Below are 57,671 nucleotides of genomic sequence, written 5' to 3' on the forward strand. Positions count from 1 at the left end.
TTTTGCGTAAACCCATTTTCTAATAAAAAAGCCATTCTAGTGTGACTCATCATGTTTTGATAGGCGGAGTTGGCTAAATGTCGGTTGGCATCGAGGTCACTCCAACGGACTTCAAATTCTTTTGTAAAACTCATACAAATACTCTAATTTTAAGTAGTAAAATTAATATTACTAATAATATTGAAAACATAAGCACACCTCTTGCTCTATATATTTTATCTCTTTTAAGGTACACAAAAAACGGTAAAAAATTAGCTGCAGCACCAATGGCGATTAAACCTCCAAGAAATTCATCTCGGTAAGCAAATTGAATTGCTGTTGGCAAATCGTAGTTTGTAAATAAAAATACATAAATGTACATGCCCGCTAGGGTACATACAAGCGCGATTGACATGCCAATGCCTATTTCCTTTTTAATGTTCAAAATTTAAATCTTTTAGGTCTTCAATTTGTTGATGTGCTGTGAGGTCAAATTGTACTGGCACAACAGAAACATAACCTTGTTTCAATGCCCACTCATCTGTATCTTCTCCTGCATCTTCATTAATAAATTCACCAGTAAGCCAGTAATAATCTCTGCCCTGTGGGTTTTGACGTTTATCGTAATTTTCCTCCCAACGTGCTTTAGCTTGACGACATACTTTTATACCTTTAATATCTTTGGAAGTGAGTTTTGGAAAATTCACATTAAGAACAGTGTCTTTGGCCAGTTCGTTATGGAGCATGTAGTCTACAATTTGCTTGACATATTTTGTCGTAGGTTCAAAATTGGCATCCATGGCATAATCTAATAGGGAAAAGCCCACTGCTGGAATACCAACGGTTCCAGCCTCTACAGCTGCACTCATAGTACCGGAATAAATTACATTGATAGAAGAATTTGAGCCGTGATTGATCCCACTCACACAAAGGTCTGGCTTGCGCTTTAAGATAGATTGCGTGGCAATTTTCACACAATCTACAGGAGTACCAGAGCAACTATATTCTAAGACATCACTACCAGTCGTTGAAATTTTATCACAATACAAATTATTTGAAACTGTTATTGCATGTCCCATACCACTCTGAGGACTATCAGGCGCAACGACAACAACTTCACCAAATTCTTTCATGATTTTAATTAAGTGCCTTATGCCTGGCGCAGTTACACCATCGTCATTTGTGACTAAAATAAGAGGCTTATTAGATTTCATTAATCATTGATTTGATGCGAAAATAACTTAATTTTTAAAGAAAACATCACATTATAATTGAATTCATTTAAGGAATAATGCTTAAATTTGAAGTTAAAATTTTTCATATGAACAGTATAGACGATATCAATTTTGAAGACAAGAAAGCTATTATCAGAGTAGACTTTAACGTTCCATTAAATGAAAATTTTGAAGTCACAGATAAAAGTCGAATAGAAGGAGCCAAACCCTCCATAGTTAAAGTACTTGAAGACGGCGGGTCTGCAATATTAATGTCTCATCTCGGAAGGCCTAATGGCGTAGAAGATAAGTTTTCTTTAAAACACATCGTGAATACTGTTTCTGAAGAAATTGGAGTTAAAGTAAAATTTGTTGAAGATTCTGTAGGTGAAGCTGTGCAAAAAGCAGCAGAAGAACTTCAAAATGGAGAAGTTTTATTGCTTGAAAATTTGAGATTCCACCCTGAAGAAAAAGCCGGTGATGAAACGTTTGCAAAGCAATTGGCAGATTTGGCTGATGTTTATGTTAACGATGCGTTCGGGACGGCACACCGTGCTCATGCTTCTACAACTGTTGTGGCAAAATTTGCCAAAGAAAAAGCGATGGGCTACCTTCTAAAGAAAGAAATTGACAGCTTAGATAAAGTTCTTAATTCCAAAGAAAAACCAGTTACTGCCATCATAGGCGGAGCCAAAGTTTCAAGTAAAATTACCGTTATAGAAAACATACTTGATGCCATTGACCATCTTATCATTGGCGGTGGAATGGCATTTACTTTTATTAAAGCCAAAGGCGGCAAAATTGGAGAATCGCTGGTTGAAGACGATAAACAAGATGTTGCCCTAAAAATTATGAAAATGGCTGAACAAAAAAACGTAAAAGTTCACCTGCCTATAGATTCTAAGACAACCAAAGAATTTAAAAACGATAGTGAAACCAAGATACAACCTATAGACAATATTGAAGAGGGCTGGATGGGACTAGATGCCGGCCCAAAATCACAGCTGGCTTTTGCTGAAGTGATAAAAACATCAAAAATTATTCTTTGGAATGGACCACTTGGGGTTTTTGAAATGCCAAACTTTGCTGAAGGGACCATCGCAGCAGGTAATGCTATCGCAGAAGCAACAGCCAATGGTGCTTTCTCTCTTGTAGGTGGTGGTGATAGTGTCTCGGCTGTGAAGCAAAATGGTTTTGAAGATAAAGTAAGCTACGTTTCAACTGGTGGCGGTGCAATGCTCGAAATGTTGGAAGGTAAAACATTGCCTGGCGTCGCGGCTCTCGATGATTAAAAATTCTTGCTAAGCCTTTTGCCTAATGCGATTTTTTAAATTAGACAAATAGACACCAAGAAGTATAATCCCTCCGGCCAACAGTTGCCAGAGGTTAAATTCTTCTCCGTCTAAAATTCCCCAAAATAAAGCTATAATAGGAATCAAATAGGTAACTGACGTAGAAAATACAGGATTGGACAATTGAATTAATCGATTAAAAATGATTTTAGCCGCAGCCGTACCAAGTAATGCTAGAAGCGCAACATATAATAAGGCTGTCTGAGTTTGGGGCTGTGAGATATAATTTAGATCAAAAAAACCTGTGAAAGCTAAAATTATTATGGCGGGAAAAAGCAAAATCAAAAATGAAGCCGATGCAATACCCAAGGCTGAAAGATGTTGTAAATAGGTTTTAATAATATTGGCATTAAAGGCATACATCAATGAGGCAAAAACTGGTAAAGTGGCAAACCAATAATTTTGGTTGGGATTGATATTAGCTCCGATTAAAATTAAAATTAAACTCCCTATGAGACCAATGACCACTCCTAAAAATTGAGCTTTTATAAATCTCGATTTAAAGAAAAACACACCAACCAATAAGGCTAGGAGAGGTACTGTAGAATTGAGAATAGAGGCCACAGCAGAGTCGATTTCGGTCTCGGCATAAGCAAATAAAATTGAAGGGAATAACGTACCTAGCAATCCCGAAACTGCTAACCATTTCCAAGCTGCTTTTGGGATGGTTTTAAGCCGCTTAAATCCTACTATAATGAGAATAACTGCAGTTACCAAAACCCGAAACGCTCCAACTTGAATTGGGGTTAAACCTTCTAAGCCTTTTTTAATCAGGATAAAGGAACTGCCCCACATGAGGGCAAGAGTGAAAAGGTATAACCACTTAAGTTGATGTGCAGACAAGGCAAAAATTTTTGCAAAAGTGAGATAAATCTACGGATACAACTTATAAAATGAGGTTAATCTTTCCACGTCAAAGTCTCCATAATTTTTCGCATGTCTTTTTTGAGGTATTCTGCAGCGGGCAAAATAGAATCGTAATTGGGCTGAGCTTTAAAATAAATGGAACCTGTGATAAAGTGATTTAAACTATCGGTCAAGTAAAATTGAGCTTGTGATGCTGCATTGCCTTCGACTTCGTAAAACAAACCGTAAGTGTCATGATTCTCATTGATATAAGTCGTTGATAAAATAGCATCGGCTTTAATCTCATGTTTTAATGGAAGCTTTTGAGCATCAATAATGAGCGCTTTTAAGTTATTTTCAACGGGATAGTAGCTGATGTAAATAGAACCCTTCATTTTTGGATAGTAAATGTCTAACCAACACGGGCGGTTTTGAATATTATTTTTTATTTCAGATAGTGAATTTATTTTAAAATCATAAGGGCAATTTACTTCAGTCTCAAAATATTGTGCTTTGGGATATTCTAAGGCCAAATAAGCTTTAGGTTTAGGCATAGAATTTTGGTCTTGACAGCCAAAGCCCAAAACAAGTACAATGGTTAATGCAACTACTCTTGTCAAATACATATTTTAAATGCAATATAAAGGATGTTCGTGCAAACGCTCATGGTTTAGGTTTATTATTATTAATTTTAATAAATTGCTTCAAGAGGCTTATATTCAAATTTAAGGCACAGATTAAATTCTATAAAATGAAATTATCACTTATGCTATCATCAACTTAATCTGTTTGATACGTTTATCATCTATCACTTCGGCGACAAAACGATAATTTTCAAATTTAATTTCCTGGTTTTTCTTTGGAAAACCTCTAGTAATTTCCAATAAAAAACCAGCAATTGTTTCAGCATCACCTCGTTTATCCTCAAAAATTTCAATGGTGTCGTTATCAAATTTTAAGATCTGGTAAAAATCTTTCATCGAGGTTTTGCCTTCAAAGACAAAGGTTTTACTATCAATTTTTGAATAGATAATATCTTCATCATCAAACTCATCACTGATATCACCCACAATTTCTTCGATGATATCTTCTAGAGTGATCAAGCCACTGGTACCTCCATATTCATCAACTACAATAGCCAAGTGATTTTTTTGTGATTTAAAGTCATTGAGCAAATCGTCTAGCTTTTTGTTTTCTGGGACAAAATAGGGCTCTCTTAACAAACTTTGCCATTTAAAAGCCGACTTGTCTAGATAAGGCAATAGGTCTTTGATGTATAGGATACCTACTATATTATCTATATCGTCTTTGTAAACAGGAATTCTCGAATACCCTTGAGCATTGATCAAAGCAATGATATCCTTAAAGCTTTCTTCATAGTTTAAGGCAAAAATATCTAAACGAGGTTTCATCACTTCTTTGGCATCTATATTGCCAAATGATACAATACCTTTCAAAATTCTTTTTTCTTCTGTTGAAGTTTCACTTTCACGAGTAAGTTCTAGGGCGTGAGATAACTGATCTACGCTCAAATTAGGTTTTTGTTTACCTAATTTTGATTGAATGAGATTACTAAAACTCCTTAACGGAAGACTGGCTGGCGATAAAATTTTGTCCAACACTAAAAGTGGATAGGCCATAAAATGTGAAAATTTCACGCTATTGCGATTGGCATAAACTTTAGGAAATATTTCTCCAAACAACAATAGAAGAAAAGTTACGATGATGATATCAATAAGAAAAGTAAGGCTGATACCAAAAACTTCAATGGGATTATCTGGTCTAAAAATATGGCTTAAACTACTGTATAACAAAACAATAGCGATATTTATAAAGTTATTAGCAATTAATATAGTAGCCAACAACTTTTTAGGCTTATCCAAAAGCTGAATGAGTATCTTCTCTTGACTACTCATTTTATTTTCGTCAGCTTCAAAGTCTGAAGGCTTTAGCGAAAACAGCGCCACTTCTGAGCCTGAGACCAATGCAGAAGATAGCAACAATAGTAAAATGACAATTAATCCTATGAGTTCTGGTAAGGCCAATTGTAATAAAAGTACTGAACTAAAGGGTTCGGATTCCAATAATTTGAGTTTAGGGTTTTAAAACGGCAAATCATCATCCTGATTTTCATCAGGTTCAGCAACCTGTTTTGAAGCTTTTGCTTGAGGTTTAGCTTCAGCAGGCGGTTGTGGGTTGCCTTGACCAGATTTGTCTTTAGGGGTTAAAAATGTGAATTCTGTACAATGGATTTCCGTAGAATATCTGTCGTTACCTTTATCGTCAGTCCATTTTCGGGTTTTAATACGTCCTTCTATATAGACTTTATCCCCTTTTCTGAGGTATTTTTCACAAATTTCCGCAGCTTTATTACGAACGACTACGTTATGCCACTCGGTATTGCTAACACGTTCATTAGTATTTTTGTTTACATATTCTTCATTGGTAGCTACGGGAAAGCGACCTAAACAATTATTGTCGTCAAAATAATGCATTTTTACCTCATCTCCGGTGTGTCCGATAAGCATAACTTTATTTAAAGTTCCTGTTGCCATAATTAGAATATTTTAAATAAGTAAAAGTAATAAAAGTTTTAGTCTTCTAGAATATGATTGTTGAGAAATTTATCAATCAAAATCGAAACTGCAAATTTACGGATAGATTTATAATTAACCACTTCGTAATCTTTTAGATTGAATTTTTTAAAATCTATAGAACATTCAATTAACCAAAAATCGGCATAAATGTCCTGATGTGTCAAAACATGCTTATTGGTTTTTGAATTTATTTTTGTGGGTTTAATTTGAGTAGGTAGATTTAATTTTTTAAATAACTCATGATCAAAAACTGTCCTTGGATTTGCCGGTTTTTGAGTTTCCAATAGAGGAAATTCATAGAGTTTTTGCCAAATATCTTTACCTAAACGTTGCTTTATAAGCATCTCTTTATCAGAAGATTGGAATATAATATAATTAAAAAACCGTTTTTTGCGTTTGAGCTTTTTTAGTTTTACGGGTAAGGACTTAGTTTTATTTTGCTGAAAAGCTACGCATGAGGGGTTTAAACTACAAAACATACAATCCGGCGACTTGGGCTTGCATAACAAAGCACCGTATTCCATCATCGCTTGGTTGTGTAGAGCAGGTTTATTCTCATCTAAAATTTCATAAGCTTTAGATTTAAAAATCTTGGCACCTTCGGTAGAATTTACAGGCGTATCAATACCAAAATATCGAGATAACACCCGGTACACATTACCATCTAAGACCGCAACAGGTTCATCATAGGCAAAAGATGCAATAGCCGCAGCTGTATATTCGCCAACACCTTTCAATTTTAATAATTCTTTATAAGTTTTAGGAAACTTTCCTTTACATTCTTTAGAGATATATTTTGCAGTAAAATGTAAGTTTCTAGCCCTTGAGTAATAACCCAATCCTTGCCACATTTTTAGGATTTCATCTTCTTCGGCATTTGCCAGTTTATGAACATCAGCGTAAGCCTTAAGAAATTTATTATAATACGGTAAGCCCTGCTTGACTTGGGTTTGCTGTAATATGATTTCACTCAACCAAATCTTATAAGGATTTTTTGTGTTTCGCCAAGGCAAATCACGCTTATTATTTTTATACCATATTTTAATTTCGTCTGAAAGTAGCTGACTTAAAGAAATAATAAGTGTTTTAAAAATTATTATGCAAACATAATAAACTAATCAGTTGAATTATTGAATATTAATTGATTATATTTGCACCCTCAATTTTTTAAACAAAACACCTGAGTTATGACAAAAGCAGATTTAGTAAATACCATATCCGAGCGATTAGGTTTAGAAAAAAATGAAGTACAATCTACTATAGAAGCCTTTATGACAGAAGTAAAAGGCTCTCTCGAAAGTGGAGAAAACGTTTATTTAAGAGGGTTCGGAAGCTTTATTATAAAGAAAAGAGCAGAAAAAACAGGAAGGAATATTTCAAAAAATACAAGTATCATCATTCCTGCACACAACATTCCAGCGTTTAAGCCTTCAAAAACATTTGTAAATAGCGTGAAGGAAAACGTAAAAGTCAAGTAAAACTAATTTAAACACATTTTTTATGCCAAGCGGAAAAAAAAGAAAGAGAGCAAAAGTTGCCAATCACAAAAGAAAGAAGCGCAGCCGAGCTAACAGACATAAGAAAAAGTAAATCTTATCAATCACAAGTTCTTTGACAACGATGCCATGTAAATGAAACATTGCGCATCTTTATCTCGTTATGACTTATTAAAATTAAGTCTAACACAAAGTTTAACAATTCTCAAACCATTTTGAGAGCTAAATCCAAATACGCATGAACAAAGAATTAATTATTCAATCCAGTTCTGATGCTGTAGATTTTGCTTTACTCAAAGATGGAAAACTTATAGAATTACACAAAGAAAACGAAGACACAAAATTTCTTGTTGGCGACATTTTTTTAGCTGATGTGAGAAAAGCCCTTGGCGGTCTTAATGCTGCATTTGTAAACGTTGGTTACGAAAAAGACGGGTTTTTACACTATCACGATTTAGGGCCGCAAATCAAAACGATGATACAATTTACCAAAAAACTAAAATCTGGTAAATTGCGCAATTACGACCTTAAAGATTTTCACAACGAAAAAAATATCGACAAAAACGGAAGTATTACCGATGTCATTCACCCTAATCAATCTGTTTTAGTGCAAGTCGCTAAAGAACCCATATCCACAAAAGGACCAAGATTGAGTAGTGAACTTTCACTTGCCGGGCGTTATATTGTTCTCGTCCCTTTTTCAGAACGCATTTCAATTTCTCAGAAAATAGAAAGTGCTGAAGAAAAAGACAGACTTAAACGATTGGTCAAAAGTATCAGGCCTAAAGGCTTTGGTATCATTGTTAGAACAGTAGCAGATGGTAAGAAAGTTGCCGATATCGATAATGATTTACAAAATTTGATGAATCGCTGGAGAGCCATGTGCAAGAAGGTGAGTAAAGTGCAAAAGCTTCCGTCTAAAGTTCTGGGTGAACTCAACAAAACCTCATCCCTTTTAAGAGACATTTTCAATGACTCCTTCACCTCAATTTGTATTGATGATGAAGCACTTTACACTCAGGTCAAAGATTATGTCGGTGAAGTTGCTCCAGACAAAGAATCTATCGTTAAGCTTTACAATTCTAAAGTCCCCATTTTTGAAAAGTATAATATTGAGCGTCAAATCAAGACCTCTTTTGGTAAAACGGTCACCATGACCAAAGGCGCCTATCTTGTCATAGAACATACAGAAGCTATGCATGTGATAGATGTCAACAGTGGTAACCGAAGTAATAAAGCCAAAAGTCAAGAAGATACAGCGCTACAGGTTAACCTCATCAGTGCAGTAGAAATTGCCAGACAACTTCGCCTTAGAGATATGGGTGGTATTATTGTTGTCGATTTTATAGATATGCATGATGGCGAAAACCGAAAAAAATTATACAATACATTGAGAGATGAGATGAGTGACGATAGAGCAAAACACAAAATTTTGCCACCGACCAAATTTGGTTTGGTACAAATTACTCGTCAACGTGTAAGACCCGAGTTGGATATCAAAACCCGTGAAAAAAATCCTAATGAAAACGGCGAAGTCGAAGCTCCTGTAGTGGTTATCAACAAACTACATGCTGACCTTCAAAAACTCATTAAGAAAGATCACAAAAACCTCACTTTAACGGCACATCCTTTTATCGCAGCTTATCTGACCAAAGGATTTCCATCGCCGCGAAGCAAATGGTTTTTTGACCACAAACGCTGGGTGAAGATTCAACCTCGAGACGCTTACACCTATCTGGAATACCATTTCCACGACAAGGATGGCAACATCATTAATGTTTAAAAATCTACTTAAAAACCCCGTTCATTTAGAGCGGGGTTTTTTTATGATTCATAGTCAAATCAATGACGACTTGATTAATCGAGCCGTCACATCAAATGTTTTATGATTTTTGACGATAGGAAAAAATCATAAATGTATCGAGATGGGGCTTCCGCTGCGCCAAAGTCGCATCGGCGGGCTTTCGGCAGTCGTCCCGCTCAATGCGGGGACTCCAACAATGCCTCAATCCCTAAGCCAAGGCAATATTCATAGGTTAGTTTGTAAATCTTAAGATAGTTAACTTGTCGAACCAAACGCTAGCGCTCGTTTGCAACGAGTGCTAAATCCCATCATAGCTAACGATAAATTACAACCAAAGCTAAACACCCGTCTGCTAGAGTAATGTAATTCATCAAACATATGATTAAAATTATCAATATTTTAATAAAGCTTAAAGCCTTAAAACCCACAAGATTGTATTTTTGCAATTTATAAAATAAATATCATGAGCTTATTTCATACACTCCAAGTAAAAGCCATAGAACGCCAAACCGATAAAGCCGTAAAAATTTCATTTGACATCCCTGAAAACCTCACTTCAGAATTTCAATATCAACCCGGTCAGTATATCACCCTGTCTAAAACAATCAACGGAGATGAGATAAGACGTTCTTACTCTATCTGTTCAACACCGGGTGAAGATTTAAGTATTGTTGTGAAAGCCATAGCCGATGGCGTGTTTTCTAATTATGCTAATCAAAAACTCAAAACAGGCGATAGTCTTGAAGTGATGCCGCCGGAAGGGCATTTTACACCCACTTTAGAGACTACATCAAATTTTTGCGCCTTTGCAGCAGGAAGTGGTATTACTCCTGTCATGTCAATTTTAAAATCTACTCTTCAATTTAATGACGACGCTAAGTTTGTATTAGTCTACGGCAACAAATCTCCTCAGGAAACCATTTTTTTTGAAGAATTATTAGCGTTAAAAAAGCATTATCCTGAGCGATTATTTGTTGAAAATATCTACAGTCAAACTCGTGAAGACAATGCACATTTTGGTCGAATAGAAAAACCGACTGTTAATTACGCCCTGAAAAATAAGTATAGTGGAATTGATTTTTCTGAATACTTCCTCTGTGGACCAGAACCGATGATTGAACACGTTCAAGAAGTTTTAAGAGACAATGGCATAGACGAGAGTAAAATCAAATACGAGTTATTTTACTCAGAAAAAGAAGCTGAAGATATTGCCAACACAGATGGCAAAACAAAACTTAAAATCATCGTCGATGATGAAGAACACGAATTGGTCATGGATCAAGACAAAGTCATTCTTGACGCCATTTTAGAACAAGATATTGATGTGCCTTACTCTTGCCAGGGTGGAATTTGCAGTTCGTGTTTGGCCAAAATAAAAACAGGAAAAGCCGAAATGCGTAAAAACCAAATCTTAACCGATGAAGAAGTCGAACAAGGTCTCGTGCTCACTTGTCAAGCCCAGCCACAAACACCAGAAGTAATTGTGGACTATGATGATATTTAAAATTTTATAGCTATTTTTACGTAAAAGAAAATATATGATTAGAAGTTTTTGGGATGAAAAGTGGAAGCCCATAATATTTGATAAAGGTATAGCCGACGGAGAATACTTCAAAATTTCTAATTACGGCAGAATTATCAATTGTAAAGGAGAAGAAGAATACTTAGTTAAAAAATCCTACATTAATGGCTATCAAAATTTAAGACTAAAAAACAGAAAAACCGGTAAACAGACCAGCCGTTATGTCCATAAACTCGTAGCTCAACATTTTTTAGAACAAGGCGATGGCATCTATGTCATACACCTGAATTACGATAAAACAGATAACCACGTTAGAAATCTCAAGTGGGCAACAAAACGTGAAAAAGAAATACATCAGTTCAGTAATCCAGAGTATAAAAATAGACCAAAATCACGTAAAAGACACTACTCAAAATTGACTGAAACGCAAGTTATCAGGCTCAAACGTAAAATACACGACCCAAACAGGAGAACCCGTATAAAAATGATTGCTAAGGAATTTGGTATTTCCGACATGCAATTGTATAGAATCAAAAACGGCGAAAATTGGGGCGACGTTGACTATTAAAAAGTGTCAATATTTAGCAGATAGTCTTAAATATCATTGATAATCTTTGCAGCTTCTTTTAAAGTTTCATCGGTCTTAGCAAAACAAAATCGAATTTGACCTTGCTGAAGCTTGTCGTGATTGAATACTGAAATAGGAATAGCAGCCAAACCGTGTGTTTTAATAAGCTCCAAACAAAATTCTGTATCGGGTAAATCTGAAATTTCAGAATAATCGGCCAATTGAAAATAGGTACCTTGGCTTGGGGTAAACTTAAATCTTGAACCTTCAACCAACTTTAGAAATTGATCACGCTTGTGTTGGTAAAACTCATCCAGTTTGAGGTAATGTTGAGGTTCATCCAGAATTTGACTCAAAGCATATTGCAAAGGGTGATTCACGCAAAACACATTGTACTGATGCACCTTTCGAAATTCGTTCATCAGTGCTTTTGGCGCCACGGCATAACCCAATTTCCATCCGGTGACGTGATAGGTCTTACCAAAGGAAAATGTAGCTATACTTCGTGATGCTAGTTCTGGATCTGAACAAATGCTGTGATGCATATGCTCATCAAACACCATGTGCTCGTAAACTTCATCACTCAAAACATAAGCAGAGGTATCTCTGATGATAGATTTCAAATTTTCAAAATCTTCTTTAGTCCATACATAACCTGTAGGATTGTGGGGCGTATTGATGATAATGAGTTTGGTTTTATCTCCTACCAAATCTTTAACCTTTTGCCAAGGAATATTGTAATCCGGAGCTTCCAGTTGTACAGGCTTTACAATACCTCCGTACAACTCCACTGCGGGTTCATAACAATCGTAAGCCGGCTTAAAGACCACGACTTCATCACCCGGATGTATTAACGTAGAAATGGCGGTAAAGATGGCCTGGGTTGCACCGGCGGTAATGGTAATTTCACTTTCCCAATCGTACTTATGGTTGTATAGTGTATCAAATTTATCTGATAATTTTTGGCGTAACTCCGGCAGTCCACCCAAAGGCGCATATTGATTTCTGTGCGAACTTATGGCTTCATTAGCCTGTTGAATGAGCTCTTCATTAGGCATAAAATTTGGGAAACCCTGAGACAAATTTATCGCGTGATGTTCCTGAGCCAGACGGCTCATTTTGGTAAATATAGTCGTGCCGATGTGGGGCAGCTTCGATTGTAATTGATGCATAAAATTGAGATTTTTTCTAAGTTAAGGTATTCTTAGCTTCTATCCAAAGCGACATAAATTTTGTACTCCGCTGATGATGGTGCTTAAGGAGTTGACCTACAATATTGCGATGCCGATAGCTTTCTAAATCCTGAAAACTGCCGGTAATTTTAGTTTTAAAATCATCCTTAAAACTTTTGATATCAAACTCTTTGTGAAGGATATCAAAACCCTTTTGTTGTTTTTCTTTCCACAAATCTTCATTGGCATAGAGTTCAATGCTTTTTTGAGTAAAATTCTCAGGCTGGTCTTCTACAAATCCCGGCCAATTTTGTGGTGAGGCAATTCCTTCTGCACCGATTTTTGTTGTCATCGATGGTGTTCCGGCCCGCATACTATCCATACACTTTCCTTTTAATCCAGCTCCAAATCGCAATGGCGCAAGCATGATTCTATAGTTTTCTAAAGCCGATAATACTTCGTCGGCTCGCCCTCTAACAATGACGCCTTTTTTAGAATTGTGAAATTGTTTTACAGACTCAGGACAATAGGCGCCATAAATATGCCATTCAGCTTTTGGAAGTCTTTGCCGGATTTTAGGCCAAATGTTTTTATAGGTATGTTTTACCATATCGAGATTTGGTTTGTGCTTAAAGTTACCTATACTTACAAAATGTGATCTTTCTTCGTATGGAGGTGTTTTATCATCTAAGAGGTCTTTAGTTTTATATACAAAAGGTAAGTAAAAGAGCACGTGTTTTGAAATACCATAAGTTTTAGTCAGAATCTCAATTTCAACTTTAGAAATCATTAAAGTCCAATCACAGCGATAAATGGCTGCTAATTCGCGTAAGGCGATATCGTTAAGGCGTTTAGGTAAATTGATGTGTCCATCTGAATTCACTTGCCTTTCTCGCCATTCTCTTAAAAAATGCAAGTCTTCGGTATCGAGAATTTTTAAGGCTTTTGGGCAGTGTTCATCAATGCGCCAACCAAATTGTTCTTCCGTCATAAAACGATCAAAAATCACAGCATCGGGCTTTAGCCTTTTGATAAATGTATCAAAATAACCGTCATTGATTTTAATCAAGCTTGTATCTAGACCATAAGAACTTAAGTCTACAGAATATTCAGATTTTGGCTGAGTTGAAGCAAAGTGAACCTCATATCTATAAGATTTTAAAAGCGAAATGATTTGTAGCATTCTTGAGCCCGCAGCAGTTGACTTTGGCTCCGGATATTGCATACTTATAATGAGTATTTGCTTGAGCTTCAAATTTTAAGATTATATTAAACGTATAATGGTTTAAAACTACTAATTTTAACCTTTAATTTTGTATCATGTCCGATAAAAAACTCAATCCGAGTACATGGGTAGACAAATATTCAAATTACTTGTTTAATTATGCGATTACTCGGGTGAATGATGAAGTCGTTGCTAAAGATTTAATTTCTGAGACTTATTTGGCAGGATTAAAATCTAAAGAAAATTTTAAAGGTAATTCAACAGAACGCACGTGGTTGGTGTTGATTTTGAAACATAAAATTATAGATCATTATCGAAAAATAAACTCTAAAAAAGGTAAAGCCGAAGTTAAAATAGATTACACCTCAGAAGACCAGGAAGGAGATTGGCTTGAAGAACGCGTTGCCGATCACTCAGACCAAAGCGCTGAGGATGATATTGAAAATACAGAATTAGGCTTAGCGATAGAAAATTGTCTTGAAAATATCAATGAGAAACAAGCCCAAATTTTTAGAATGAAAACCATACAAGAGTACGATACAGAAGCCATTTGTAATGTTTTTGATATTTCACCGTCTAATTTATGGATGATAATTCACAGAGCAAGAAAATCGCTAGCTGATTGTATGGATAGCAGTTGGTTAAAAAATTAATTTACAGAGATGAGTCAAAAATATACAGAGGAAAATATACCTAAATACTGTCAAAATATTGGACATTATAGTGATAAATTACAATACGGTGAAGCTACTTTTTGGGAAAGGCTAAAACTTAAAATGCATATTTTATATTGTGAAAGATGCAAAAAATACAATACCAAAAATAGTTTATTGACTGATATCTTTAAGAAAAAAGACTATAACGTATTAGATATTAAAGACATAGAAGAAATCAAAGAAAAAGTAAATACTGACCATTAAGCAGGTTCTAGATTAATTGTTAATTGATTAACTTTGCAAAACTTATAAAATAACTGCATGTACAAAATTTGCTTAGCCTTGTTATGTCCGTTTATAATGGTTTTCAGTTGTCAGGATAACAATTCAACAACAGAAAATTCTAAGGTTGAAAAAACTCAAGTTGCTAAAGCTCCTGTTGAAAAAATCATAAAAGCTTACGGATTTACACTAAATAATTATAACGTCATTAATGATACGGTTTCAAAAGGCGACTTTTTTGGCTCTATCATGGATAAACACGGTGTAACTCCAAGTGAGGTTTATGAAATTACGCAAAGCATTCCTGATACTGTTTTTGATTTTAAACGCATTAATGTCGGTAAACCTTACACTATTTTAAAAACCAAAGATGACAGTATAAATAAACCCTATGCCTTTATTTATGAACATAATAAAATAGATTATACTAAAGTATTTTTAGGCGATAGTATTTATGCAGAAAAAGCAAAAAAGCCAGTAACTGTTAAGAAGAAAACAGCTTCAGGCGTTATCAACTCTTCCTTATCTTTGACCATAGATGAAGCAGGTTTAGATTATATGCTTACCAATCGTTTGGCAGATATTTATCAATGGACCATTGACTTTTTTAGAATTAAACCCGGTGACAGATTTAAAGTCATTTTTAAAGAAAAATACATTAATGATACCATATATGCTGGAATCAAAAGCGTAGATGCTGTCCTTTTTGAACATGAAGGTGAGCCATATTATGCCTTTGAATACGAAGTGGATTCGCTAACGGGTAGAACAGAATACTTTGATGAAAAGGCTAAAACTTTAAGGCGATTTTTCCTAAAGGCACCAGTCCAATACTCACGTATTTCTTCACGCTATAGTCCAAGACGTTTTCATCCTGTACAAAAACGCTGGAAAGCTCACAAAGGCACAGACTATGCTGCAGGTCGCGGTACACCAATTTGGTCTACAGCTGATGGTGTTGTGATCAAATCCAGCTATACCAGAGGCAATGGAAACTATGTCAAAGTCAAACATACCAACAAGTATACCACCCAGTATTTGCATATGAGTAGAAGAGCTGTTAAAGTAGGACAACGCGTCAAGCAAGGTGAAATTATCGGTTACGTAGGCAGTACAGGTTTAGCCACTGGTCCACATGTGTGTTATAGATTTTGGGTAAATGGAAGACAAGTTGATCCTTATAAACAAGATTTACCTGATGCTGAACCTATGCCTGAAGCAATTAAACCTTCTTATTTTGAATTTATCACAGATCTGAAAGCAGAGTTGGATCAAAATTTTATTGAAGACAAGGCTCAAGTCGCCAATAGCAGTTTATAATATGAAGACCAAAGAAGCCTACAATCTTTGGGCTGCTGAATACGATTCTGATTTAAATAAAACCAGAGATTTAGATCAGAAGAAAACCCGAGAAATTCTTAGCCAACTCAATTTTAAACACGTATTAGAGATAGGATGTGGAAGTGGAAAGAATACGATGTATTTTGCTGAAAAAGCTCAAACAGAAATAGCAATTGATTTTTCAGAAGAAATGCTCAAATTAGCTCAAGAAAGAATTAATTTAAAGCATGTCATTTTTAAAAATGTTGATTTGCTAAAATCTTGGCCAATTGAAAACGATTTTGCAGATTTAATTAGTGCAAATTTAGTTTTGGAGCATATCAAAGATTTAAATCACATATTTCAACAAGCTTATAAAAAACTAAACTCTAAAGGCCTGTTTTATATTAGCGAACTGCACCCTTTTAAACAATATAAAGGAAGTAAAGCCAGGTTTGAAATTGATGGAAAAAGTCATGTTTTAGAAACGTTTACACATCATATTTCAGACTTTATCAATAAGGCAAAAATTAATAACTTTAGCCTAGTAGATCTCCAAGAGTCTTTTGATGAGGAAACAAAAGAAACACTTCCTCGTTTAATTCATTTTGTGTTTAAAAAATCCTAGAGGTTAAACTTAGTTTTTTAAAATTGTAATATCTCCACCGAAAGATGTTTTTTCATTCACATATTTAGGGTTACCATATATATCAATATCACCTCCAACAACAATTTTTGCCTCGCAATTTTCTGAGGCAAACACATCAGCATTCCCACCATAGGTGACTTTAACTTTGGTGTTTTTTGTTTCTAAATTTCGCCCTCTGTATTCACCACCGGTATTGACTAAAATATCTTGATTTTTACTTTTACCTCTTATGTCGATGATTGCACCTGAGAGTGCTTTTAGCTCAAGAGATTCTGTATTAAACTCTCCTGAAACCACTGCACCTTCGGTTGCTCGGATAAAAAAGCGATTGGTTTTAATCAAGTTTTGAATTTCTACTGTAGAGCCTTGCACCGCATTGAGGCGGTCAATATTTTTGGTAAAGACTTTCAGTTTTAAAGGGAAATCACCGTCAAATATTGTACCCAGTGATAAGCCTATTCTGAGTTCATAATCGTCAACTTTATAGTTTATAGCGTCTAACACACGCTCCTCAGCAACAATTTTGTTCTCATTGGCATTGGTTGTTAATTCTACCTGTATACCAGCAGAAACTTTGACAGCTTGAATGTTTTTGTTGACTTTAATTTCCTTTTGCCCAAAACTTAAGGCAGGTAACAATACGATTATGACTAGAATTAATTTTTTCATGAATGTTGATTAATGACATTAATAATATCCTCTTTTTGTAAAACACTGCTTTGTCTCCACATTTGCTGTCCACTTTTAAATAGCATCATGGTCGGGACACCACGAACTTGATATTGAGCGGCAAGATTTTGGTTTTTATCAACATCAATTTTAATGATTTTGATATTGTCTTTTAATTCACTTTTCACCTCTTTTAAAATGGGTGCTAACATTTTGCAGGGACCACACCAATCGGCGTGAAAATCAATTAATACAGGAGTTTCGCTTTTAATAATGCTGTTAAAATTTGAATTCATTTTCTTTGTTTTTACATGGCTTAGTCGTAAACTTTAATTTGAACTTAAAAAAACAATTACGAGTTTTGTTTTGATTGACGTTTAACAAATAATCCCACAATAGCTGAAATCATAACGCCAAAAGCCAAATAAAACATGATTGCTTGGCTAATATAGGTATTAAGGTTGAAAAGTTGTTTGGTCAATTCTTGGCTCACACCTCTTTCAGCACTGGCGTTTTGTGCAATTTCAAAAAATTCTGGTGAGACGTATTCTGCCATCACATATACGGGTCCGGGTGATAATCCTGCAACCAATAAGCTTAACAACGATCCTGACAAAAAAGCTTTTTGCCAGGTCATTTCACCTTTGTAGTAATCTTGACGTTTTTGACTTAAACTCATGAATATACATAAGCTCAATGGTAATAGCATAACTAGACTGACTATAGAATGGTAGTCGATATACTCGCTGTGTAAGCCCAAGTATTTTTCAATATAAATCCAAATGAGGTTGATTCCCGTAAAAATCGATGCCCATTTAAATTCAATTTTAAATTTTTCCATGATATTAAGAGGGCTTAATTTTGATCAACTAAAACCCATTGGCCTTGATTAATCATTGGAATAGCCTTTTTGTATTTTAAACTTTTATTCTCTCCTGTTTGAACATTTTTAATGGTCACCATATCGTTTCTGCCTATTTTAGGTTTGTCTCTCACAATAGTTTCGACAACTTGGCGGCCTTGAATGCTCGCGTTTTGTCCAGCTTGTCTCGCAGCGGCAGCACGTTCATCTAGATTTTGAATTTCATCTTTGCGGGTTTGCACTTTATCGGGTTGACGTCTTTTTCTTGCTTCCTGAATATTGGTGCTGTCTCTCTCAGGCAGTTCGCCTTTAAATAGGAATGATACGACATCTTTGTTGACTTCATCTAGCATGACCTTAAAGAGTTCAAAAGCCTCAAACTTATAGATCAACAACGGGTCTTTTTGTTCGTGAACTGCCAGCTGAACACTTTGTTTGAGTTCATCCATTTTACGTAAATGGTTTTTCCAAGCTTCATCAATAATGGCTAAGGTGATATTTTTTTCGAAATCGGTCACCAATTCTTTACCATTACTTTCATAGGCTTTTTTCAAATTGGTAGCCACTTGAAGTGTTTTTTGCCCATCGGTAAACGGGACGGCAATGCGTTCAAAGCGATCGCCTTGGTTTTCATATACTTGTTTTATGACGGGGAAAGCTTGCTCGGCACTTCTTTCCATTTTTTCTTCGTAGCGCTTATAGGCTTCTTCGTAGACTTTATCTATCAGCTTTTCTGTAGATATTTTTTTGAATTCAGTTTCGTCGACAGGCGATTCCATTGCAAAAAAGCGGATGAGTTCAAAATCAAAATTGGCGAAATCTTCAGCTTGTTTGTTGAGGTTGACGATACTTTCAGTGGTATCGTAAATCATATTGGCAATGTCTATTCGTAAGCGTTCTCCAAATAAAGCATGATAACGCCGCTTGTAAACCACTTCACGTTGAGCGTTCATGACGTCATCGTATTCTAAAAGACGTTTACGAATACCAAAATTATTTTCTTCTACTTTTTTCTGGGCACGCTCAATTGAATTTGAAATCATTTTATGTTGAATGACTTCGCCTTCTTTTAGTCCCATACGGTCCATCAATTTGGCAATACGTTCACTACCAAACAAACGCATGAGGTTATCTTCAAGCGACACGTAAAACTGCGAGCTTCCGGGATCACCTTGACGACCTGCACGACCTCTCAACTGTCGGTCTACGCGTCTGGAATCGTGACGTTCTGTACCGACGATTGCCAAACCACCGGCTTTTTTAACCTCATCAGTAAGCTTAATGTCAGTACCACGTCCAGCCATATTGGTGGCAATAGTTACCACGCCACTATCACCTGCTTCAGCCACAACATCGGCTTCGCGCTTGTGCAATTTGGCATTGAGAACGTTGTGTTTAATTTTTCTGATGTTAAGCATTTTACTGAGCAATTCAGAAATTTCAACAGAAGTTGTACCTATCAACACTGGTCTTCCCGCTTTGGACAAATTGACGACGTCGTCGATGATGGCGTTGTATTTTTCGCGTTTAGTTTTGTAGACCATATCTTCCTTATCGTCGCGAGCAATGGGTTTGTTGGTAGGAATCTCAATAACATCCAATTTGTATATTTCCCAAAATTCGCCTGCTTCTGTAATTGCTGTACCTGTCATCCCAGACAGTTTGCTATACATTCTAAAGTAGTTTTGCAACGTGACCGTCGCAAAAGTTTGTGTAGCGTCTTCAATTTTGACATTTTCTTTAGCTTCAATGGCTTGGTGCAAACCGTCTGAATAGCGACGGCCGTCCATAATACGTCCGGTTTGTTCATCGACAATTTTGACTTTATTGTCCATGACGACATATTCGGTGTCTTTTTCAAATAAGGTGTAAGCTTTTAACAACTGACGCATAGTGTGGATGCGTTCGCTTTTTACCCCAAAATCTCTGTAAAGTTCTTCTTTTTTAGCAATTTCTTCATCTTTCGGAAGATTTTCACTTTCAATTTTGGCAATTTCAGTGCCGAGTTCAGGCATGACAAAAAAGTCTGGATCGTCTTCACCTGATAAAAAATCGACACCCTTATCGGTTAAATCAATTTGATTGTTTTTTTCTTCAATCACAAAATACAAGTCTTTATCGACTGTAGGCATTTCGCGATTGTTGTCTTGCATATAAAAGTTTTCAGTCTTTTGCAAGAGTTGTTTGATGCCTTCTTCACTTAAATATTTTATAAGGGCTTTATTTTTAGGCAAACCGCGATACACGCGATACAATTTTAAACCACCTTCTTTAGTTTCTCCTTCGGCAATGAGTTTTTTAGCTTCAGCGAGTTCTTTGACCAAGAATTTTCTTTGAATTTCAACCAGCTCATTTATTTTGGGTTTCAATTCGTCGTATTCGTGCACATCGCCTTTTGGTACCGGACCAGAAATGATTAATGGGGTACGGGCTTCGTCGATTAAAACCGAATCGACTTCGTCAACAATTGCGTAATTGTGCTTACGCTGAACTAAGTCATCTGTGGAGTGGCTCATGTTGTCACGCAAATAATCAAAGCCAAATTCATTATTAGTTCCGTAAATAATATCACATTTATAAGCTTCTCGTCGTTCGGCAGAATTGGGTTTGTAATAATCTATACAGTCTACACTTAAACCGTGAAATTGAAAAATTGGAGCCATCCACGCACTATCACGTTTAGCGAGGTAGTCATTTACAGTCACCAGATGAACACCATTGCCTGTCAAGGCGTTGAGATACATGGGTAATGTCGCTACCAAAGTTTTTCCTTCACCCGTTTGCATTTCAGCAATTTTACCTTGGTGCATCACTATACCACCTATAAGCTGCACATCGTAGTGAATCATGTCCCAGGTGATAGGCTTACCAGCGGCATCCCAAGAATTGGACCAAATGGCATAATCATCATCGAGGTTGATATAGTCTTTTTGGGCAGAAAGCTCTCGGTCAAATTCTGTGGCTTTAACGCGGAGTTCAGTGTTGTGAAAGAAGCGTTTTGTGGTTTCTTTGACCACTGCAAATGCTTCGGGCATTATTTCATCTAAAACTTTTTCAGAGTTTTCATAGACCACATCTTCTAAGTCATCAATTTGTGAATAAATATTTTCCTTTTCGTCAATATTTTCACATTCATCTGCTTCTTTTTTAAGTGCTTCTATTTTACTCAACTCTTCTTCGTTTGCGGCTTTAATCTTAGCTTTAAAATCAGCTGTTTTTTGCCTAAGCTGTTCTAAATCAAGTTTTTCAAGTTCAGATTCATAAGATTTAATCTCGTCAACAATTGGATATATTTGTTTAAGGTCTTTCTTAGTTTTATCACCAACAAAGGTTTTAAGTACGGTATCTAAAATGCCCATAATGTGTTATAAATTTTGCAATGTCAAAGTTAAAACAAAAAACATGCTAAGGTTGTCAGTTGCGTTAAAATTTAGTGGTTAACGTATTTCCTGTGCCATATTGACACGATATTTAGATTTATGATTTCAGATGTTTAAAGTCTCTTGTATGGTCTTGACTGGATTATCTAAAAGCAATAATTATTTAGTATTAATCATATCATCGGTTAAACTTTAATCTCTTAAATAAAAAAGCCCCTTTAATGTCGAAAGAGGCAGATAATAGAATGTAATAATGTGTAAAAGATTAATATTCGTCTTCGTTCCAAAGGTAGTCTTCGTCGGTGGGGTAGTCTGGCCAGATTTCTTCTATGGAGTCATAAGTATCACCTTCATCTTCAATAGATTGTAAATTTTCAACAACTTCTAGAGGTGCGCCAGTTCGGATAGCATAATCTATTAATTCGTCTTTGGTGGCAGGCCAAGGCGCATCACTCAGGTAAGACGCTAACTCTAAAGTCCAATACATGTCTTTAAATTTTTATATTTCTGCAAAAGTAATTTTTTTGCCGAGATTTGCAAGTTTATTAGAGATTATTTTGAACGGTCTTAATTTGTTTAGAAATATGACTTAAAACATTGAAAATCAACATAAAAAATTTAAGTTTTGTCAAATATTTATATTATACATCAATTTATTTAATAAATATTTAAAAATTATCAGATTTGAAGCTTTAAAAAACGTCGTTTTTATTTATAAAAACTTAGCTTTGCAAAAACCTATTTCACAGACTTATGAATCATCAAAAACCCATAAAATCTGCACTAATCTCCGTATTTCACAAGGACGGATTAGAGCCGATTATTGAAGCTTTAAAGGCGCATAATATCAAAATATATTCCACTGGTGGCACGCAAAAATTTATAGAGTCTCGCGGCGCTGAGGTGACTGCTGTAGAATCGCTCACAGATTACCCTTCTATTCTCGGTGGGCGCGTAAAAACTCTTCATCCTAAAGTATTTGGTGGGATTTTAAGTCGAAGAGATAACGATACTGACAAAAAGACTTTAAACGACTATGCGATTCCCGAGATTGACTTGGTGATTGTAGACCTTTATCCGTTTGAAGAAACCGTAGCATCAGGTTCAAGTCATGGAGACATTATTGAAAAGATAGATATTGGAGGTATTTCATTGATTCGTGCAGCTGCAAAAAATTACAAAGACGTGCTTTGTGTAGCTTCACAATCTGACTATCAGTCAGTTTTGGAAGTTTTAAACAAACCTATTGCTGAAAGTAGCCTAGAAGAGCGAAAATCTTTTGCGGTTAATGCTTTTGCAGTGTCGTCTCATTATGACACTCATATATTTAACTATCTTAACCAACCCAAAACCAATGAAGAATTAAGACTTTCTGAACAACATGTGATGGGTTTACGATATGGGGAAAATCCGCATCAAAATGCAAATTTCTACGGTAATTCTGAAGAGGTTTTTGAACAATTACACGGTAAAGAATTATCTTACAACAATCTTTTGGATATCGATGCTGCTGTAAACTTGATTAATGAATTTCAAGGTGAAGCGCCAACGTTTGCCGTTTTAAAGCATAATAACGCTTGTGGCTTAGCGCAAAGACATACAGTTTTAGAGGCATATAAAGATGCTCTGGCCGGTGATCCGGTTTCGGCTTTTGGTGGAATTTTAATTACAAATACAACTATTGATAAGGCAACGGCTGAAGAAATACATCAGCTGTTTTGTGAAGTCGTTATTGCCCCTGAATTTGATGATGACGCCCTTGAGATTTTAAAAGCCAAAAAAAATAGACGCTTATTGATTTTAAAGCAAAGTGCTTTTTCAAATAAAATGATCAGAACTTGCCTCAACGGTGTTTTGGTTCAAGACCGAGATTTAAAAACCGATCAAAAAGAACATTTTAAAACCGTAACTTCTCAAAGCCCGTCGGAGCGAGAAATAGAAGATTTGGTTTTTGCCTCTAAGATTTGTAAACACACTAAATCTAACACTATTGTTTTAGCTAAAAACAAACAATTGATTGCCAGCGGAACAGGCCAAACCTCACGTGTTGACGCTTTAAAACAAAGTATAGAAAAGGCTAAACATTTTAAATTTGATTTAAATGACGCCGTTATGGCAAGTGATGCTTTTTTTCCTTTTCCAGACTGTGTGGAAATTGCTGATAAGGTTGGGGTTACATCTGTAATTCAACCTGGAGGCTCAATTAAAGATGAATTGAGCATCAAATATTGTGACGACAATAATATGAGTATGGTGATGACTGGAATACGACATTTTAAACATTAATTGATTACTTTTGTCAATTGATTATTAAACGACAAGCATGGGTTTTTTTGATTTTTTAACTGAAGATATAGCAATAGACTTAGGAACGGCTAATACGCTGATAATTCACAACGACAAAGTCGTTATAGATGCACCTTCTATTGTAGCCAGAGACCGCGAATCCGGAAAAATTATAGCAGCAGGGAAAGAAGCTTCTATGATGCAAGGAAAGACCCATGAAAATATCAAAACCATTAGACCATTAAAAGATGGTGTTATTGCAGATTTTGATGCGAGTGAGCAAATGATAAGTATGTTTATTAAGGAAATCCCAGCCTTAAAAAAACGCTTGTTTTCACCGTCACTTCGTATGGTGATTTGTATTCCTAGCGGAATTACAGAAGTGGAAATGCGTGCGGTTAAAGACAGTGCTGAACGTGTCAATGGTAAAGAAGTCTATTTGATACACGAACCTATGGCAGCAGCTATCGGAATAGGCGTTGATATCATGCAGCCCAAAGGGAATATGATTGTGGATATTGGAGGCGGAACTACTGAAATAGCTGTTATAGCCCTAGGTGGAATTGTTTGTGATAAGTCTGTAAAAATTGCCGGAGATGTCTTCACCAACGATATCATTTATTACATGCGAACGCAGCACAATCTTTTTATAGGTGAACGCACAGCAGAAAACATTAAAATTCAAATAGGTGCAGCGACAGAAGATCTTGAAACACCACCGGAAGATATGAGTGTTCAAGGTCGAGATTTGTTGACGGGTAAACCCAAACAGGTTGAAATTTCAAGCCGTGAAATTGCAAAAGCACTAGATAAATCTATATTGAGAGTTGAAGACGCCGTAATGGAGACTCTCTCTCAAACACCACCTGAATTGGCTGCTGATATATACAATACAGGAATTTACTTAGCGGGTGGTGGTTCTATGTTGAGAGGTTTAGACAAAAGGTTATCTCAAAAAACAGATTTACCTGTTTTTATAGCAGAAGATCCACTAAGAGCTATCGTGAGAGGAACTGGAATGACTCAGAAAGATTTAGAACGTTTTAAGCCTGTATTAATCAAATAAATGAATATGCATGCAGCAAATTATAAAATTCTTCCTCCGTTTTAAGATTGGAATTTTATTTTTGGTGCTTTTCAGCATTTCATTAGCATTGACTATTCAATCGCATTCCTACCACAACAATAAGTGGATTTCTTCTACTAATTCTATTACAGCCTTCTTCTTAAACATCCAACACGATCTCAGCTCTTATTTTAATCTAAAACAGAACAACCTTAAGCTGCAAAAAGAAAACAATAATCTTAAAGAACAATTATATAATTTAAACATTACAACAAACGACTCAATTATATTAGACTCGTTGTATACATTCAAACCCTGTCATGTTATTTCTAACTCTTTTAAAAGAGTAGATAATTATGTATTGATTGATTTGGGTCAATCTGATGGAGTTAAAGAAGACTATGCTGTAAGCCTACCTAACGGAATTTTAGGTATCGTAGAAAAAAGTGAGAAAAATTACTCGAGGGTAATTTCAATTCTCAATACCAATTTATCTGTTAATGCTAAACTTAAAAATAGTAATAATTTTGGGTCACTTCAGTGGGATGGAGCTCGACCTAATACAATATTTCTAGAAGACCTTCCAAGATCTGCAAGTTTTAACATTGGAGATACCATAGTTACAGGAAATAATTCTTTAATTTTTCCTAAAGATATTCCTATAGGAACAATAAAAAATTACGAATTAGACAATAACATAGGATATTATAGCATTGAGGTCAAACTTTTTGCAGATATGACCAGCGTAAATCACGCCTATGTAATTATTCCAAAAAACATTAGAGAAGCTAAAGATTTATTAAGAGAAAAGGATGAGTAATTTTAATCTGAAATATATTTTACAATTTATGGTTTTGATCCTAATTCAGGTGCTTATTCTAGACCATATTTTATTTTTAGGCTATATCAATCCATACCTTTATATCTTATTTATTTTAGCTTTACCCATAAACCTTAATAGAGTATATATTATACTTTTAGGTTTTGCATTGGGACTGTGTATAGATTTATTTAATAATACCGGCGGAGTTCATGCTGCCTCAACACTGTTTATTGCCTATTTTAGACCGTTTATCTTAAGGTTGTCATTTGGGATAAGTTATGATTACAACACTTTAAAATTACACAAAACTGATTTCAAAGAACAATTTCTTTACGTTGTCATCATGGTTTTTATTCACCATTTACTTATGTTTTCTTTAGAATATTTTAGTATAAATTACACAGTTGAGATTTTGAAAAATGCCCTATTATCTGGTATATTTAGTAGTATATTAATTTTCACCACTTTAAGATTGATTTATAAAGCATGAGAAGGTTTTTTCCATATTTGTTATTAGGATTTACAACCTTGGTATTTGTGATGCGTTTACTTTACTTACAAGTATTTAACAATTCTTATTCCAGTATATCTGAAAACTTAGCGGTCAAGGCCGAATATGACTATCCTCAACGTGGCTATATTTTTGATAGAAATGGAGAGCTACTAGCAGGCAATCAGCCCTCTTATGACGTGATGTTAGTTCCAAGGGATTTAAAACCATTTGACACGACTGCTTTTTCAAAACTTTTGAATCTTAAAAAAGAATATTTAATCAAAAAAATTGAAGATGCTAAACGATATTCATATTATGCGCCTTCTATTATCACAGCTCAGTTGACAAAGTCAGAATATGCCTATTTGCAGGAGAACATGTATAAATTTGAGGGCTTTTATATTCAAAAGCGTTCATTAAGGGATTATCAATTAGATTTAGGGGCCAATTTTTTGGGTTACATCGCTGAGGTTTCTAATCGTGATATCCGAGCAGAGCCATATTATAAATCAGGGGATTTAATTGGCCGGCAAGGAGTAGAAGAATATTACGAGGAAAAATTAAGAGGTGTTAGAGGTGTCAAATACATACAGAAAGACCGATTTAATAATGATTTAGGATCCTATAAACAAGGTCAATTTGATACGTTGCCGGAAAAAGGAAAAGATTTAACTTTAACTATCGATGCTCAACTGCAACAGTACGGAAAAAAATTGATGAAAAATAAAAGAGGAGGAATTGTTGCTCTTCAACCAAAGACAGGTGAAATTTTATCACTCATCACAGAACCAACTTACGATCCAAGTTTACTAATTGGGCGAAAAAGGTCTAAAAATTATACTGAACTCTATTATGATTCAATCACTAGACCATTGTATAATAGGGCACTACAAGCACAATATGCTCCAGGGTCGCCTTTTAAAGTTTTAACAGGCTTGATCGCCCTTCAGGAAAATACAGTTGAACTTGATGATAAGTACACCTGTTACGGTGGTTTTCGATATGCTAGAGGTCAGGTTTTGGGGTGTCACAATCATCCTAATCCTATCACTTTAGTTAATGGAATTGCACATTCTTGTAACTCTTATTTCTCTCGTATTTATCTCAATACCATCAACAAATATGAAACACCTCAAAAAGGGATTCAAGCCTGGCATGACCATTTAAAAAGTTTTGGCCTTGGAAATTACTTAGGTTACGATTTACCTGTAGGTCGTAAAGGTTTTATTCCAGATTCATCCTTTTACAATCGCATGTACCAATATCCAACCTATAAGTGGTATGCAACGGCGACAATTTCAAATGGTATAGGTCAAGGTGAGGTTTCTACTACACCTATCCAATTAGCCAATATGACAGCAGCTATAGCTAATAGAGGTTGGTATATTAAACCTCACATTTTAAAAGCAGTTGATGGTCAACCTATAAAAGATACAACTTATACTAAAAAACATTACACGACAATAGATAGAGCCCATTTTGATCCAATTATTGAAGGCATGTATGAAGTCTACAAATACGGTACAGCAAAGTGGATTCAAATCCCTAATATCGAAATCGGAGGAAAAACAGGAACAGCTGAAAATAAAAAAGTCATTGACGGTGAAGTCGTTCAGCTAAAAGATCATTCGATTTTTGTGGCTTTTGCACCAGTTGATGATCCAGAAATTGCCATTGCTGTTTTTATAGAACATGGTTACTGGGGATCTCGTTATGCAGGGAAAATAGCGAGTTTGATGATTGAAAAATACATCAAAGGAAAAATAACAAGAACAGACCTCGAGCAATGGTTGCTTAACAATAGTCCTCAAGAAGATTACGAAAAAATTGATTTTATGATCAAAAATGATAGTATTTTGAAGAATTTAAACTTGAATGAATAATACATTTTTTAAAATAGACTGGTTGAGTGTTTTGCTGTTTTTGCTTTTAGCGGGGTTGGGCTGGTTAAGTATTTATTCTACAACATTATCAGATCCTAGTAATAGCATAATAGATCTTTCCACACTCTATGGTAAGCAATTACTTTGGATATTGTTGAGTGTGGTAATAATAATATTTGTGTTATCTATAGAAAGTAAATTCTACGAACGCTTTAGTGCTATCATTTATATCATTGCTTTATTGAGTCTATTAGGGTTATTGTTTTTTGGCAAAACAATTAATGGTCAGACCGCCTGGTATTCATTTGGAAGTTTTAGCCTTCAGCCAGCAGAATTTGCCAAAGCTGCTGTTGCTCTTGCTGTTGCAAAATATGTAAGTGGCTTAAATGTAAACCTCCAAAAATTTAAACACCAAATTAGTGTTTTTTTGATTCTGGCTTTCCCCATTTCTTTAATTTTACTCCAACCGGATGCCGGAAGTGCATTAGTGTATTTATCAATTTTTATTGCGCTTTATCGTGAGGGTCTACCAGATTTTTATATATGGGGAGCACTACTAGTTATTGTTCTGTTTGTTGGTGTTTTATTAATGGGCTCAGTTTTGACTTCAATAATTTGCGGCTTAATATTTTTCATTATAATTTATTTTAGAAAAAAACAAAGTAAGAAAATTTTCAAACCCATATTGGCTGCAATAGCTTGTATTGCTTTTATCTTTAGTGTAAATTTTATATACGATAATGTATTAAAACCTCATCAAAAAGAAAGATTTGAAGTCCTTATTAACCCAAACACAAACAACAAAAGTAGCGGATACAACCTCTACCAAAGCGAAGTTGCAATAGGGAGTGGAGGTCTAACGGGCAAAGGATTTCTCAATGGCACACAAAAGCAAGGTAAATTTGTACCGGAACAACACACAGACTATATTTTTACAACCGTTGGTGAAGAATGGGGGTTTTTAGGTAGCGTAGTTGTCTTAATGCTCTTTATACTATTGTTGAGTAGAATCCTTTTTTTGGCTGAAAGGCAGAAACGTATTTTTAGTCGAACTTTTGGGTTTTGTGTTTTCGGAATTTTATTTATTCATTTTTTTGTAAACATTGGCATGGTAACGGGTTTAATACCAACGATTGGTATTCCTCTTCCTTTTTTCAGTTATGGTGGGTCTGGTCTTTGGGGCTTTTGTATTCTATTGTTTGTTTTTTTGAAATTAGACGCAGATCGGATAAAGTTAGGATCTTAGCTCATATTTATTTAACCTAAAATCATACCAGCAATTGTTGCCGACATTAAAGACGCTAAAGTCCCACCGAGTAAAGCTCTCATCCCAAATCGAGATAGTGTTTTTCGCTGACCTGGCGCTAAAGAACCAATACCGCCAATTTGAATACCAATAGAAGCAAAGTTGGCAAAACCACATAACATATAAGTCGCCATAATGATTGACTTTTCGTATTTAAAATGAATAGCACTCCCTAAATCTTTAAGCTCAGCCAGTTGAATATAGCCCACAAACTCGCTGGCTGCTAATTTAATACCTAAAAGTTGTCCCATCAACATAGAATCCTCTTCTGCAACGCCGATAAGCCACATGACAGGATAAAAAATAGTGCCTAAAATGGCTTCAAGTGATAGCTTTTCATAAGGGGTATTTTGAGCTACAAAATCATTTAAACCAACGAGACCACCAAAGGCATCTAGGCCATAATTAACCATAGAAATTAAAGCCACAAATACCAAAAGCATGGCACCAACGTTTGCTGCTAGGCGTAAACCTTCTGTTGTTCCATTGGCAATGGCATCTAAGATATTTGATCCAATTTTTTCCATAGAAACTTCTGCAGAGTTATCAACTTTCGTTTGTTGGGGATAAAGAATTTTTGAAATGACAATAGCATCAGGTGCTGCCATGACTGAAGCCGCGAGTAAATGTCTTGCAAATTCTAGCCGCATTGCAGGATCGTCACCTCCTAAAAATCCAATATAGGCAGCCAAGACACCACCAGCAACTGTAGCCATACCTCCAATCATGACCAAAAGTATTTCTGAACGTGTCATACGTTCTAGATAAGCTTTTATCATCAGTGGAGATTCGGTTTGACCAAGAAAAATATTGCCCGCCACACTCAAAGCTTCAGCACCTGATACACCTAATGCTTTTGATAAAAGCCAAGCTAAACCTCGTACAACCACCTGAATAATTCCTAAGTAAAAAAGAATTGAAGTTAATGCGGAGAAAAAGATGATGGTTGGTAAAACCTGAAATAAAAATATATAGCCATAAGTGTCTTGATCCATTAAATCGCCAAGTAAAAATTCACTCCCAGCTGCTGTAAAGTTTAAAATTTGAACAAAGATATTTCCTACAAAATCAAATATGGCTTTGACCCATTCTATTTCCAGAATACCAAAAGCTAGTATTAATTGTAAAACTAAACCAATAACCACAGTTCGCCAGCTAATAGCCTTCCTGTTTGAGCTGAATACAAAGGCTATAGTCAATAAAACAAACATTCCTAAGGCACCACGCCATAAACTTTTAAAGCTGAAACCTTCTAAAGGTACAATGCTTTGGCTTGGTGGATTTTCCTTGTCAAGCTTTAAAGTTTTGTCATTTGATGTAGAAGTTTGAATGCTGTCATAATGTATTTGTACAGAATCAGTTGGAATATTTTGTGCCTGTATATCTAAAGCGCTAAACAATATAATTGAGCATATTAGGAATAAGAAAGACATTTTCATATGCTTATGGCTTAACTTCTTTTAGATATTTCATCTCTAATTTGTGCTGCCTTCTCGTATTCTTCATTTTGAACTGCTTCTTCAAGGATTTTTTTTAAATCATTTAAACTGAGATTTTTCAAGTCAAAAGCAGACTTGATTTCGGTTTCAGCTTTAGATTTTGAGGCTTCAGATTGAGTTTTTGATGATGAGGTTTTTAATTGAATTCCGGCTTTGTCCAAAATATTTTTATAGGTAAAAATAGGTGCTTTAAATCGTAAAGCTAAAGCAATAGCGTCACTTGTTCTGGCGTCAATTGTTTCTTCTTTTTTGCCTTTCTTACAAATTAAACTGGCGTAAAAAATTCCATCTACAAGTTTATGAATAATGACTTTTTGAATTTGAATATCAAAGCAGTCTGAAAAGTTTTTAAACAAATCGTGAGTTAATGGACGTGGTGGTTTGATGTCTTTTTCTAAAGCTATAGCAATAGATTGAGCTTCAAAAGCACCAATGACAATTGGTAATTGTCTTGAACCCGTAACTTCACTCAATAATAACGCATAAGCTCCAGTTTGGGTTTGACTATAAGAAATACCTTTGATATCTAGCTGCACTAAATCCATAAAAATCAAATAAAAAACGGTCTAAAAAACAACGATAATTTCTCGTTTATCTTAGACCGTTATTTTGAACGCAATTTATAAAATTAAGCGTTATTAGCCTTAAATTCCTTTAATTTTTCAATCAACTGAGGCACGACTTCAAAAGCATCTCCAACTACACCATAATCTGCAGCTTTAAAAAATGGCGCTTCTTCATCTGTATTGATCACAACTTTTGTTTTTGAGGCGTTGATACCTGCTAAGTGTTGAATCGCACCAGAAATTCCTACGGCAATATAAAGGTTTGAAGCTACGGGTTTACCCGTTTGACCAACGTGCTCACTATGTGGACGCCAACCCATATCACTCACAGGTTTTGAACATGCTGTTGCCGCATCAAGAACATCTGCGAGCTCCTCTATCATGCCCCAATTTTCTGGACCTTTTAAACCTCTACCACCAGAGACTACAATTTCTGCATCAGCTATACTGACTTTATCCGTGTTTTTGTCTACAGATTGAACTTTTATATTACTATCCGAAATTTCAGGATTAAAATCAATATTTTCTGCAGTTGTTTCTTTTTCATGCAATCCAAAGGCATTACTAGACAGGCCAATAATTTTTTTATCTGTCGTGATTTCAGCCATTCCAAATGCTTTATTTGTAAACACATTTCGCTTTACTTGAAATCCATTGTCTAGCTCGGGAAGTTCAACCACGTTTGACGCATATCCGGCTTTAAGATTTACTGAAACCAATGGCGCTAGATATTTGGCATTAGCACTTTGACTTAAGACTAAGATATTTGCATTGACCTCTTCGGCGGCTTTTGTTAAAATATCAGAATAATGGTCAACATTAAAAGTATTTAAATTTTCGTTTTGAACATTCAAAACCTTGTGCACTCCATATTTCCCCAACTCTTCTGTGTTTTCTACATTTATTGTAACAGCAACAACTTCATCCTGCGTATTTTCAGCAATTGATGAGGCATAAGAGGCAACCTCATAAGCTACTTTCTTAAGCTTCTTGTTTTCTGATTCTGCGTATATAAGTATTGACATGTTTCTTTTTTTTATAAATTATTTTAAATGGCTTTAGCTTCGTTGTGAAGTAAATCTATAAGTTCGTCTATATTTTCTGCATCTACTAATTTGACATCGCCTTTTGGTGCAGGCTTACTAAATTTTTTGAATTCGACCAAAGGTTTTTCTGCAACGGGCGCTTTGACCTCTAAAGGTTTTTTTCGAGCCATCATGATGCCGCGCATATTAGGAATACGTAGGTCTTTTTCTTCAACCAAACCTTTTTGGCCACCAATGACAAGTGGTAAGTCAGAAGTTAAAGTTTCTTTACCGCCGTCAATTTCTCTAATGGCCGTAGCCGTTTCATTTTCTATTTCTAATGAGACACAAGTATTGATAAAATTAGCACCTATCATTTTGGCAACCATTCCAGGTACCATACCTCCGTTATAGTCGATGGACTCACGACCTGCGATGACTAAATCATAACCGCCATTTTTTGCCACATCGGCAATTTCTTCAGCGACCTGAAAAGCATCAATTGGTTTGGTATCAACGCGAATAGCTTTATCTGCGCCAATGGCTAGAGTTTTTCTTATCGTTGGCTCAGCGTCTTTTTCACCAACAGTTACCACATCGACAGAAGCGCCTTGCTTTTCTTTAAACCACATCGCTCTTGTTAAACCAAATTCATCATTGGGTCCGATAACAAATTGAACCCCATTGGTATCAAATGCACTGTCATTATCCGTAAAATTAATTTTAGAAGTCGTGTCCGGGACATGACTTATACATACTAATATTTTCATTTCTTGGAATTTTTAAACTTTATTATAACGTTTGCGAAGATAATATTTTATGTTGAAATTTACTATGCACGCATAATAAAATTTTATTAATTTGATAACCTTTTAAGTCATTTGATTGTTTACTTTTGTTTTGCTTTTATAATTTTGAAAAAATATGAGAACAATACAATTTAGAGAAGCGGTTTGTGAAGCCATGAGTGAAGAAATGCGCGCAGATGAGTCAGTGTATTTAATGGGTGAAGAAGTTGCTGAATACAATGGTGCTTATAAGGCTTCCAAAGGTATGTTAGACGAATTTGGCCCTGACCGCGTCATTGATACGCCAATATCTGAACTAGGTTTTGCTGGAATAGGTGTAGGATCGGCCATGAATGGTAACAGACCAATAGTTGAATTTATGACTTTCAACTTTTCACTTGTCGGCATTGATCAAATCATCAATAATGCTGCAAAGATGCGACAGATGTCCGGTGGTCAAATCAATATTCCTATTGTGTTTAGAGGGCCAACAGCTTCGGCCGGTCAACTTGGAGCAACACACTCTCAAGCCTTTGAAAATTGGTATGCTAATACACCTGGCTTGAAGGTGGTAGTCCCATCCAATCCTTATGATGCTAAAGGCCTCTTAAAGACCTCCATTAGAGATGATGACCCTGTCATATTTATGGAAAGTGAGCAAATGTACGGTGATAAAGGCGAGGTGCCTGAGGAAGAATATACCATCCCGATTGGTAAAGCTGATATTAAAAGAGAAGGTGATGATGTCACTGTTGTTTCCTTTGGAAAAATTATAAAAGAAGCTTACAAAGCGGCTGAAAAACTAGAAAAAGATGGTGTAAATTGTGAAATAATTGATTTGAGAACCGTAAGACCACTGGATTATGCTGCCATTATCAAGTCGATTAAAAAAACCAATAGAATGGTTATTCTAGAGGAAGCTTGGCCTTTTGGTAATGTATCTACTGAAATCACCTACCATATTCAACATCACGCATTTGATTTTCTCGATGCACCAATAATTAAACTTAATACAGCTGATACACCAGCACCATATTCACCCGTACTGTTAAAAGAATGGATGCCCAATCACGAGGATGTGATTAAAGCTGTAAAAAAAGTAATGTATATTTAAAATTAACGACTCTTAACCCAAGCTTCATTTGTATAATGCAAGTGAAGCTTTTTTATTTTTGATGCGAAATATATTTCTCATAAATGTAGTATTATTTTTTGGCTTTCTGTCTTTCAGTCAGACCAAAGTCAGTGGTTATGTATATGACGAGTTTGATGAACCTGTGGCTTATGCCAATGTCATCTTTAAGGATTCAAAAGTTGGCACTATAACCGATGAAAATGGTAAGTTTTATTTGGAATCTGATAACAATTATAATGCTGTTGAAATCTCATTTATGGGTTTTAAAACTTATATTTTGCCTTTAGAAAAAAACGCAACCTATGATATCAAAATCAAATTAGAGTCTGACGCAGAAGCCCTTTCAGAAGTCATGGTTTATACAGGCAAAACCTCTAAGGAAAATAATCCTGCTCTTGATATACTGAGAAAAATATGGGAAAATCGCAGGGAAAATGGGGTTAAAAAATTTGATCAATATCAATATGATAAATACGAAAAACTTCAATTTGACCTTAATACCATCGATAGTTCATTAATCAATAGCCGATTGTTTAAAGGCATGGAATTTATCTTTACCCAAACAGATACCAACAAGGTTACAGGTAAAACTTACTTACCCATATTTATAAATGAATCCGTTTCAAAAGTTTATGGAGACAATTTTTTGGATAAAGAAAAAGAAGTTTTAAGAGGTAACAAAAATTCAGGTTTCAGTAGTAATCAAAACCTCATCGCTTTTATCAAAGACTTGTATGCAGAATACAATGTATATGACAATTACATTAAAATATTTGACAAAAGCTTTGTGAGTCCTATATCAACTACCGGTATTGACAATTACAACTATGTTTTAGCAGATAGCGCTTATATTGGAGACCGTTGGAGTTATAATATTGTCTATTACCCAAGACGAAAAAATGAATTGACTTTTAAAGGGGAATTTTGGGTAAATGATACCACATGGGCTATAAAAAAAATTGATTTGGCTATGACAAAAAGCGCCAATATCAACTGGGTAAAAGATGTGTATATCGAGCAAGAATTTGATGTGCTCAACGATTCTATCTTTTTGATAACGCGTGATTATTTCATGACCGATTTTACTTTTAGAAAAAAAGAAGACTCCCGAGGAGTTTATGGTAAACGCACCACCTTATATGACAATTATAAATTTGATGAGCAAAAAGACAAAGAATTCTACGATAGGCAGTCCAATCCTTATGAAAATCGTGTCTTTGACCGCGATAGTGCCTTTTGGGCCAAAAACCGCTTAGAAAAGCTCAACAAAGATGAAAAGGAAATTTATACATTAGTTGATACTTTAAAAACTGTAAAGGCTTTTAAGCAGGTTTATGATGTAGCAACCGTTTTGGCTACGAATTATTGGGAGTTTGACGGATGGGATTTTGGCCCTGTATTTTCCACCTTTGGTTTTAACGATATTGAGGGTTTGCGTTTAAGAGTTGGTGGACGAACCTATTTTAGTCAAAACGACACTTGGCGTTTACAAGGTTTTACCGCTTATGGGTTTAAAGATGACAAATTCAAATATGGTTTATCCGGAAAGGTAATGCTAGATCGTCAGTCAAGATTGATACTTTCAGGTGGTAATCGGCGAGATGTAGAACAACTTGGTGCAAGTTTAACAAGTTCTAACGATGTCTTAGGCAGAAGCTTGCTGTCAGGTACACCTTTTATGGTTGCTGCCAATAATACTTTAACAAATATTAATCTCAGTAGTCTTGCGCTACAGTTTGACCCTTTTTATAATTTTAATGTGCGTCTAGAAGGGACTTACCGAACTTTAGTTGGGGCAGATACTGATGTATTTAGCTTAGCCTACTATACAGATGAAGCTAGAACTCAGCGTGAAGAAGAAACCGTACAGACCGAACTTTCGTTAACAACCCGGTATACACCAAATAGAAAAGCAACCGGTTATGGTGTAGAGCAATATGTGGTTAATGCAGGCAATTATCCTGAATTTATGCTCAAATACACTAAAGGGCTCAAAGGCGTGATAGACAGTGATTTTAATTATGACCGCCTGCAGCTACTGTACCGGCAGCCCATTCTTTTAGGGGGTTTTGGCCGATTCACTTCAACGCTTGAAGCCGGGAAGACTTTTGGAGGTGTTCCGCTTGGGCTGCTTAATGTCGTACCTGGTAATCAGACCTTATTTACCATTGAAGGAACGTTTCCATTACTAGATTTTTATGAGTTTGTAACCGACGAGTACGTAAGTCTACACATGGAACACAACTTTAATGGAAGACTTTTTGCGAGGATCCCACTTCTACGGGACCTAGATTTAAGAGAAATTGTAACTTTTAGAAGTATTTATGGTCAACTGTCAGACGAAAGCCGATTGCTCAATGCCTCAACTTCAAACCCGGTATTGTTTGCACCAGATCGAAATATCTACTATTCTTACAGTTTTGGAATAGGGAATATATTTAGGGTTTTTAGACTTGACTTCCATTTCAGAGGTAATTATTTTGATATTCAGGACTCCAGGAGTTTTGGAATTACCGGAGCTTTTGGGTTTTATTTTTAATAAAAATAGCTTTAAATTTTTAGGATTTATTACTTTTGCAATCTTTTTTTAAAACTTAAAGACAATGACATTTGACGTTTTGATAGAAATTCCCAAAGGAAGTCGTAACAAATACGAATACGATTTTAAACTCAAGAAAATCCGTTACGACCGCATGATTTTTTCATCGATGATGTATCCTGCAGATTATGGTTTTGTACCAGAAACATTAGCCTTAGATGGCGATCCTTTAGATGTTTTGGTTTTGGTTACCGAACCTACTTTCCCAGGCTGTGTGATGGAAGTAAAACCCATTGGCGTCTTTCATATGACTGACGAAAAAGGTCCTGACGAAAAAATCATCTGTGTACCGGTGAGTGACCCCATTTCTTCAAAAGTCAACGACCTTAAAGAACTCAATCCACATCTTATTCAAGAGATAGAACATTTTTTTCAGGTGTATAAAGACCTTGAAAAAAAGAAAGTCGATGTTGGCGGTTGGGGCGATGTCAATGAAGCTGAAAACATCGTAAAACTTTGCGAACAACGCTTTAAAAAAAGTGATGTGCCTTCCAATGAAGTATCACTCTAATGCTGTTTTTTAGAATAAAATTTTAAGGGACTTATGTTAAATATTTTAAGTATTTTTGGCAAATTTAAAAATTAAATTATTACTTTATGGAATCTAACGTGATATACATTCCCATTATCTTAGCCTTATTCGGGCTTATTTTTATGATCATTAAAATGTTCTGGGTTAAAAAACAAAATTCAGGAAATGATCGCATGAAAGACCTTTCAAAAAGTATCAAGGAAGGCGCGTTAGCGTTTCTCAATGCCGAATATCGTTTACTGGCAGGTTTTGTGGTTTTAGCAGGAATCGCTTTGTATGTGATATCACTTTATGTTGATACGACGAGTTGGATGATTGTGCCGGCTTTTATTATAGGGGCTGTATTTTCTGCATTAGCTGGAAACATAGGCATGCGTATTGCAACCGATGCCAATGCTCGTACGGCAGAAGCTGCAAAGACAAGTCTACCAAAAGCTCTGAAAGTTTCTTTTTCTGGCGGAACGGTTATGGGACTTGGCGTAGCAGGACTAGCTGTATTAGGCTTAAGTTTATTATTCTTATTTTTCTTAGGTCAATTCTTGACTGATAGTGGTGACTTTTATACTCAAATGACAGTCGTTTTAGAAACTCTGGCTGGATTCTCTCTCGGTGCAGAATCAATCGCGTTATTTGCGCGTGTTGGCGGTGGAATTTACACTAAAGCTGCCGATGTAGGCGCTGACTTAGTAGGAAAAGTCGAAGCCGGAATTCCGGAAGATGATCCAAGAAATCCCGCAACCATTGCCGATAACGTTGGTGATAATGTAGGTGACGTCGCTGGTATGGGTGCAGATTTATTCGGGAGTTATGTCGCAACAGTTCTAGCCGCGATGGTGCTTGGAAATTATGTCATCAAAGACATGTCATCCGTAACACAGTTTACAGATTTATTTAACAATATGGGGCCAATTTTGCTACCGCTTGTTATTGCAGGCATAGGTGTTTTAGCCTCAATTATAGGAACTTTTTTCGTTAGAATTGGAAATAATGAGGCTCGCGAAAAACAAGTGCAACGCTCTTTAGATATTGGAAACTGGTTTGCAATTGGATTGACCTTGGTCGCCAGTTGGTTTTTAATTCAGTGGATGTTGCCGGAAACTATCGAAATGAACTTCTTTGGCGAAGGAACGAAAGCAATCCCTTCACGTCATGTGTTTTATGCCTGTATGATTGGTTTAGCCGTAGGTGCTTTAATTTCTTTTGTTACCGCGCATTACACCAGTTTAGGTAAAAAACCGGTTTTAGATATTGTTAAAAATTCATCTACAGGGGCAGCAACAAACATTATTGCAGGTCTTGCTGTTGGTATGAAATCTACCTTTTGGTCTGTTTTGCTTTTTGCAGCGGCCATTTTTGGTTCCTACGCACTTGCCGGTTTCTACGGTGTAGCTTTAGCCGCATCGGCTATGATGGCGACAACCGCAATGCAATTGGCCATCGATGCTTTTGGGCCAATAGCAGATAATGCCGGTGGTGTAGCAGAAATGAGTGAATTAGAAGACGTTGTAAGAGAAAGGACAGATATTTTAGACTCTGTAGGAAACACGACTGCTGCTGTTGGAAAAGGCTTTGCAATTGCATCTGCAGCTCTTACCGCTCTCGCTTTATTTGCGGCTTATGTAACATTTACAGGCATTGATGGAATCAATATCTTTAAAGCCGATGTGCTCGCCATGCTATTTGTTGGCGGCATGATTCCAGTCGTATTTTCTGCTCTCGCTATGAAATCTGTCGGAAAAGCCGCGATGGAAATGGTTAAGGAAGTCCGTCGCCAATTTAAAGACATTCCAGGCATTATGGAAGGTAAAGCCAAGCCGGAATATGCCAAATGTGTTGATATTTCAACTAAGGCAGCCTTAAAGGAAATGCTTCTTCCAGGCTTGCTGACTATAATTTCTCCAATTATTATTGGTCTTATTTTTGGCGCTGAGCCGCTCGGTGGCTACATGGCTGGCGTTTGCGTTTCTGGTGTCATGTGGGCGATTTTCCAAAACAACGCTGGTGGAGCTTGGGATAACGCCAAAAAATCTTTTGAAGCTGGTGTAGAAATCGATGGAAAAATGAGCTACAAAGGTAGCGATGCGCACAAAGCTGCTGTGACTGGAGATACTGTTGGTGATCCGTTTAAAGATACTTCTGGTCCATCGATGAATATCCTCATTAAATTGACTTGTTTGATCGGCTTAGTTATGGCACCTCTTTTGAGCGAAACAGACCATAAACACGTCAATTCTGTCGGAAGCGACGAACAGACAGAGGCAAAAGAAGTGGTTTTGACTCAAGAAGAAGCCTCAGCTAAAATCAACGTACAGTAATCTATCTGTTATCATTTGGGGCTTCCGCTGTTCCAAAGTCGCATCGGTGGGCTTTCTGTAAAAACATACAGACAATTCATTTAACTAGTTGGTGAGCTTGTCGAACCACAATCCCTAAGCCAAGGCAAAAATGCAATGGTTAGTGAACAGAGTCGAACTTTGTGCAGTGAGCGGAGTCGAACTGCAGATAAATACAACACTTCAATTTAAAATTGAAGATATATTAACTTTAATTCCCATTTGCACAGTTAATATTATCTTTGTAAAAAAGACAGTTTATGATTTCAGAAAAAGCCAACAAAATATTTAAAGAGGTAATCAACCAATATCATATTAAAGACGATGTTGACCAAGAGTTTGAAAACCCTTACGATGCCGACGAAGACTTATTATTCCATTTACTCTACCGAAAATGTTGGATTGATACAGTACAATGGCACTACGAAGATATCATTCGTGACCCTGAAATCACACCTGAAGATGCTCTGGTAATTAAGCGAAAAATAGATGCCTCTAACCAGGACCGTACAGACACAGTCGAATATATAGATAGTTATTATTTGAACCACTACAAATCGGTTCAGGTCAAAGAAGACGCTAAAATAAATACCGAAAGCCCAGCTTGGGGCATCGATCGTTTGTCTATTCTTGCCTTAAAGATATACCACATGAACGAAGAGGCAAATCGAAAGAATGCAAGTGAAGAGCACCGTCAAAAAAGCCAAGAAAAATTAGATGTTCTTCTTGAACAACGCCAAGATTTATCCACAGCAATAGATCAATTACTCGAAGACATATCTCGTGGCGATAAATACATGAAAGTCTATAAACAGATGAAAATGTATAACGACGATGAGATGAATCCGGTCTTAAGAAACAGAAAATAGATGTCCAGTCACAGTAAGCATATTCTCACCATCAGGCTTTCTGCCATGGGAGATGTTGCCATAGCTGTGCCGGTAATTTGTACTTTACTTAAAACCCACTCAAACTTAAAAGTTACCGTTCTTACCAAACCGCAATTCAAAGTTTTATTTGATTTTCTTCCACAAGTCCATGTGGTTTGCGCCGAGGTAAAAACCAAACACAAAGGTTTAGGAGGACTTTATCAATTAAGTCGAGAATTAAAAACACTCAACTTAACTGAAGTTGCAGACTTACATAATGTCATTCGTTCTAAAGTTTTAAAGTTTTTTTTGAGACTTCAAGGCATAAAAGTTAAAACAATCAATAAAGGCAGAACTGAAAAAAAAGCATTAACAAGGACAAATCGCAAAGTATTTAAGCCTTTAAAACCCACAATAAATCGCTATGCTGATGTATTTAGAAACATAGGGATTGCTCTCGATATGAATCAGCCAGAATGTTTACCAAAACAAGAGTTAAAGTCTTCGATTAAAAGCGATTTAGAATTTGATCCCTCCAAAACTTATTTAGGTATTGCACCATTTGCAGCACATGACGGTAAAGTGTATCCGGCAGATTTAATGCAAGAAGTCATAAAAAAACTATCTCAAAACAAGTCTTTAAATATTTACTTGTTTGGTGGAGGCAAACTTGAAATGTCGCGCTTACACAACTGGGAAAAACCTTATAAAAATGTATACTGTATTGCTGGTCGATACGACTTTAAAACTGAACTTTGTTTGATTTCAAATCTCGATGCCATGCTTTCAATGGATAGTGGTAATGGCCATCTCGCAGCGATGTTTGCTGTAAAAGTCTTTACCATTTGGGGTCAAACGCACCCTCATGCTGGTTTTGCGCCATTAGGTCAAACTAAAGATCAACAATTTCTGCCCGATAGAAGTATATTTCCACTTTTACCTACATCAATCTACGGGAATAAGGAAGTGGAAGGCTACCAAAACGTTATGCGCACCATAGACCCAAATGATGTAGCCGATAAAATTTCTAAACAGCTTTTTCCTAAAAACCATTAAGCATTTATTATTAAGGCATAAGTTTTGTTTGCTGTTTAATTCAGAAAGAATGGAATAAATTTACAATACTTTCCAACCTTTTTGAAAAAAGAGCCCTCTTAAGAGTAAAGACCAGTGTATGGCAGACTTAAAAAAACTTATAGCAGCTTGCAAGAAAAACAAGCGATCAGCACAAAAGCAATTATATGACGTGCTGGCCGATCAATTGTACTGGACTTGCAAACGTTATCTGAAACACGAAGAAGAGGTAGAAGAAGCGCTGGCCGATAGCTTTTATACCATATTCACTAAGCTTGATCAACTTAAACATGACGATGCCATATACACCTGGTCCAAACGCATTACGATAAATAATTGTCTTAAGCGCGTTAAAACAAATTTTACACATCTATATATAGATGACATGAAGACCCATCCTGCAACCCAACAAGTTGCAGAGGCCAGCCTGGAGGAGCATCAACTCTTAAAGCTTGTAGATGAATTACCAGAAGGCTGCCAGACCATTTTTAAACTTTACGTGATAGAAGGCTATGCCCATAAGGAAATTGCAAAATTATTAAAGATAAGTACGGGGACGTCCAAATCTCAACTCAATGTGGCCAAAACGAAGTTGAAATCACTTATCCATCTCTATTATTATCAAAATGAAAAGACCAATGAACAAGCAGGATAAACTTTACGATAAAATTAAAAAAGCTGCTCAAAATCAAGAGCAACAAGCCTTTGACCAAAAAGAAAAAGTTTGGTCAGCTATAACTGATAAACTCAACCCAAAAAAACGCAAACGCATGATACTCTATAGAACCCTTAGCACTGCAGCTGTGATTGCAGTTCTCATTTTTACCGGATTTCAATTTTTGGATTCCACCAATCCTATAAAAGAAAACCCGATTATCAATACAGATGTCAAACTGAATGAAAATTCAAATAATGAAGTTGTTAAGGACACTAAACAAGAACCAAATAGCACAGAAAATCTAGATAGACAATATTTGGAGTCAGTTGAAAATGAAATTGATACTCCAAAACCAACCAAAACTGAAGCTATAGTTGCTAATGAAATTGAAGCCAAAACGATTGAAGATACAGCTGAAATAGATGGCAAAAAAGCCGTTAGTCGAAATGCTGAAGAACAAAGATTGGTGTTATCTTCGGCTGAAAACGGTGTTATAGAAAAAAAAGATTCTAACCCAATTAAAAATTCAAGAAAAATTCAAATTGCTGTTTTAGACAACAACGTCTCTCAAAATAAGACTCCTGACAACGCTATTGTATCCACCACAAATGAAAAAAATGTAGAAGATACAGACAATGTTGAAAATCTAATTCCAGTTTCAGGGGAAGTTATTGACATAGATGGGTTGCCTATTCCGGGTGTCAACGTTATCGTCAAAGGCACACAAAAAAGCACGCAAACTAACTTTGATGGTCAATTTACCATTGATGTTAAGATTGGTAAAATACTGCGGTTTGCATATGTTGGATTCAAAACCAAAGAAGTCAAAATACAAGATTCCAATGATCTGACAGTCACATTAGAGGCTAATATGGAAGCTCTCGAAGAAGTTGTTGTAGCAGCTTATGGTAGAAAACCTAAAAGAGCAAAAACAGGGAGTGTAAAAATTAAGTCAGATGCTGAGGTAAACGAAACCCTTCAAGGAAGAGTTGCAGGTGTTCAAATCAATTCTGCCTACGGAGAGCCAGATCATGCCTCAAACATCAGAATTAGAGGGAACACATCTATAAAAAACCAACAACCATTGTATATTGTTGATGGTAAACCCATGAATGTTAAAGAATTAGGCAATCTGAATCCTAAAGCAATCAAATCAGTGAATGTTATAAAAACCAAGTCAGAACTTTTTATGAGAGGTTATGCGGAGAAAGCTAAAAATGGTGTTATTGAAATTTCAACACAAAATGAAAAGGATTCTGATATAAATCCTGATAGTATTGTGAACTGGTATAATCAGCATATTCACTACTACACAAACAACGAAGACTACGAAAGTTTTAAAGAAAACCCGTTTACCAGTCCTTTATCTAAACCTTTATCGACATTTTCGATTGATGTGGATAGAGCAGCATATACCAATATCCGTCGTATGATCAATAGCGGGCAGGACGTCCCTAAAGATGCTGTACGCATCGAGGAGATGTTGAACTTTTTTGAATATGATTACGACAGACCCAAAGATAAACATCCGTTTGCGATTCACACTACCTACAGTGACGCCCCATGGAATGATAAGCATAAACTCTTGCGCATAGCCTTGCAGGGAAAAGATATTCCCCTAGAAAACTTACCAGTTTCAAACCTTGTCTTTCTGATTGATGTTTCTGGATCAATGAACAACCAAAATAAATTGCCCTTAGTCAAAAAATCTTTGAATCTTTTGGTTGACCAGTTGAGAGGAAAAGATAAAATTGCTTTAGTGACTTACGCTGGGAACTCGCAAGTGGTTTTACAACCAACTTCAGGTCAAGAGAAAACCAAAATCAAAAAAGCGATTAATACGCTTTCTAGTGGCGGCGGCACATACGCCAGCCAAGGGATAGAAACCGCCTACAGTCTGGCGGAAGAAAATTTCGTCAAAGACGGCAATAATCGGGTAATCATTGCTACCGACGGTGACTTTAACATCGGCGTGACCCAAAGTAAAAGCCTTGAAGACCTGATTGCTAAAAAACGCAAAACCAACATATTTTTGACTTGCCTGGGTTACGGAATGGGGAATTATAAGGACAGCAAAATGCAAAGCTTGTCTCAAAAAGGGAATGGCAATTATGCCTATATTGACACCTATCAAGAAGCCCAAAAGTTTTTAGAACGTGAATTTAAAGGGAGTTTGTATGCCATCGCCAAGGATGTCAAAATTCAGATTGAATTTAACCCCAAACATGTGGATTCCTATCGCCTCATCGGCTATGAAACGCGATTATTACAAGACCAAGACTTTGCTGATGATACTAAAGACGCCGGTGAAATTGGTGTCAATCATCAAGTAACGGCACTTTATGAAGTGGTCCCTAGAGGAGTGAAAAGTTCGTTTGGCGAATTTAAACCCGATTTGAAATACCAACAAGTTGAAGAGCCAAAACTTGAAGGCTATTCAGATGAATTGGCTACCGTAAAATTCCGCTACAAAAAACCCGATAGCGAAACTAGCTCAAAAATAGAACGTATTATCAAAAACAAATCTGTCAACCTTAAAAATGCAGATGCTGATTTTAAATTTGCAACCGCTGTTGCTTGGTTTGGGTTGAAGCTCAGAGATTCGCAACTTATTAGCAAGGCTGATAAGGCAGATATTATTGAGTTGGCAAAGCAAGGCTTAGAAAATGACAAGGAAGGTTATCGGGCAGAGTTTATTCGGTTGGTGAGGTTATATAATTAAACTATTTACCAGACCTCATAGGTCTCAAAGACCTTTGAGGTCTAACTCAGTCATTGAGACGAAAAGGTACTTAGAGACCCCTCGAGTTATCGACCACCTGACCCGAAAGGTTTTTATCCGAACAGATGCTAACCTTTTGGGTCTTAAATGTCGTGCGAAATAGAATAATGTTAGCTCTCAAAATGGGAAAACCCAAAAGCTACTTGAAGACCTTTCGGGTTTGATTAGTCTTTCAACCCAAAAGATTTCCGTAACCTTTTGGGTCTTGTTTAGGAAATGTGAGATTAAAATATGATGTTAACTCAGAATAATTTTTAGTTTAAATTAAAGCGTTTTCAGATATCTTTCGGGTTACCTAAAAACAGTTCTTTTTAAACGCTTTGAGATACTTTTTTTAAAGTCATGCGGATAAGTGCGTTCGCCCATAAACACATCGGTCATTCCGTCTGCGAGATGTTGACCAAACTTTTTCAACATCAAATTTCTCAGCCTTTTATTTTCATAAAACAATTTGGCCAATTTTACACCTGTTTTTAATTCAGGAAGGAGTTTTTCGTTGAGTTTTTCATAGTAGTTAACTTCAGCTTGTTTTAAATTGGAATCACTTTCTGCAATCGCTTGAGCTGCAATTTTACCACTATATATCGCATTTGATATACCTTCTGCTGTAACCGGATCGGCAAATCCTGCGGCGTCACCTATTAAGAATACGTTGTTTTTGACAAAACCATCGCTGCGAGGTGTTATCGGTATAATAAAACCATGTGCTTCAGAGGACAACACTTTTTTGACTCCTATAGTGTCTAAATAACGTTCGTAATAAAGTTTAAGTTTTGGGCTTTTTTTGTTTTTCATAAAATTACCCACGCCAACCGATAAGTGGTTTTTCTTTGGGAAACACCAGCCATAGCCTAACGGAACAGCGTCAATATCAAACCGTGCTGAAGCCGATAGACGTTTGAAATCTTCGTCAGGAACTTTAATCTCATACTCTAATGCTGGGCACATCATTCGTGTTTCTTGCCAGCCGGCAAGTTTGGCGGTTGGACTCAAAGCACCATCAGCGGCGATAACAAATTTAGCTTGAAATTCGTTTCTAGTTGTTTTTAAGGTGGCTACATGACCAAGTTCTATCTCTATTAAAGCCTCACCCTGAATTAAACCTACCCCGTGTTTTTGTGCTTCTTTAACGATGAGGTGATCAAAAGTATCCCTCATGATCATAGTGACAATGGGTGAACTTCTTTTGGTTTTGAAGGCTAAATTTTTAGCATCAAATACAATATCTACCGCGTTAAATTCTTTTTCTACAACTTTACTGATATCAAAAGGCATGTGCTTTCGGCCACGAAATACAAAGCCACCACCACAAGTTTTGTAGCGAGGTAAAATTTCTTTTTCAATAATAATGGTTTTTAAGCCCAGTTTTGCCGCATGAAATGCTGCACTCGCGCCAGAAGGTCCACTGCCGATGACGGCTACATCGTAAATCATAGTTAAAACTTAGATGTTATAAAAGTATTAAAAAAGTGGGAAATGAAGAATTATAATTTGCTGACCATTTTACGTAGAGCAAGCAAAGTTTTTATGTAAGCCACAAAAAGTTAAGGGAAGAAATAAAATATTAATGCAACTCAAAACGGCTGTAATCAGCTTTGATGTTTAGCACTCTGGAGGTGTTCTGAGAGTTTTTATTTTGGTAAATTTTAGCGTCAAATGCTTCACTGACTTTGTATTCCAAGCCGGAATCCAGATTAACCTCAGACGATTTCGAATTGATATAAAAATTATAAGACACATCTGGAACATTCACCTTGGCCTTGGAGTTTTTCAAATTGATATCAATTAAGTTAAAATTCTGATTAATATCTTTTATCACCAAATCTCCAAATGAGCCGTCTATTAATGCTTTTTGATTTACTAAATCGATAACTAGATTTGAGGTTTTTGACGTAGAAATTAAATCATTTACTTCACCGATATTGACCCTTTTGGCATATTTAATATTCAAATTCAATTCGTTGGCTTTGGTGATAGCCACATTAGAATGACTGGCGCTTACACTACAGTTTTTACCGCTCAATTCATCGATTTGCAAACCTGAATAATTCAGGTTTGCATCGATTTGATTAAGACTGGCTATTTTCAGTTCACTGCGTTTGACGTCCAAGTCCAACTTGGCGTCTTTTGGCATTTTAATGATGATTTTCTTCTTGACTTTATGATCTGCACGAAAACCATTAAGATGGCTTCTCTCTTCTTGCAATTCAGCCCTTTGTTCTTCTAATTCCTTTCTCATTTCTCTTAGAGCTGGTCGTATTTCGTCTTTCAACTTGTAAGTTAAGACTCTAATAGAATCTTTAAGGCCACTTTTTTCCATTTCTTCTTTAAACTTATCCTTCCATTCTTGCATTTCCTCTTTAAAGTTTGAGTCTCCAAACATTTCTCTAATTTCTTTTTGAAATTCAATAATATAGGCTTTACCTTCCTCATTGAACCTTTCCATATCAAAGTCCATGTCAATATTTCCAACAGATGGCGGTAAAGGCGGTAGAGGTGGTGCAGGTGGCGCCTCAATACCTTTAATATCTTCAGTCAGAACTTCTATTTCACCTTCAGGAAAAAAATGGACACTTCCAGCATAGACATTCGTTCCTTTTCGCCCGGCTCTTATTTCAACTTTGCTCGAATTGCCGAGGGCTTCAAATTCAAAATTTTCTAAAATCTTATTGGCTAATTTTTCATCCTCTACATCAACAGTAATTGTGGCTTCCACATCGACGCGGCTTTTGTTCCAGGTTTCGATGATAATTTCAGCATGGTCTGCTTTTAAAGACACTTCTGTATCTTTATTGACGTTAAAACTTTCTGTATAAGTTTTGCTTTTTTGTGCATATCCGGACAGGACAAACAGCAAGCATAAACTAAATTTGATAAACGGAATTTTTTTCATTTTTATTTTGATTTAAATGGTTCAACTTTTGTTTGAGATCTTGAAGCAATTCTAATCTTAATTGTAAGTTGTCTATCATGGCATTGATGATATCTTCTGATATGCCAACGCTGTTAAGCTCTTGTTCTAAATCAGTATAAGCCTTATTGATATTTTGCAACTCTTCCAAATAGCTGTCGACCATGGCATCGTATTCCGGAGAAGTTTCTAAAGTGGCCAATTCCAACTTGATTGAGGTCAAATAGTAGTCTTCAATATTTTTCAATTCCGGAGACAAATCACCAAGTCCAATTTTTACGTTTTCAGTCTTTTCTAGAACGGGCTTATCAAAAAAAGACTGGTTTTGATTCATGATAAAAACCGTGCTTAAAACGGCAATAATCAATACAGCTGCCATTTTATAAACCATACTCCAATCTTGTTTTGGTTTTTTGCCAAAGGCGTTATCCAATTTGTTTTCAAAGCTTTTCTCATGGCCTTTGGACATTTTAAAAGATTTTGATTGGTAGTTAAAATCTTTACGCAAATCTTTCATGTTTCAAAGTTTTAAGGTGTTTTTTTAATTCATTTTTTCCTCTGTGCAATAGGATGCGGGAGTTATTGGCTTTGATGTTTAAAATCTCACCGATCTCCTCATGGTCATAACCTTCCATCAAATACAATTTCAGGACTGTGGCATAGTTTTCAGGTAAATTTTCAATACAGTTCTCAACATCAGCCGTTGTCAATTGGTCTTCGACCTCCCAAGAGTTTCTTTCTTCATCGATCATTTCGAGTTTGTTTTCATCTATGGGGTCATAATATTTCAACTGCCGGCAATAATCTATGCTTTGGTTGATGACGATGCGTTTGAGCCAAGCCCCAAATGTCACGTCGCCGGAAAAGCTATCAATATGTTTAAAAGCTTTGATAAAAGCTTCTTGCACCGCATCTTCTGCCAAATCTTGTTGTTTCAAATACCGCATAGCAATGCGCAACATGGCATCACAATATTTGTTATACAACTTGAGTTGCGCTTTACGCTTTCCTTTTTTACAATCTTCAATCAAGTCAGTTTTAAACACGCCGGCGGTCAATAAAATTAAAATTGCTTCACTTTAAATACGAGTCAAATTTAAGAGCGTTACAAACATTATGTTTTTTTCTATACATTTTTATGATTTTACTTTTAAATTTACAGTCATATTCAAGAATGAGGTCAATAAATGATGAAAGCTAGAACTTGTCCGCATTGCGATTATCAATATTCTAGAGTGGAATATTTGAAATTACAGTTTGCAAAATTTTCATTTTCCGAGTGGAATTGTAGAAATTGTAAACAGAATATCACTTTTAGTTTTAAAAGAAGAGCTCTTATTGCATTATTTAATGGATTATGGTTTTTTTTATTTTATTATTTAAAAAGTCATCTTGAAATGACACTACTTATTTGGATTGTGTTTCTACTGGTTTTTATTTTGGGACTGTGCTTTCTTATTACTTTTGAGGGATTTAAAAAAGTAGATAATTAATCAATTTTGGTTTGTTTTCTTCATTTAACAATTCCTGATTTTAAATCTGCGAACTTCATTTGAAAAATGTATAAAATTTTATGTTCGTTTTAGATAATATTTAGTCTATCGAGCTTTAGATTTACAACAATATGTGTAAACCCATTACCATACATTATTTCAAACGCGATTTGAGGTTGGAAGACAACGAAGCTTTATCTCAAGCTCTTAAATATAAAAACCCGTGTTTGTGTATTTATATTTTTGAAGACATTTTAATAGAAAACCCACATTACTCAAAACGCCACTTTGATTTTATCAAACAGTCTCTGGCCGAACTCAACCAAAAGTTGAAAGTTTACAATAGCAGAATTTTGGTGGTTCACGCTGAAGCAGTCTCTTTTTTTAAAAATTTGTCTGAAAAGGTCGAGATTCATTCAGTATATTCCCATCAGGAAACGGGTTTGTATTGTACGTTTAAAAGAGATTTGAAATTGGCTGAATTTTTCAAATCTAATGGCATCATATGGATAGAAACCCAAAATAATGGAGTACAACGCGGACGTAAAAGCCGTAAAAACTGGAGAAACGATTGGGAATGTTATATGAATAAACCATGTATTCCCTTTCAAGCTCACCGGCATGATTTTCTCTCCAATGCTGAAATTAACAAGCTTGGTTTTAAAGAAGTAAATTTACAATGTGAAGTCTCCCAAAGATTTCAACCCGGAGGAAGAGACTTTGGATTAAAATACTCCGACTCGTTTTTTAATGAGCGCATTTTAAATTACAGCTCTCACATCAGCAAACCTGATTTATCTCGGGTATCTTGTAGCCGTTTGTCACCTTATATCGCTTGGGGAAATTTAAGTATACGTGAAATCGCCCAACGTATAGCCAACATCAGGGTAAACCATCCAAAAGTAAAAGGTAAATCCATAAAAAGTCAACTCAATGCCGTGGCGTCTCGCTTAAGCTGGCAAAGCCATTTTATCCAAAAATTTGAGCAGGAATGCCGGATGGAGTTTGAACCAATTAATAAAGCCTATGTAGATTTATTCTCGTTGAATAAAGAATACATCAAGGCTTGGAAAAATGCAGAAACCGGTTATCCACTCATCGACGCCAGTATGCGTTGTGTGATTGAAACCGGCTACTTAAATTTTAGAATGCGGGCTTGCGTAGCTTCGTTTTTTTGTCACCATTTGTTTCAAGGGTTTTGGCATGGAAGCGCGTTTTTGGCAGCGCAATTTTTGGATTTTGAGCCCGGTATTCATTATCCGCAATTCAATATGCAAGCTGGTGTTACAGGAGTGAACACGATACGTGTATACAATCCGGTTTTAAATGCCCAAAAACACGATCCAGAGGCAAGCTTTATAAAAAAATGGTTACCAGAGTTAAAAGATCTTCCCGCCGATATTGCACACCAACCCTGGATCATGACCGATATGGAGCAACAATTCAATAATTTTATCTTAGATAAAAATTATCCCAAGCCTATAGTCGACATAAAGAAAACACGACAATATGCCTTAGATAAATTATATGGACTAAGAAAACAAAAACTATCAAAAAAGGAAAGTCAAAGAATTTTAAAGATGCATACTTTGCCTAATAGAAAAACATCTTAAAAGAATTCTATAAAAAGTAGGGTAGATTAGATTTTGATTGTTTTATCAGTGAATAACAAAATCTAAAATCACAAACATCATGAAATCAATTTCAAAAATTTTAATGTTCTGTCTTGCTGTAAGTTTTATGGCATGCTCTGAGGAGGACAGTGTAGCTGATGCCAACAATAATAACAATCCGGCAGATGGGCCAAAAAGTAATTTAACCGTAAAAGCTACAACAACATTTAACCCCACATCAGGAAGAGCTGTTGCAGCAGCTAACCTTGAGGTAGATCAGTTTCTAATTAATATTCGTAAAATTGAATTTGAATACGCCGAGGGGTTTTTCCCATCAACTGGTAGTCAAAATAGTGATGATGATGACGAGGATATTAATCTTACTTTTGAACAGCTGCCAATTGAGATACAAAACTATATTTTAGAAAATCATCCTGATGATCCCTTCTGTAAGGCTGAAGAGGAGAATGACTCTGATGATGATCCTTATCAGTATGAAGTCGAATTAGCCAGTGGATTAGAGCTATATTTTAGAGCAGACTTTACACTCTATGCTCAAGAACAAGATGATAGTCCTTGTAATAGCGACGATGATGATAATGATGACAGTGGTGAAGATGATTCGTCAAGTTTTGGTGATGACGATGAATTTGAATTAGCCGGTCCGTTTGAAATCAATTTATTAGACGATGAAACCACAACGATTGTCAATATTGAAATTCCTATTGGGGAATATGAAGAAGTTGAGTTTAAAATGGACAGAAGTTTAAATCCAACTTCAGATTTATTTCAAAAGTCGATTATGATAACTGGAACGCTGAATGGCATGCCAATGACTTTTTATCATACTTTCGACGAAGATTTTGAGGTTGATTATGAAGATTCAGGACAGAATCTCATCATAGATGACACTAATAATAATGAAGTCATCTTTAATTTTGACCTTAATGCCGTTGTGAGTGCTGTCAATTTAGACTCAGCTACAGACGGGAATGGAGATGGCACTATAGAAATAAGCCCAACAGATGCAGATGGGAATAATGCTTTAGCCAATCAAATTAAAAATGCAATTGTTCAGTTTACAGAGCTCATAGACTAATCCAAATAGATATACCTTTAGTAACCCACCTGCACTCTTGAAGATCAGGTGGGTTTTTAGGTTAGAATAAACTTAATCTATTTTGCATATTTGTAATATCTCTGGCCTACAAGTCCGTCTGTTTCAGTATTAATTTTATCCAAAAAGAATTCATTCTGAGGTCTAACTACAGATTGCGTTCTCATTTTGCGATGTAGGTCTTCGTAAGTTTTAAAAGAGATTGGAGTTCTATTCTTTAGTACTTCATCCAAATTTAAATGTGCGAGCTGTTTTGAGAATCCTTTAACCAATTGGCCTTCAAATACTTTAGCTTTTGAACCACTGCCATAGGCAATAAACCCTAGTTTATCACCTGACATTAGTCGTGACTGTTTATACCACAATTCTGAAATTAAACTCATAAATATTGAAGCAGAATACATATTACCAATATGAGAAGATGCTCTTTGCGCGTTCCGTATCTTTTCTGAAACTAAATTTTGATATTCTTCAGTTTTTGATACAGTTTTCAATTCGTTAAAATCATAAAGATTTGATGTTACATCTTCTGAAGCTACATTGTCTTTTTCCAGCCTAAAGATTTCAGAAAATATACGTTTCCCGTGAAATGCGTAAGGTAAGTGAAAAATAAGACCCGACCAGGCTTCATGTAATTTAGACTGAATGTTTTTTAGGTTTTTGAAATGAAAATAGGCTTCGCAAATTCTATCCTGATAACATTGATTAGAAAATTGCCCATCAAACACCGGTTCTTCACGATAAACCTGTAAAATTTGATCAGTTGTAAGATGTTGAGAATTTTGGTTAATGGGATGATGACGTCTAGGCTTAAAAAAATCGTGTTCACTTTTATAACCTACACCAAAAGTGCTATCAAAACTCATCAGTTTGGGATTTGATTCGACAAGCATAGCTACTGCGCCAGCACCCTGTGTATATTCTCCTGGAGAATTTAAATCGTATTTTGCAAAATCTGAAGCAATCACTACGGCTTTGTCATTGGGGTTTGACTTTACGTAATCCAATGCGTTTTGTAAGACATCTACTGCTCCAATACAAGCAAACGTCATGTCTGTCACATCAGTGTGCTTAAATACTCTATCTCCTAAAAAGTTCTCTACCATTTCAACAGCATAAGTCGATGTGGGTTTTGAGCTATCTAATGCACTTTCAGTACCTAGATAAATTCGATTGATGCTTTTGGGGTCAATATTATTTTGCCTAAAAAGCTTGAGTAAAGCATTGGCAGCCAAAGTTGCCGTATCTTCATGTTGGTCTAAAAAAGCCATTTTATGAATGCCTAGCCCTTTTTTTAACTTTTCAGCATTTATTTGTCTTTCTTTTGAAAAATCCTCAATATTTAGGTATATTTTAGGAATATCGTATGTAATATGACTGATACCTGTGTTCATAATGTATATTTTTAGCAAATAAATTAAATTATTTTAAATATCAATTTAGAACAATTGATTATTTTTTATGAAAATATTAGTTGGAATTATTAAAAAAATAAAATGAGAATATACTTTTAAAAGAAAACCCTGATGGTTTCATCAGGGTTTTATTGAGTTAAGTTGAGGTGTCGAGCGGATTCGAACCGCTGTACATGGTTTTGCAGACCACTGCCTAGCCACTCGGCCACGACACCGTTTATTGAGATTGCAAATTTAAATAATTTATTTCTACTTTAATTAGAAAAAAGAGGTTTTATAAGAAGTAAGTTACAATTTATAATTTTAAAAAAAATCAATACTTTTTTGTTAATAAATCAGATAAAATTTCGGGGTTCTGGATTACTTTTTCAATGAATTTTCTACTTTTCATGCGTTTTATAAATTTTTTAAGAAAAATAGACTTACTTCGGTTAACGCATTTAAATTTTAAAACTACACGCCAGTCATTAGCAATTTTTGTAAATGGACCTTCATAATTACCATTGTTATGCAGAATTAATCTTTTCTCAACATTATGAGTTTCTCCAACATAATACCTGTCAATCTTTTTTGAATAAATTATATAAACAAAATGCAATTTAGGTAAGAATATATTATTATTTGTCGAGCGCCCCGACGCTTCGGGGGAACCGCTGTACATGGTTTTGCAGACCTCTGCCTAGCCACTCGGCCACGACACCTTTTAATCGGATTGCAAATTTAAGAATAATTAGAGAATATTACTCCTATTCTCTAAGTTTTGTCATTTTAATGCTCACAGCTTCGACATCGCCCATAATTGGCGGGTTGAGTTTGGAGACCTCAGTTTCGACCCGGCTAACGCTGCTTAATTCCCGAAGCACAGCTGTATTGATCCTTTCAACAACATGTTCGAGCAACTTTGAAGCTTTAGACATCTCTCGCTTGACAATGGCGTTGAGATGCACATAATCTACAGTATCGTCCAAATGGTCTGACACCGAAGATCTCTTAAGATCTGTTTCTACTTTAAGATCAACTCTGTAGTCGCTGCCAATTTTAGTCTCTTCTGAAAGGCATCCGTGGTAGGCGTATACCCTGATATTTTTTAAAGTGATTTGATCCTTCATGATTTAAATTTAAATAAAAAACCGCCTTTTATGGAGGCGGTTTTATAAACGTGGTGCCTCCAGTACCACAAAAGTTCTTTTTTATCTTTACTTATCTTTATCTTATTTTAATTTAATAAACTATAAAACAGATAGTTAAAATAATTTAGACACTGTATAAATTAAATAAAATAAGAACGAATAAAGTCTTATTTGTACCCTTATTTGTACCCTTTTTATTATTTTTATATAAAATAATTCATCATGCAAAGGTCAAAAGGAACATCAAGATTCGCATTTAAATCCATCAACAAACTTAAGGAAAATAAAAATAAAGATTTTACTATTTACTTATTTTTTACTTATGGATCAAGAAGATTAAAATACACAACAGGACTAAAAGTATGTTACAATGATTGGGATTTTAAGAGACAGAGATTTAAAAACAGACCACATATCTTAGATAAGGATGACAATAACACAAAGCTGTCTGATATTGAAGATTCAATTAATACTATCTATAGTGAGTTAGCAAAAGAGACTACCGACATAACACCTGCTTTTTTAAAGAACAGACTGGATCAAAAACTCCAAGAAAAAAAAGTCAGCCTACAAAAAAATGAAAAACTTACATTTTCTGAACTTGTAGAGAGATTTATAAAATACAAGGAAGGCAACATTAAGGATGTAACACTAAGGTCTTACAAACAGGCACAAAGCCATCTGAGTAGTTTTGAAAAGCACCTGGGCAAATTATATGAGCTGGATGAAGTAGATTCACAATTTCACAAAGACTTTGTAAGCTATTTAGAGACTGAGAAAGACTTTAAAAAGAACACCATAGGCAAGCATATCAAAACCATAAAAACCTTTATGAATTATGCCTTAAACGAAGGCTATACCACCAATCAAAGGTTTAAATCCTCAGAATTTAAAGTTACAAAAGAAATTACAACACAAATTTATTTAAATGATGCAGAAATACAGGCGATGTATGAAATAGATTTAAGCAAATATAAGCAACTAGAACACGCCAGAGATATTTTCTTAATGGGCTATTATACTGGGCAAAGGGTAAGCGATTATAACGCGTACAGCAAAGACGACATTAGAACCATTAAAGGAAAGAAGTATTTTGAAATCGTACAGACCAAAAACAAATCCAAAGGAAGAAAAATCTACTGCCCTATAACAAAGGAAATGCAAGAGATAATGAATAAAAGACATGATGGACTACCGCCAAAAAAAATACCTGATAGCGATTTAAACGAATGGATAAAGCAGGTCGGGCAACACTTGGAGCTACCATCATTAAACAAAAAAATTAAATGCACTTACACACAAGGTGGAAAAGAAGTAATAGAATACATAGAAAAATATAACTTAATAGGTTCACACACCGCTCGACGTAGCTTCGCTACTAATATGTACAAAAAAGGCATGCCAGTTTACGATATCATGCTTTTTACAGGTCATACCACCGAAAAAGAATTTTATAAATATATTCGCATCAAAGATGAAGAAAGAGCAACTCATGTGGCTAATTCTGGGTTTTTTAATATTTAAATTGAAGGTCAAAATGAATATAGACGATATCATCGAAAAAATTTATGATTTAGAGATTGAATACAATAATGAGATTGAAAGCTACAGCAATCAAGAAATATTAAATATGAGGGAAGGGGCACCATATAATCCTCTTCTTGAAGATAAGCATGAAGAAACCATAGATAGGATAAAAAGTGAAGTTACTGTTTTAATATCTAAACTTAGAAAACTATCGGAAGATGAAAACTATTATTTTTTTGATTGCCCTTTTTCAGTATATGTAAACCATTATGAAAAAAGAAAAGATTTTTTTATTAAAAATAATATAGATGCAAATGAAATTGATTTTGTTAAAGATGAAATAATAAAAAGAGTTGATAAAAGAAATGAGCGAATGCTGGGATATTCAGTGTTTGAAATTTATTATCATAGACTAATATATATTAAAAAAAGCCTAGATTATTCAGAAGATAAAAAAATTAATTTTTTAGAAAAAAAGTTGGCTGACTTTGGTTTTACTGTTGATTACTATTTTGATGAAGATAATGATAAAACTACATGTTTTTTCAACGAAATAGAGGACAATAATAATCTTGACACAAATACCACAACAGTAATTAATACCGAATATGATACATCTAAAAGTAATAATCCTATAAGTGGTAATGAAAGAAAGATAGAGTGGATTGGTGGTCCATCTACATTAGGCTATATAATAGGTTATTTGGCAGAATATGGATATATAGATGCTCCTAAAAAAAAAGGTGGAGATATAAATTATTCAGCATTCGCTAGAGAAGTTATGAATACTTTTAAAATTGAGACTACAGCGAACACCCTTCAAAAATATTTAAATTTAGATTCTGAGAAATCAACAGAAATAAAGAGAAAGCTGGAAAATGCTAAGTTTTATATCCCTCATTTTAATGAATTTTAGACAGTACTAGTACTGATTCAAGCACCATTAAGTACTGATAAACAGCATAATACCTGTTTAATTTGTTGTCTCAAACTTTAAAATTCAAAGGTCATGAAACAACAAAAAACAATCCAGTTACTCAATGTAACACCAGAAGAACTCAAAGAAAGCATAATTAAAGATGTAAGAGAAGAACTAAGCAAAATCAAGCTTAGTACAGAACCCCAACCACAAGAGGAATACCTTACACGTAAGGA

General features: G+C 35.5%; 54 protein-coding genes and 1 tRNA gene (2 of these 55 cut by a window edge). 28 read left to right on the forward strand and 27 right to left on the reverse strand.

The genetic code is table 11. The features are described 5' to 3' along the window. The 3 genes in view from FCN74_RS02720 to surE are tightly spaced (each overlapping or abutting the next) and all read right to left on the reverse strand, a layout consistent with a single transcriptional unit that may run on beyond the window. Positions 1 to 134, reverse strand: partial view of an acyl-CoA thioesterase gene (locus FCN74_RS02720; RefSeq protein WP_138931055.1) — the beginning only. The gene continues 346 nt to the left of window position 1, outside the view; 134 of the gene's 480 nt are visible here — the first part of the coding sequence; it begins with the start codon at positions 132 to 134; the stop codon falls past the left edge of the window. Further along, complete coding sequence (locus tag FCN74_RS02725; RefSeq protein WP_138931056.1) at positions 131 to 424, reverse strand: hypothetical protein; 294 nt, start codon at positions 422 to 424, stop codon at positions 131 to 133. Before FCN74_RS02725 ends, FCN74_RS02720 begins: the two co-directional genes overlap by 4 nt. Continuing rightward, complete coding sequence (gene surE / locus FCN74_RS02730; protein WP_138931057.1) at positions 414 to 1,193, reverse strand: 5'/3'-nucleotidase SurE; 780 nt, start codon at positions 1,191 to 1,193, stop codon at positions 414 to 416. Before surE ends, FCN74_RS02725 begins: the two co-directional genes overlap by 11 nt. Positions 1,194 to 1,300: 107 nt before the next feature. Here surE and FCN74_RS02735 point away from each other — a divergent pair, with 107 nt between their 5' ends. Next, positions 1,301 to 2,485: a phosphoglycerate kinase gene (locus tag FCN74_RS02735; RefSeq protein WP_138931058.1), complete on the forward strand. Its 1,185-nt coding sequence runs from the start codon at positions 1,301 to 1,303 to the stop codon at positions 2,483 to 2,485. 9 nt (positions 2,486 to 2,494) lie between these two features. Here the strand turns inward: FCN74_RS02735 and FCN74_RS02740 are convergent, their stop codons facing one another. The 5 genes from FCN74_RS02740 to mutY all read right to left on the reverse strand — a co-directional run bounded on the left by FCN74_RS02740 (position 2,495) and on the right by mutY (position 7,088). Then, positions 2,495 to 3,388 carry a DMT family transporter gene (locus tag FCN74_RS02740; RefSeq protein WP_138931059.1) on the reverse strand — a complete coding sequence of 298 codons (894 nt, stop codon included), beginning with the start codon at positions 3,386 to 3,388 and terminating at the stop codon, positions 2,495 to 2,497. A gap of 56 nt (positions 3,389 to 3,444) precedes the next feature. Continuing rightward, on the reverse strand, positions 3,445 to 4,017 hold the full coding sequence (gene gldD, locus FCN74_RS02745; protein WP_138931060.1) for a gliding motility lipoprotein GldD: 573 nt from the start codon (positions 4,015 to 4,017) through the stop codon (positions 3,445 to 3,447). Positions 4,018 to 4,155: 138 nt separating this feature from the next. Next, entirely contained in the window at positions 4,156 to 5,475 is a 1,320-nt protein-coding gene (locus FCN74_RS02750; protein WP_138931061.1) for a gliding motility-associated protein GldE, read from the reverse strand. Between the two features lie 18 nt (positions 5,476 to 5,493). Beyond that, the gene (locus FCN74_RS02755; RefSeq protein ID WP_138931062.1) at positions 5,494 to 5,946 is read right to left on the reverse strand and encodes a single-stranded DNA-binding protein; all 453 of its coding nucleotides are present in this window, start codon (positions 5,944 to 5,946) and stop codon (positions 5,494 to 5,496) included. A gap of 38 nt (positions 5,947 to 5,984) precedes the next feature. Then, positions 5,985 to 7,088: an A/G-specific adenine glycosylase gene (gene mutY / locus FCN74_RS02760; RefSeq protein ID WP_317128762.1), complete on the reverse strand. Its 1,104-nt coding sequence runs from the start codon at positions 7,086 to 7,088 to the stop codon at positions 5,985 to 5,987. An 87-nt stretch (positions 7,089 to 7,175) separates the two neighbouring features. Between mutY and FCN74_RS02765 the strand changes: the two genes are divergently transcribed. The 4 genes from FCN74_RS02765 (at position 7,176) to FCN74_RS02780 (ending at position 11,378) form a co-directional block, all read left to right on the forward strand. Beyond that, complete coding sequence (locus FCN74_RS02765; protein ID WP_138931064.1) at positions 7,176 to 7,466, forward strand: HU family DNA-binding protein; 291 nt, start codon at positions 7,176 to 7,178, stop codon at positions 7,464 to 7,466. Positions 7,467 to 7,722: 256 nt separating this feature from the next. After that, positions 7,723 to 9,267, forward strand: a complete 1,545-nt coding sequence (locus FCN74_RS02770) for an Rne/Rng family ribonuclease (protein ID WP_138931065.1) — start codon at positions 7,723 to 7,725, stop codon at positions 9,265 to 9,267. 484 nt (positions 9,268 to 9,751) lie between these two features. After that, complete coding sequence (locus FCN74_RS02775) at positions 9,752 to 10,792, forward strand: ferredoxin--NADP reductase (RefSeq protein WP_138931066.1); 1,041 nt, start codon at positions 9,752 to 9,754, stop codon at positions 10,790 to 10,792. A 34-nt stretch (positions 10,793 to 10,826) separates the two neighbouring features. After that, a complete protein-coding gene (locus FCN74_RS02780) occupies positions 10,827 to 11,378 on the forward strand; it encodes an NUMOD4 domain-containing protein (protein ID WP_138931067.1) in 552 nt (183 codons plus the stop codon). A gap of 26 nt (positions 11,379 to 11,404) precedes the next feature. Here FCN74_RS02780 and FCN74_RS02785 read toward each other — a convergent pair whose 3' ends face one another. Further along, positions 11,405 to 12,550, reverse strand: a complete 1,146-nt coding sequence (locus FCN74_RS02785) for a methionine aminotransferase (protein ID WP_138931068.1) — start codon at positions 12,548 to 12,550, stop codon at positions 11,405 to 11,407. A 16-nt stretch (positions 12,551 to 12,566) separates the two neighbouring features. Continuing rightward, entirely contained in the window at positions 12,567 to 13,805 is a 1,239-nt protein-coding gene (locus FCN74_RS02790; protein WP_138931069.1) for a glycosyltransferase, read from the reverse strand. Positions 13,806 to 13,870: 65 nt separating this feature from the next. Between FCN74_RS02790 and FCN74_RS02795 the strand changes: the two genes are divergently transcribed. From FCN74_RS02795 to FCN74_RS02810, 4 genes are read left to right on the forward strand one after another with little or no spacing between them, the layout of a single operon-like run. Beyond that, entirely contained in the window at positions 13,871 to 14,428 is a 558-nt protein-coding gene (locus FCN74_RS02795; protein ID WP_138931070.1) for a sigma-70 family RNA polymerase sigma factor, read from the forward strand. A gap of 9 nt (positions 14,429 to 14,437) precedes the next feature. After that, entirely contained in the window at positions 14,438 to 14,695 is a 258-nt protein-coding gene (locus FCN74_RS02800) for a hypothetical protein (protein WP_138931071.1), read from the forward strand. 57 nt (positions 14,696 to 14,752) lie between these two features. After that, on the forward strand, positions 14,753 to 16,033 hold the full coding sequence (locus tag FCN74_RS02805; RefSeq protein WP_138931072.1) for a M23 family metallopeptidase: 1,281 nt from the start codon (positions 14,753 to 14,755) through the stop codon (positions 16,031 to 16,033). Between the two features lies 1 nt (position 16,034). Further along, positions 16,035 to 16,661, forward strand: a complete 627-nt coding sequence (locus FCN74_RS02810) for a class I SAM-dependent methyltransferase (RefSeq protein WP_138931073.1) — start codon at positions 16,035 to 16,037, stop codon at positions 16,659 to 16,661. A 9-nt stretch (positions 16,662 to 16,670) separates the two neighbouring features. On the opposite strand, the gene FCN74_RS02815 is transcribed toward FCN74_RS02810, so the two are convergent. The 5 genes from FCN74_RS02815 to FCN74_RS02835 all read right to left on the reverse strand — a co-directional run bounded on the left by FCN74_RS02815 (position 16,671) and on the right by FCN74_RS02835 (position 22,080). Further along, a complete protein-coding gene (locus tag FCN74_RS02815) occupies positions 16,671 to 17,351 on the reverse strand; it encodes a head GIN domain-containing protein (RefSeq protein WP_138931074.1) in 681 nt (226 codons plus the stop codon). Beyond that, complete coding sequence (trxA, locus tag FCN74_RS02820) at positions 17,348 to 17,647, reverse strand: thioredoxin (RefSeq protein WP_138931075.1); 300 nt, start codon at positions 17,645 to 17,647, stop codon at positions 17,348 to 17,350. The genes FCN74_RS02815 and trxA overlap by 4 nt, the downstream gene beginning before the upstream one ends. 56 nt (positions 17,648 to 17,703) lie before the next feature. Beyond that, entirely contained in the window at positions 17,704 to 18,192 is a 489-nt protein-coding gene (locus tag FCN74_RS02825) for a DUF4199 domain-containing protein (protein ID WP_138931076.1), read from the reverse strand. 14 nt (positions 18,193 to 18,206) lie between these two features. Next, positions 18,207 to 21,572, reverse strand: a complete 3,366-nt coding sequence (secA, locus tag FCN74_RS02830; protein ID WP_138931077.1) for a preprotein translocase subunit SecA — start codon at positions 21,570 to 21,572, stop codon at positions 18,207 to 18,209. 286 nt (positions 21,573 to 21,858) lie between these two features. Then, positions 21,859 to 22,080, reverse strand: a complete 222-nt coding sequence (locus FCN74_RS02835) for a DUF2795 domain-containing protein (protein WP_073193496.1) — start codon at positions 22,078 to 22,080, stop codon at positions 21,859 to 21,861. Positions 22,081 to 22,346: 266 nt separating this feature from the next. Between FCN74_RS02835 and purH the strand changes: the two genes are divergently transcribed. The 6 genes from purH to rodA are packed head-to-tail and all read left to right on the forward strand — an operon-like array spanning position 22,347 to position 29,390. Next, positions 22,347 to 23,879: a bifunctional phosphoribosylaminoimidazolecarboxamide formyltransferase/IMP cyclohydrolase gene (purH, locus tag FCN74_RS02840; RefSeq protein WP_138931078.1), complete on the forward strand. Its 1,533-nt coding sequence runs from the start codon at positions 22,347 to 22,349 to the stop codon at positions 23,877 to 23,879. Positions 23,880 to 23,916: 37 nt separating this feature from the next. Beyond that, a complete protein-coding gene (locus tag FCN74_RS02845; RefSeq protein WP_138931079.1) occupies positions 23,917 to 24,945 on the forward strand; it encodes a rod shape-determining protein in 1,029 nt (342 codons plus the stop codon). Positions 24,946 to 24,955: 10 nt separating this feature from the next. Beyond that, positions 24,956 to 25,765 (forward strand): rod shape-determining protein MreC, encoded by an 810-nt coding sequence (mreC, locus tag FCN74_RS02850; protein WP_138931080.1) that lies wholly within the window; start codon positions 24,956 to 24,958, stop codon positions 25,763 to 25,765. Positions 25,766 to 25,793: 28 nt separating this feature from the next. Further along, entirely contained in the window at positions 25,794 to 26,258 is a 465-nt protein-coding gene (gene mreD, locus FCN74_RS02855) for a rod shape-determining protein MreD (RefSeq protein ID WP_246062538.1), read from the forward strand. Next, entirely contained in the window at positions 26,255 to 28,144 is a 1,890-nt protein-coding gene (mrdA, locus tag FCN74_RS02860) for a penicillin-binding protein 2 (RefSeq protein WP_138931082.1), read from the forward strand. The genes mreD and mrdA overlap by 4 nt, the downstream gene beginning before the upstream one ends. Next, positions 28,137 to 29,390 carry a rod shape-determining protein RodA gene (rodA, locus tag FCN74_RS02865; RefSeq protein ID WP_138931083.1) on the forward strand — a complete coding sequence of 418 codons (1,254 nt, stop codon included), beginning with the start codon at positions 28,137 to 28,139 and terminating at the stop codon, positions 29,388 to 29,390. Before mrdA ends, rodA begins: the two co-directional genes overlap by 8 nt. An 11-nt stretch (positions 29,391 to 29,401) precedes the next feature. Here the strand turns inward: rodA and FCN74_RS02870 are convergent, their stop codons facing one another. The 4 genes from FCN74_RS02870 to FCN74_RS02885 form a co-directional block, all read right to left on the reverse strand. Next, positions 29,402 to 30,889, reverse strand: a complete 1,488-nt coding sequence (locus FCN74_RS02870; RefSeq protein ID WP_138931084.1) for a NupC/NupG family nucleoside CNT transporter — start codon at positions 30,887 to 30,889, stop codon at positions 29,402 to 29,404. Between the two features lie 11 nt (positions 30,890 to 30,900). Beyond that, on the reverse strand, positions 30,901 to 31,494 hold the full coding sequence (locus tag FCN74_RS02875; protein WP_138931085.1) for a bifunctional nuclease family protein: 594 nt from the start codon (positions 31,492 to 31,494) through the stop codon (positions 30,901 to 30,903). 83 nt (positions 31,495 to 31,577) lie between these two features. Further along, on the reverse strand, positions 31,578 to 32,540 hold the full coding sequence (locus FCN74_RS02880; RefSeq protein ID WP_138931086.1) for an electron transfer flavoprotein subunit alpha/FixB family protein: 963 nt from the start codon (positions 32,538 to 32,540) through the stop codon (positions 31,578 to 31,580). A gap of 23 nt (positions 32,541 to 32,563) precedes the next feature. Continuing rightward, positions 32,564 to 33,310, reverse strand: coding sequence for an electron transfer flavoprotein subunit beta/FixA family protein (locus FCN74_RS02885; RefSeq protein ID WP_138931087.1), 747 nt, complete (start codon positions 33,308 to 33,310; stop codon positions 32,564 to 32,566). A 154-nt stretch (positions 33,311 to 33,464) separates the two neighbouring features. Here FCN74_RS02885 and FCN74_RS02890 point away from each other — a divergent pair, with 154 nt between their 5' ends. The 8 genes from FCN74_RS02890 to FCN74_RS02925 all read left to right on the forward strand — a co-directional run bounded on the left by FCN74_RS02890 (position 33,465) and on the right by FCN74_RS02925 (position 45,250). Next, on the forward strand, positions 33,465 to 34,442 hold the full coding sequence (locus tag FCN74_RS02890) for a pyruvate dehydrogenase complex E1 component subunit beta (RefSeq protein ID WP_138931088.1): 978 nt from the start codon (positions 33,465 to 33,467) through the stop codon (positions 34,440 to 34,442). A gap of 61 nt (positions 34,443 to 34,503) precedes the next feature. Next, on the forward strand, positions 34,504 to 37,002 hold the full coding sequence (locus FCN74_RS02895) for a DUF5686 and carboxypeptidase-like regulatory domain-containing protein (protein ID WP_138931398.1): 2,499 nt from the start codon (positions 34,504 to 34,506) through the stop codon (positions 37,000 to 37,002). A gap of 64 nt (positions 37,003 to 37,066) precedes the next feature. After that, positions 37,067 to 37,573, forward strand: a complete 507-nt coding sequence (locus FCN74_RS02900; RefSeq protein WP_138931089.1) for an inorganic diphosphatase — start codon at positions 37,067 to 37,069, stop codon at positions 37,571 to 37,573. A gap of 86 nt (positions 37,574 to 37,659) precedes the next feature. Then, positions 37,660 to 39,909: a sodium-translocating pyrophosphatase gene (locus FCN74_RS02905; protein ID WP_138931090.1), complete on the forward strand. Its 2,250-nt coding sequence runs from the start codon at positions 37,660 to 37,662 to the stop codon at positions 39,907 to 39,909. A gap of 278 nt (positions 39,910 to 40,187) precedes the next feature. Then, positions 40,188 to 40,796: a DUF4254 domain-containing protein gene (locus FCN74_RS02910; protein WP_138931091.1), complete on the forward strand. Its 609-nt coding sequence runs from the start codon at positions 40,188 to 40,190 to the stop codon at positions 40,794 to 40,796. Beyond that, positions 40,797 to 41,852 (forward strand): glycosyltransferase family 9 protein, encoded by a 1,056-nt coding sequence (locus FCN74_RS02915; RefSeq protein WP_138931092.1) that lies wholly within the window; start codon positions 40,797 to 40,799, stop codon positions 41,850 to 41,852. Between the two features lie 118 nt (positions 41,853 to 41,970). After that, on the forward strand, positions 41,971 to 42,525 hold the full coding sequence (locus FCN74_RS02920) for an RNA polymerase sigma factor (protein ID WP_138931093.1): 555 nt from the start codon (positions 41,971 to 41,973) through the stop codon (positions 42,523 to 42,525). Then, positions 42,497 to 45,250 (forward strand): vWA domain-containing protein, encoded by a 2,754-nt coding sequence (locus tag FCN74_RS02925; protein ID WP_246062539.1) that lies wholly within the window; start codon positions 42,497 to 42,499, stop codon positions 45,248 to 45,250. The genes FCN74_RS02920 and FCN74_RS02925 overlap by 29 nt, the downstream gene beginning before the upstream one ends. Before the next feature lie 351 nt (positions 45,251 to 45,601). On the opposite strand, the gene FCN74_RS02930 is transcribed toward FCN74_RS02925, so the two are convergent. The 4 genes from FCN74_RS02930 to FCN74_RS02945 form a co-directional block, all read right to left on the reverse strand. Then, on the reverse strand, positions 45,602 to 46,744 hold the full coding sequence (locus tag FCN74_RS02930) for a geranylgeranyl reductase family protein (protein WP_138931094.1): 1,143 nt from the start codon (positions 46,742 to 46,744) through the stop codon (positions 45,602 to 45,604). Positions 46,745 to 46,874: 130 nt separating this feature from the next. After that, positions 46,875 to 48,203 carry a hypothetical protein gene (locus FCN74_RS02935; protein ID WP_138931095.1) on the reverse strand — a complete coding sequence of 443 codons (1,329 nt, stop codon included), beginning with the start codon at positions 48,201 to 48,203 and terminating at the stop codon, positions 46,875 to 46,877. After that, complete coding sequence (locus FCN74_RS02940; RefSeq protein ID WP_138931096.1) at positions 48,175 to 48,738, reverse strand: hypothetical protein; 564 nt, start codon at positions 48,736 to 48,738, stop codon at positions 48,175 to 48,177. Before FCN74_RS02940 ends, FCN74_RS02935 begins: the two co-directional genes overlap by 29 nt. Beyond that, entirely contained in the window at positions 48,722 to 49,279 is a 558-nt protein-coding gene (locus FCN74_RS02945) for an RNA polymerase sigma factor (RefSeq protein ID WP_246062540.1), read from the reverse strand. Before FCN74_RS02945 ends, FCN74_RS02940 begins: the two co-directional genes overlap by 17 nt. 566 nt (positions 49,280 to 49,845) lie before the next feature. On the opposite strand from FCN74_RS02945, the gene FCN74_RS02950 reads away from it, so the two are divergent. Both FCN74_RS02950 and FCN74_RS02955 read left to right on the forward strand, forming a co-directional pair. Continuing rightward, positions 49,846 to 51,327 carry a cryptochrome/deoxyribodipyrimidine photo-lyase family protein gene (locus tag FCN74_RS02950; RefSeq protein ID WP_138931097.1) on the forward strand — a complete coding sequence of 494 codons (1,482 nt, stop codon included), beginning with the start codon at positions 49,846 to 49,848 and terminating at the stop codon, positions 51,325 to 51,327. 79 nt (positions 51,328 to 51,406) lie between these two features. After that, positions 51,407 to 52,426 (forward strand): hypothetical protein, encoded by a 1,020-nt coding sequence (locus FCN74_RS02955; RefSeq protein WP_138931098.1) that lies wholly within the window; start codon positions 51,407 to 51,409, stop codon positions 52,424 to 52,426. Positions 52,427 to 52,503: 77 nt separating this feature from the next. Here the strand turns inward: FCN74_RS02955 and FCN74_RS02960 are convergent, their stop codons facing one another. The 4 genes from FCN74_RS02960 to folB all read right to left on the reverse strand — a co-directional run bounded on the left by FCN74_RS02960 (position 52,504) and on the right by folB (position 54,968). After that, a complete protein-coding gene (locus FCN74_RS02960) occupies positions 52,504 to 53,838 on the reverse strand; it encodes a hydroxymethylglutaryl-CoA synthase family protein (RefSeq protein ID WP_138931099.1) in 1,335 nt (444 codons plus the stop codon). A 165-nt stretch (positions 53,839 to 54,003) separates the two neighbouring features. Beyond that, positions 54,004 to 54,074: transfer RNA gene (locus tag FCN74_RS02965), tRNA-Cys, on the reverse strand. Between the two features lie 98 nt (positions 54,075 to 54,172). Then, positions 54,173 to 54,520, reverse strand: a complete 348-nt coding sequence (locus FCN74_RS02970) for a GIY-YIG nuclease family protein (RefSeq protein ID WP_138931100.1) — start codon at positions 54,518 to 54,520, stop codon at positions 54,173 to 54,175. Positions 54,521 to 54,605: 85 nt separating this feature from the next. Then, positions 54,606 to 54,968 (reverse strand): dihydroneopterin aldolase, encoded by a 363-nt coding sequence (gene folB / locus FCN74_RS02975; RefSeq protein WP_138931101.1) that lies wholly within the window; start codon positions 54,966 to 54,968, stop codon positions 54,606 to 54,608. Between the two features lie 243 nt (positions 54,969 to 55,211). Between folB and FCN74_RS02980 the strand changes: the two genes are divergently transcribed. From FCN74_RS02980 to FCN74_RS02990, 3 genes are all read left to right on the forward strand, one after another. After that, complete coding sequence (locus tag FCN74_RS02980) at positions 55,212 to 56,513, forward strand: tyrosine-type recombinase/integrase (protein ID WP_138931102.1); 1,302 nt, start codon at positions 55,212 to 55,214, stop codon at positions 56,511 to 56,513. 13 nt (positions 56,514 to 56,526) lie between these two features. Next, positions 56,527 to 57,432 carry a hypothetical protein gene (locus tag FCN74_RS02985; protein ID WP_138931103.1) on the forward strand — a complete coding sequence of 302 codons (906 nt, stop codon included), beginning with the start codon at positions 56,527 to 56,529 and terminating at the stop codon, positions 57,430 to 57,432. Positions 57,433 to 57,525: 93 nt separating this feature from the next. Beyond that, on the forward strand, positions 57,526 to 57,671 hold the 5' end (the start) of the coding sequence (locus FCN74_RS02990) for a helix-turn-helix domain-containing protein (protein ID WP_138931104.1). The gene runs 151 nt beyond the window's last position; only the first 146 of its 297 coding nucleotides appear in the window; its start codon is at positions 57,526 to 57,528; its stop codon lies beyond the right edge, outside the window.

Origin of the sequence: Mesohalobacter halotolerans (genome assembly GCF_006120725.1) — a bacterium.
GTDB lineage: Bacteria > Bacteroidota > Bacteroidia > Flavobacteriales > Flavobacteriaceae > Psychroflexus > Psychroflexus halotolerans.

Coding starts and splice junctions, on each gene's coding strand:
- surE (WP_138931057.1), bottom strand. CDS start 1,193: ATGAAATCTAATAAGCCTCTTATTTTAGTCACAAATGACGATGGTGTA.
- FCN74_RS02735 (WP_138931058.1), top strand. CDS start 1,301: ATGAACAGTATAGACGATATCAATTTTGAAGACAAGAAAGCTATTATC.
- gldD (WP_138931060.1), bottom strand. CDS start 4,017: ATGTATTTGACAAGAGTAGTTGCATTAACCATTGTACTTGTTTTGGGC.
- FCN74_RS02755 (WP_138931062.1), bottom strand. CDS start 5,946: ATGGCAACAGGAACTTTAAATAAAGTTATGCTTATCGGACACACCGGA.
- FCN74_RS02765 (WP_138931064.1), top strand. CDS start 7,176: ATGACAAAAGCAGATTTAGTAAATACCATATCCGAGCGATTAGGTTTA.
- FCN74_RS02770 (WP_138931065.1), top strand. CDS start 7,723: ATGAACAAAGAATTAATTATTCAATCCAGTTCTGATGCTGTAGATTTT.
- FCN74_RS02775 (WP_138931066.1), top strand. CDS start 9,752: ATGAGCTTATTTCATACACTCCAAGTAAAAGCCATAGAACGCCAAACC.
- FCN74_RS02780 (WP_138931067.1), top strand. CDS start 10,827: ATGATTAGAAGTTTTTGGGATGAAAAGTGGAAGCCCATAATATTTGAT.
- FCN74_RS02785 (WP_138931068.1), bottom strand. CDS start 12,550: ATGCATCAATTACAATCGAAGCTGCCCCACATCGGCACGACTATATTT.
- FCN74_RS02795 (WP_138931070.1), top strand. CDS start 13,871: ATGTCCGATAAAAAACTCAATCCGAGTACATGGGTAGACAAATATTCA.
- FCN74_RS02800 (WP_138931071.1), top strand. CDS start 14,438: ATGAGTCAAAAATATACAGAGGAAAATATACCTAAATACTGTCAAAAT.
- FCN74_RS02805 (WP_138931072.1), top strand. CDS start 14,753: ATGTACAAAATTTGCTTAGCCTTGTTATGTCCGTTTATAATGGTTTTC.
- FCN74_RS02810 (WP_138931073.1), top strand. CDS start 16,035: ATGAAGACCAAAGAAGCCTACAATCTTTGGGCTGCTGAATACGATTCT.
- FCN74_RS02815 (WP_138931074.1), bottom strand. CDS start 17,351: ATGAAAAAATTAATTCTAGTCATAATCGTATTGTTACCTGCCTTAAGT.
- trxA (WP_138931075.1), bottom strand. CDS start 17,647: ATGAATTCAAATTTTAACAGCATTATTAAAAGCGAAACTCCTGTATTA.
- FCN74_RS02825 (WP_138931076.1), bottom strand. CDS start 18,192: ATGGAAAAATTTAAAATTGAATTTAAATGGGCATCGATTTTTACGGGA.
- secA (WP_138931077.1), bottom strand. CDS start 21,572: ATGGGCATTTTAGATACCGTACTTAAAACCTTTGTTGGTGATAAAACT.
- FCN74_RS02835 (WP_073193496.1), bottom strand. CDS start 22,080: ATGTATTGGACTTTAGAGTTAGCGTCTTACCTGAGTGATGCGCCTTGG.
- purH (WP_138931078.1), top strand. CDS start 22,347: ATGAATCATCAAAAACCCATAAAATCTGCACTAATCTCCGTATTTCAC.
- FCN74_RS02845 (WP_138931079.1), top strand. CDS start 23,917: ATGGGTTTTTTTGATTTTTTAACTGAAGATATAGCAATAGACTTAGGA.
- mreC (WP_138931080.1), top strand. CDS start 24,956: ATGCAGCAAATTATAAAATTCTTCCTCCGTTTTAAGATTGGAATTTTA.
- mreD (WP_246062538.1), top strand. CDS start 25,794: ATGGTTTTGATCCTAATTCAGGTGCTTATTCTAGACCATATTTTATTT.
- mrdA (WP_138931082.1), top strand. CDS start 26,255: ATGAGAAGGTTTTTTCCATATTTGTTATTAGGATTTACAACCTTGGTA.
- rodA (WP_138931083.1), top strand. CDS start 28,137: ATGAATAATACATTTTTTAAAATAGACTGGTTGAGTGTTTTGCTGTTT.
- FCN74_RS02870 (WP_138931084.1), bottom strand. CDS start 30,889: ATGAAAATGTCTTTCTTATTCCTAATATGCTCAATTATATTGTTTAGC.
- FCN74_RS02875 (WP_138931085.1), bottom strand. CDS start 31,494: ATGGATTTAGTGCAGCTAGATATCAAAGGTATTTCTTATAGTCAAACC.
- FCN74_RS02880 (WP_138931086.1), bottom strand. CDS start 32,540: ATGTCAATACTTATATACGCAGAATCAGAAAACAAGAAGCTTAAGAAA.
- FCN74_RS02885 (WP_138931087.1), bottom strand. CDS start 33,310: ATGAAAATATTAGTATGTATAAGTCATGTCCCGGACACGACTTCTAAA.
- FCN74_RS02890 (WP_138931088.1), top strand. CDS start 33,465: ATGAGAACAATACAATTTAGAGAAGCGGTTTGTGAAGCCATGAGTGAA.
- FCN74_RS02895 (WP_138931398.1), top strand. CDS start 34,504: ATGCGAAATATATTTCTCATAAATGTAGTATTATTTTTTGGCTTTCTG.
- FCN74_RS02900 (WP_138931089.1), top strand. CDS start 37,067: ATGACATTTGACGTTTTGATAGAAATTCCCAAAGGAAGTCGTAACAAA.
- FCN74_RS02905 (WP_138931090.1), top strand. CDS start 37,660: ATGGAATCTAACGTGATATACATTCCCATTATCTTAGCCTTATTCGGG.
- FCN74_RS02910 (WP_138931091.1), top strand. CDS start 40,188: ATGATTTCAGAAAAAGCCAACAAAATATTTAAAGAGGTAATCAACCAA.
- FCN74_RS02915 (WP_138931092.1), top strand. CDS start 40,797: ATGTCCAGTCACAGTAAGCATATTCTCACCATCAGGCTTTCTGCCATG.
- FCN74_RS02920 (WP_138931093.1), top strand. CDS start 41,971: ATGGCAGACTTAAAAAAACTTATAGCAGCTTGCAAGAAAAACAAGCGA.
- FCN74_RS02925 (WP_246062539.1), top strand. CDS start 42,497: ATGAAAAGACCAATGAACAAGCAGGATAAACTTTACGATAAAATTAAA.
- FCN74_RS02930 (WP_138931094.1), bottom strand. CDS start 46,744: ATGATTTACGATGTAGCCGTCATCGGCAGTGGACCTTCTGGCGCGAGT.
- FCN74_RS02935 (WP_138931095.1), bottom strand. CDS start 48,203: ATGAAAAAAATTCCGTTTATCAAATTTAGTTTATGCTTGCTGTTTGTC.
- FCN74_RS02940 (WP_138931096.1), bottom strand. CDS start 48,738: ATGAAAGATTTGCGTAAAGATTTTAACTACCAATCAAAATCTTTTAAA.
- FCN74_RS02950 (WP_138931097.1), top strand. CDS start 49,846: ATGTGTAAACCCATTACCATACATTATTTCAAACGCGATTTGAGGTTG.
- FCN74_RS02955 (WP_138931098.1), top strand. CDS start 51,407: ATGAAATCAATTTCAAAAATTTTAATGTTCTGTCTTGCTGTAAGTTTT.
- FCN74_RS02960 (WP_138931099.1), bottom strand. CDS start 53,838: ATGAACACAGGTATCAGTCATATTACATACGATATTCCTAAAATATAC.
- FCN74_RS02970 (WP_138931100.1), bottom strand. CDS start 54,520: ATGTACAGCGGTTCCCCCGAAGCGTCGGGGCGCTCGACAAATAATAAT.
- folB (WP_138931101.1), bottom strand. CDS start 54,968: ATGAAGGATCAAATCACTTTAAAAAATATCAGGGTATACGCCTACCAC.
- FCN74_RS02980 (WP_138931102.1), top strand. CDS start 55,212: ATGCAAAGGTCAAAAGGAACATCAAGATTCGCATTTAAATCCATCAAC.
- FCN74_RS02985 (WP_138931103.1), top strand. CDS start 56,527: ATGAATATAGACGATATCATCGAAAAAATTTATGATTTAGAGATTGAA.